Consider the following 57,671-nt stretch of genomic DNA (forward strand, 5'->3'; position numbering starts at 1 on the left):
CAGCGGCTTGTTCGTACGCCGTCCATGATCATCGGCCAGTCGGCGGGGAACCAGCCCGGTGCGGCCGCGGTGAAGCAGGCCCGGTCCCAGCGGCCCGCGCCCGCGGGGACGGCGCCGAGCAGCGGAGTCTCGGTGATCCGGGGCAGGTCGTCGCGATTGCACTGGGCGGCGAGGTCCGGGTCGGTGGGCCAGGAGCCGATGACCAGCCCGGCGCAGGGCACGCCGGCGGCGGCCAGGGTGCGGGTGGTGAGTTCGCTGTGATTGAGGGTGCCCAGACCCGCGGCGGCGACCACGAGGACGGGGACGCCGAGTTTCTGGGCGAGGTCGAGCAGGGTGAACTCCCCCATCCGGACGAGCAGGCCGCCCGCGCCTTCGACGAGTACCAGGTCGGCGTCGGTGAGCGCGTCGACGGCGGCGACGGTCTCGTCCAGCGTGAGCAGGGGCAGGTTCGCGCGGCGGGCGGCGGTGTCGGGGGCCAGCGGTTCCGGGTAGCGGGCGAGTTCGACGGTGCGGGTGACGCCGGACAGGCGGGTGACCTCGGCGAGGTCACCGGGTTCGCCGGGGGCGATGCCAGTCTGGGCGGGTTTGCACACCGCGACGGTGCGGCCCGCGGCGGTCGCGGCGGCGGCCACCGCGGCGGTGACGATCGTTTTACCGACATCGGTCGAGGTACCGCTGATCAGCAGGATGCTCATTGTGCCTCCGTTCGGCGGGTGCGGGCCGCCGGTGTGGTCGCGCGAGCCGACGTCTCCGGTCCCCGGGCGCTCACGCGGGAACTTCTTCCCGGCCGCGCGCGGTGGCGAGGACCTCGCTCAGCACCTCGGCGATGGTGGCGAGTTCGGCGTCGGTGAGGTTCGCGCGGGCGGTCAGGCGCAGGCGCGAGGTGCCCTCGGGGACCGACGGGGGGCGGAAGCAGCCGACGTCGAGGCCGCGGGCGCGGCAGGCCTGGGCGGCGTCGAAGGCGAGCTGGGCGTCGCCGAGGACCACCGAGACCACGGCCGAGTCCGGGTCGGGCACGCCCGCGATGCGGGCGATGTCGGCCGCGCGGTCGAGGACGCGGGTGGCCATGGTGGGGTCGCGGCGCAGCAGAGCGAGGGCCGCGCGGGCGGCACCGACGACGGCCGGGGCCAGGCCGGTGTCGAAGATGAAGGTGCGGGCGGCGTCGATGAGGTGGGCGCGGATGCGGGCGTCGGCCAGGACGACACCGCCCTGGGCGGCGAGGGCCTTCGACAGGGTCGCGGTGATGACGAGGTCGGGTGCGCCTGCCAGGCCCAGCTCGTGCACGAGGCCGCGACCGCCGCGGCCGCGCACGCCGAGACCGTGCGCTTCGTCGACGATCAGGATCGCACCCGCGGCGCGGGTGACCCGGTGCAGATCGCCCAGGGGGGCCAGGTCGCCGTCGGCGCTGAAGACCGAGTCGGTGAGGACCAGCGCGCGTTCCTCGGTGCGCTCGCCGAGCAGGCGCTCGACGGTGTCGACATCGCGATGCGGGGCGATCACGACCCGGGCGCGGGACAGGCGACAGGCGTCGACGAGGGAGGCGTGACTGCCCGCGTCGGAGACGACGAGGGTGCCGCGGCCCGCGAGGGCGGTGACCGCGCCGAGGTTGGCGGCGTAGCCGGAGGCGAAGACCAATCCCGTTTCGGCGCCGACGAATTCGGCGAGTTCGGTCTCGAGCTGCTCGTGCGCGGCGGTGGTGCCGGTGACCAGCCGGGAGCCGGTGGACCCGGCGCCCCAGCGGCGCACGGCCGCGATGGCGCCCTCGACGACCTCGGGGTGGCGCACCAGGCCGAGATAGTCGTTGGAGGCCAGGTCGATGGCGGGCGACTCGGCGGCGCGCACGCGCAGATGCCTGCGCAGCCCGGCGTCGACCCGCTCGGCCGCGCGCTCGTCCAACCAGCTCAACGGATCCGTAGTCACAGCTGAGGAGCTTACTTGAACGCCGTTCAGGGGCGTCGGGGCGCTCATCGGAGCGAGGCCTCGACCGCGGCGCGGACCGCGCCGGTGATGGTGGCGATGTCGTCGGTCGTGCTGATGAACGGGGGCATGGTGTAGACGAGGTTGCGGAAGGGGCGCAGCCAGGCGCCCGCGGCCACGGCGGCGGCGGTGGCGGCGCGCATGTCGACCGGGGTGGCCAGTTCGACGACGCCGATCGCGCCGAGGACGCGGACGTCGGTGACCCCGTCGAGTCCGGCCAGTGGCTTCAGGCCCTCGGTCAGCTCGGTTTCGATGCGCGCGACCTCGCCGCGCCAGTCCCGCGAGCGCAGCAGTTCCAGGGAGGCGACGGCGACCGCGCAGGCCAGGGGGTTGCCCATGAAGGTGGGCCCGTGCATGAGGCCACCGTGGGCGGCGCTGAGGGTCTCGGCGATGCGCGCGGTGCACAGGGCGGCCGCGAGGGTGAGATAGCCGCCGGTCAGGGCCTTGCCGACGCACATCACGTCGGGGGCGACACCGGCATGGTCGGCAGCGAACAGTGCGCCGGTGCGGCCGAAGCCGGTGGCGATCTCGTCGAAGACGAGCAGCACCTCGTTCTCGTCGCAGATCCGGCGCAGTTCGGTGAGGTAGCGGGGGTCGTGCCAGCGCATGCCGCCCGCGCCCTGGACGACGGGTTCCACGATGACGGCGGCCAGTTCGTCGCGGTGCTCGCGGACGGCACGGGCGAGCTCGGCGGCGTAGGCGGGGTCGAACTCGCGCGGTGGCGCGGGGACGAAGATCTGTTCGGTGAGGACGTCGGTCCACAGCGCGTGCATGCCGCCCTCGGGGTCGCAGACGCTCATCGGGGTGAAGGTGTCGCCGTGGTAGCCGCCGCGCCAGGTGAGCAGCCGGTGCTTGCCGGGGCGGCCGACGCCGCGCCAGTACTGCAGGCACATCTTGGTGGCCACTTCGACCGAGACCGAGCCGGAATCACAGAGGAAGACCTTCTCCAGGCCCGCGGGGGTGAGTTCGACGAGCAGCTGGGCCAGCCGGGTCGCGGGTTCGTGGGTGAGACCGCCGAACATCACGTGACTCATCCGCTGCGACTGGGCCAGCAGGGCCGCGTCGAGCACGGGGTGCCGGTAGCCGTGCACGGCGGCCCACCAGGAGCTCATGCCGTCGACCAGTTCGCGCCCGTCGGCCAGGGTGAGCCGGGTGCCCGCCGCGCTCGCGACCACCAGCGGTTCGGTCGTCGCGGGGAAGCCGCCGTAGGGATGCCAGACGTGCTCGGCATCGAGTGCGGTGATCTGCTCGGAAGTCAGGTCCACAGGTTTCCTCGTCGTCGTCCGGTGCCGCCACGGAGACAGCCTTGAACACCGTTCAAGTTAGCACCCGCCGCGCGCGGCGGACGGAGACCCGGCGGCCACATCCGCGCGCGGACGGGTCATGGATTCCTCTACTGTCGTGGCATGTCGAGCCCGCACGACCGATCCGGTGAGCTGACCGCACTGGGGGTGTGGCCGGGCACCGCGTACCCGCTGGGCGCGACCTACGACGGCGCCGGAACCAACTTCTCGGTGTTCTCCGAGGTGGCCACCGGGGTCGAGCTGTGCCTGATCGGCAAGGACGGCGGGGAGACGCGGATCGCGCTCGACGAGGTCGACGGGCACGTCTGGCACGCCTATCTGCCCACTGTGACGCCGGGGCAGCGCTACGGCTTCCGGATCCACGGGCCCTACGCGCCGGAGCTGGGGTTGCGCTGCGATCCGAGCAAGCTGCTGCTGGATCCGTACGGGAAGGCCTTCGAGGGCGAGTTCGTCAACGATCCCTCGCTCTACACCTACGGGCTGGATTCGCTCGGAAAGACGATGACCGGGGTGGTGATCAACCCGTTCTTCGACTGGGGCGCCGATCGGCCGCCGAACCGGCCCTATCACGAGACGGTGATCTACGAGGCGCACGTCAAGGGCATGACGATGACGCATCCGGACGTGCCGCCGGAGCTGCGCGGGACCTACGCGGGGCTGGCGCATCCGGCGATCATCGAGCATCTGAAGAGCCTGGGCGTCACCGCGATCGAGCTCATGCCGGTGCACCAGTTCTTCCACGACCACGTGCTCACCGACCAGGGGCTGCGCAACTACTGGGGGTACAACAGCATCGGATATCTGGCGCCGCACAACCAGTATTCGGCGCGGCCGCGCGGGGACGCGGCGGTGACCGAGTTCAAGGCGCTGGTGCGGGCCATGCACGCCGAGGGCATCGAGGTGATCCTGGATGTGGTCTACAACCACACCGGCGAGGGCAACCACTTCGGGCCAACACTGAGTCTGCGCGGCATCGACAATGCCGCCTACTACCGGCTCGACGACGCGAACCCGGAGCACTACAAGGACTACACCGGCACCGGGAACAGCCTCAATGTGCGGCATCCGCACACCCTGCAGCTGATCATGGACTCGCTGCGGTACTGGATCCTGGACATGCACGTCGACGGCTTCCGCTTCGACCTCGCCGCCACGCTGGCACGCGAATTGCACGATGTGGACCGGCTTTCGGCGTTCTTCGACCTGGTGCACCAGGACCCGGTGGTGAGTCAGGTCAAGCTCATCGCCGAGCCGTGGGATGTCGGCGAGGGCGGCTATCAGGTCGGTAACTTCCCCACCCTGTGGACCGAGTGGAACGGCAAGTACCGCGATACCGTGCGCGACTACTGGCGCGGGGAGCCCGCGACGCTGGGCGAGTTCGCCTACCGGCTGACCGGGTCCTCGGATCTGTACGAGTCGACCGGGCGGCGGCCGGGCGCGAGCATCAACTTCGTCACCGCGCACGACGGGTTCACGCTGCGGGATCTGGTGTCCTACAACGAGAAACACAACGAGGCCAACGGCGAGGGCAATCGCGACGGGGAGAGTTACAACCGGTCGTGGAACTGCGGGGTGGAGGGGCCCACCGACGATCCGGAGGTGCTCGCGCTGCGGGCCCGGCAGCGGCGGAACCTGCTGGCCACGCTGATCCTGAGCCAGGGCACGCCGATGCTGTCGCACGGGGACGAGATCGGCCGCACGCAATCCGGCAACAACAATGTGTACTGCCAGGATTCGCCGCTGTCGTGGATGGACTGGGCCAGCACCGACACCGAGCTGCTGACGTTCACCCGGTCGGTGATCGCGCTGCGCACCGCGCATCCGATCTTCCGGCGGCGCCGGTTCCTGGCGGCCGGGCCGGGTGACGGCGTGGGCCGCGGGCGCGAGATCGGCTGGTTCACCCCGGCGGGCACGGAGATGACCACTGCGGACTGGGACAGCGGCTTCGCCAAGTCACTGGCCATGCTGCTCGACGGCGACGGTATCCCCGAGCCGGGTCCGCGCGGGGAACGCATCACCGACGACTCGTTCCTGCTGTGCTTCAATGCGCACGACGAAGCGATCGATTTCGTAGTGCCGGGGCCCGAGTTCGGTGTCGAATGGACTCTCGCCCTGGATTGTTCGACCCCCACCGGTGCCGCCGACGCCGTCTTCGCCGCGTCGGCGGTCCTTCCTGTCCCCAGCCGCTGCCTGCTGGTACTGCGCCGAACCGCCTAGCCGAGACGATGACCGAGACCTACGTGACCGACCCGCTCACCCTGCTGCACCGCGCGCCCATCCGGCCGAGCACGGTCCGCAGCACCTACCGGCTGCAACTGCGGCCGGACGCGCTGACCTTCGCCGACGCGCGGGCCATCGCCGAATACCTGCAGCAGCTGGGTATCTCGCACCTGTATCTGTCGCCGATCCTGACCGCGACGCACGGGTCGACGCACGGCTACGACGTCACCGATCCGACGACCGTGTCGGCGGCGCTGGGCGGGCCGACCGGGCTCAAGGCGCTCTCGGACGAAGTGCGCAGTCGCGGTATGGGTTTGATCGTCGACCTGGTGCCCAATCATGTGGGTGTGGGCGATCCGCGGCAGAACCCGTGGTGGTGGGATGTGCTGCGCACCGGCCAGAACTCGCCGTACGCCAAGTATTTCGACATCGACTGGAGTCAGGGCAACGGGGCGGGTGGGCGGCTGGCGCTGCCGGTGTTGCAGAGCGAGAACGATCCGGCCGCACTGACCGTCGACCGGTCGGGACCGGAACCGATGCTGGCCCTGCACGATCTGCGCTTCCCGATCGCGCCGGGCACCGACGGCGACAACGCGCTGCGCATCCACGACCGCCAGCACTACCGGCTGGTGAGCTGGAAGGCGGGGGTGTGCACGTATCGCCGGTTCTTCGCGGTGAGCAGCCTGGCGGCGATCCGGCAGGAGGATCCGGAGGTCTTCGAGGCGACGCACCGGGAGCTGGCGGCGTGGTGTGAGCACGATCTGATCGACGGCGTGCGGGTCGATCATCCGGACGGGCTGGCGCATCCGAGCGCGTATCTGACCCGGCTGCGCAGGCTGATCGGGCCGCAGCGGCTGCTGCTGGTGGAGAAGATCCTCGCCAATCGGGAGCCGCTCGACGCGACGCTGCCGGTCGACGGCACCACCGGCTACGACGCGCTCGCCGATGTCGGCGGGGTATTGCTCGATCCGGCCGGGGAGGCGCCGCTGACCGAGCTGTCGCAGCAGGTGGCCGGGCACGGCAGCGATCGGGCCTGGTTCGGCGAGACCGAGCACCGGATCAAGCGGGCGGTGGCCGAGACGATCCTGGCGCCGGAGATCCGGCGGCTGGTCGCGGCGATCAAGCGCGACGGCAACGCGGGCAGTTTCGACACCCTCTCGGTGAGCAACGCGACCATCGAGGTGCTGGCGTTCATGCCGGTCTACCGGGTGGACTACGCGCCGCTGGCCGGGATCACCGCGGCCGTGGTCGCGGAGGTGGAGAAGCGCAATGCCGAGCTGACCGCGCCGCTGTCGGTGCTGGTCACCGCGCTGGCGGTGGGAGGTGAGGCGGCGACGCGGTTCTCCCAGGTGTGCGGGGCGATCACCGCGAAATCGGTCGAGGACACCATGTTCTATCAGGGCGCGCGGCTGGTGTCGCTGCAGGAGGTCGGCGGGAATCCGGCGCGGTTCGGGCATTCGATCAACGACTTCCATCTGTCCAACAGCGAGCGGTCGCAGCGCTGGCCCGCCACCATGACGACGCTGTCCACCCACGACACCAAACGCGGCGAGGACGTGCGGGCCCGGATCGGGGTGCTCTCACAGGTGGCCGATGTGTGGTCGCTGCGGGTGCGCGGCTGGCTGGAGACCACGCCCGCGCCGGACGGGGCGACGGCACTGTTCCTGTTGCAGAACATGTTCGGGGTGTGGCCCGCCGACGGGCGGCCCGCGTCCTCGGTGCCGGGGCTGCGGGACCGGCTGCACCAGTTCGCGGAGAAGTCCATGCGGGAGGCGGGGGTCAAGACCTCCTGGGAGGAGCCGGACGCGGCGTTCGAGGCGCGGGTGCACGGCTGGCTGGACGCGGTGATCGACGGGCCGGTGGGGACCGGGATCGGCGATCTGGCGCACGAACTCGCGCCGCACGCGTGGTCGGACGCGGTGGCGCAGAAGCTGTTGCAGCTGTGCGGGCCCGGGATTCCGGACATCTATCAAGGCACCGAGCTGTGGGAGGACTCGCTGGTCGACCCGGACAACCGGCGGCCGGTGAACTTCGCGGTACGCGCGGGGATGCTCCAATCCCTCACCGACACACCGACACTGGACACCACCGGGGCGGCGAAGATGTGGGTGGTGGCCTACGCGCTGTGGTTGCGGCGGGAGCGGCCGGAGTGCTTCGTGGGCGGGATGTACCGGCCGCTGTACGCCGTCGGCGAGCACGCGCACCGGTTCATCGCCTATGGTCGCGGGCCCGCCGGGGAGGAACCGGAGGTCATCGTGGCGGCGGCCCGGCATTCGGTGGGGCTGGCGCCGACCGGCTGGCTGGACACCACACTGCCGCTGCCGGAAGGCAATTGGACCGACCGGCTGACCGGCAACACCTATGCCGGGATCGCCCGGGCCGACGCGCTGTTCGCGCGGCTGCCGGTGGCGCTGCTGGTGCGCTGACACGACGAAGCGGGGCCACCTCGTGGTGGCCCCGCGCTCGCCGGAGGTCAGCGGGTGCGCCGCAGACCGAGGTACTGCAGGGCGGCGAAGGCGCCGACGGTCACCGACTGCATGACCGCCCACACCGCGCCCACCGTGGTCAGGCTCAGGGTGCCGCCGATCAGGGCCGCCAGGCTCGCCACGACCCAGGCCGAGTTGCCGAGGGCCACCACGGCCGTCGCGGGCCGGTTGATCGGCGTGCGGGTGCCGATCACGGCGACCGCCAGGCCGTACACCGTGAGGAACACCCCGATCGCGCGGCCGATGCCGGCGTCCAGGCCGAGCAGGTTCTCCAGCGGCCCGGCCAGCGCGAGGTAGGCGAGGCCGTTGGCGGTGGTGACGACGGCGTCCAGGCGCAGCGAGAACCGCAGCAGGTTCTCCCCGGTGGTGAGAGCGGACAGGCGGGACGAGGTGGCGGTGGTCATGGCGGAACTCCTTGGCTGAGAGGGGATGTCAGGCGGTGGCGGGAACCTGGTCGAGGAAGCCGTAGACGCTGTCGATGCGTCCGTCGGCGAGCACGGCGACGTCGAAGCCGATCACCACGGGCTCGCCGTCGGCGGGGCCGAGGCCCCAGGTGAAGCGGACCTGGTCGTGGTGGGCGTCGACCGGACCGGCCAGGCGGAAGGTCCAGTCCGGGAACTGGGTCTGCACCCCGGCGATGGCGGCCTCGAGCTCGGCGTGGCCGGTGACGGCGACCAGCGGGTCGACGTAGCGGGCCCCGTCGGTGAACAGGCGGGTGATCGCGGCGCGGCGGGCGCCGGGCTCGCGGGTGTTCCAGGCCTCCAGGTACTGTGCGACGACGGTGTTCATACCGACCTCCGAAATAGGCTTTGAGCTGGTGTTTCGCGGGTTGTTCCTGCGATGACACCTACGTTATGGCGCCGGTGGGGGTCGGCGAATCAGTCGCCTATAGGTACTTTCGCGGCCGGTCTACCGGTGCGGCGCTAGCGTGGTGCGCATGCTGCACGGACGCGACGCCGAACAGGCCAGGATCGACGAGCTGCTCGCGGCGGCGCGGGCCGGGCGCAGCGGGGCGCTGGTGCTGCGGGGCGAGGCCGGGATCGGCAAGTCCGCGCTGCTGGATTACGCGGCGGCGCAAGGGATTCCGACGGTGCGCAGCGCGGGGATCGAGTCCGAGGCCGAATTGCCGTTCGCGGCCCTGCATCTGCTGGTCCGGCCGGGGATGGCGCTGGTGCCGGGGTTGCCGCCGCGGCAGCGGGAGGCGCTGGAGGCCGCCTTCGGGCTCGGCGACGGGACCCCGGCGGACCGGATGCTGATCGGGCTCGCGGTGCTGACGCTGCTGGCCGAGGAGGCCGCCGACGGTCCGCTGCTGTGCCTGATCGACGACGCGCACTGGCTGGACCGGGCCAGTGCCGAGGCGCTGTTGTTCGCGGCGCGCAGGCTCGACGCCGAGGGGGTGGTGATGGTGTTCGCGACTCGGCCCGGCCCCGACGACTTCCCGGCGCCCGGGCTGCTGGAGCTGGTGGTGCCGGGGCTGCGACCGGAGGCGGCGGCCGCGCTGCTGGACGCGGGCCCGGTCCGGCTCTCCCCCGCCGAGCGGTATCGGCTGCTCACCGAGTCGGGCGGCAATCCCCTCGCGCTGCTGGAACTTCCGTCGACCATCGGCACCACGGGGCCGACCCGGGCGCAGCCGCTGGCGCTCACCCAGCGGCTGCAGCTGGCCTTCCACGGGCGGGTCACCCGGTTGCCCGCGGCCACCCGCACGGTGCTGCTGGTGGCCGCTGCGGCCGGGTCGCCGGAGCTGGCGCCGGTGCTGCGCGCCGCGGACACGCTCGGCGCCACGCTCGACGATCTGCAACCCGCGCAGGACGCGGAGCTGGTGCGGACCGACGGATCGGCGCTCACCTGGCGGCATCCGCTGCTGCGCGCGGCGGTCTACCAGGGTTCGGCGCTCACCCAGCGCCTGGCCGCGCACCGCGCCCTGGCGGCCGCGTTCGACACCGAGGACACCGCCGACCTGCACGCCTGGCATCGGGCCTGCGCCGCCACCGGCCCGGACGAGACGACCGCGACCCTGCTCGAGCGCACCGCGGAGCGGGCCCGGCGCCGCAACGGTTTCCACGGCGCGGTCGCCGCCTACGAGCGCGCCGCCGCGCTCGGGGTCACCGAGCGCGACCGGTCACGCAGGCTGGTCCTCGCCGCCGAGATGGCGACCGAGGCGGGACTCACCGATCGGGCGGTGGCGCTGGCCGAACGGGCCGCGGCATCGGGCGCCGACAGCTCGGTCGAGCTGCGCCTGGCCCTGGTCCGCGCACAGGCCGATTTCGCCGCGGGCATCCCGGCCTCGGCGCATCGCCGATTGCTGGCGGCGGCGATCGCGGCGCGGCCAGGCGATCGGGGCGGGCCGACGCCCACCGGCGACCCGGATGGGGCGACGTCCACCGGAGATCCGAATGAGGTAGCTGGCACGGGCGATCCCGACGGGGCCGCGGGCACGGGCGATCCAGACGGGGCGGCGGGCACGGGCGATCCCGGTATGGCGGCGCGGATTCTCATGCGGGCGGTCCATGCCGCGTGGTATCTGGGGCCCGCGGAGATCGCCGAGGTGGCCGCAGTGCTGGCGACGCTGCCGCTGGCCGAAGGCGATCCGGTGACGCCGATCGCGCGGTATCTGACCACGGCGGTGGCCGGGCAGCGCACGGTCGATCTGCGCACGGCGGCGGCGCTGGCCAGGGCCAATGGCGCGGACAGTCCGGCTGATCTGGTGCAGCTGTGTGGCAGCGGGCTGGTTGTCGGGCAGGACGAGCAGGTGGGTGAGCTGGCCGAGGAGCTGATCGGCGAATGCCGGGAGCAGGGCCGGATCGGGGTGCTGGCGCCGCTGCTGTTCTTCCGGTCGGAGGCGCAGTTGTTCGCTGGCAGGCCGGGGGCGGCCCGGGTCGGCGCCGAGGAGGGGCTGCGCATCGCCGAGGATCTCGGGCAGGCGCACTGGGTGGGGCAGCTCAGCGCGTTCCTGGCGTATCTGGCGGCCCAGCGCGGCGACGAGGACGCGACGCGCGCGCGGGCCGAGCGGGCGACGGCCGAGGAGTTCGGCGGGGCGCGCGCGGTCGGCGCGTCCTGGGCGCACGCGGCGCTGGGACTGCTCGCGCTCGGACAGGGCAGGCTCGAGGCGGCGCGCGCCGAGCTGGCGCACATGGCGGTCGAACCGGCCTGTCACCACGTCAGCGGGTTGCGCGCGCTCCCCGACCGGATCGAGGTGGCCGCGCGGCTCGGCGCCACCGCCGACGGCGCCGCCGCCCTGGCCGAACTCACCGCCTGGGCCGAGCGGGCCGATCAGGACTGGATCACTGCGCTGGCCGCCCGGGGGCGGGCGCTGCTGGCCGACGGGCCGGACGCCGAACCGCACTTCGTGGCCGCGCTGGCCGCCAATCGCCCGTTCGACGAGGCCCGCACCCGGCTGCTCTACGGCGAATGGCTGCGCCGCGAGAAACGCAAGGTCGACGCGCGCACCCAGCTCGAACAGGCGCTGACCGTATTCGACCGGCTCGAGGCCGGACCGTGGGGCGAACGTGCCCGCACCGAATTGAGCGCGTTGGGAGTCGGGACGGCGGCGGCGAGCACGGGGCCGCTGAGCGTGCTCACCCCGCAGGAGTCACAGATCGTGCGGCTGGCGGCGCAGGGGCTGTCGAATCGGGAGATCGCGGCCCGGTTGTTCCTGAGTCATCGCACGGTCGGTCATCACCTGTACAAGGCGTATCCGAAACTGGGCGTGTTCTCGCGGGCCGAGCTCAAGGAACTCGAGTTCACCGAGTGAATCAGGCGCGGACGGCGCCGACGGTCCAGCGCAGCGCGGCGACGGCGGCCGCGACCAGCACGGCGGCCTGCGGCGAGCCGAGGACCAGCAGCAGCACGGCACCCACGACGAACCCGGCGACCAGCGCTTCGAGCTTGTAGACCGGCCACGCACTGCCCGCGATGTCGACCGTCGCGGGTGCTGCCGAAGGGGTGACCACTGCCATGCACACAGGATAGACGCACAGAAGATTTCGGGCCACCGAACTTTGCCGGGCCGCACTGTCGGGAACATCACACCCCCGCCGATCGTTGTGCAGGTCATGCCACTGACAGGAGAGTACGCACCGAGCACTTCGGACTGGGCCCGCAAGCAGGCCGAGACCTACGAGAACTCCGGCGGAGCCGACGGCACCTCGTTGCAGGGCAAGCCCGTCATCCTGCTCACCACCAAGGGCGCCAAGACCGGCAAGCTGCGCAAGACGCCGCTCATGCGGGTCGAGCACGACGGCGAATACGCCGTGGTGGCCTCGCTGGGCGGCGCGCCCAAGAACCCCGTCTGGTACTACAACATCAAGGCCCATCCGCTGGTGGAGCTGCGCGACGGGACCGTCAACAAGGACTACACCGCGCGTGAGGTCACCGGCGCGGAGAAGGAGCGGTGGTGGGAGCGGGCCGTCGCGGTCTGGCCGGACTACGCGGAGTATCAGAAGAAGACCGATCGCGAGATCCCGGTCTTCGTGCTGACCCCCAGCTAGCGTCGTCCGCGCGCCCGGCCACCCGTCCCGGCGGCGGTGGCCGGGCGCCGCGCGGCCCTCGGTAACATTGCCGGGTGTCCCCCATCGCTGACGTCGCCGAAGTATCCGTATCCCGTCCGCCGCTGACCGCGGACGAGATCGACGCCGCCGCGAAGCGAATTTCCGACATCATCGAGCCGACACCGCTGCAGTTCAGCCCGCGGTTGTCGGCGCGGACCGGTGCCCAGGTCTACCTCAAGCGCGAAGACCTCACCGCCGTGCGCTCCTACAAGCTGCGCGGCGCCTACAACCTGATGGTCCAGCTCACCGCCGCCGAGCGCGCGGCGGGTGTGGTGGCGGCCAGCGCGGGCAATCACGCGCAGGGTGTGGCGTTCGCGTGCAAGGCCATGGGTGTGCGCGGGCGCATCTACGTGCCGACCACCACCCCCAAGCAGAAGCGCGACCGGATCCGCGTGCACGGCGGCGAGTTCGTCGAGCTCATCGCCACCGGCGAGACCTACGACGCGGCCGCCGCGGCCGCCGCCGACGATGTCGCCCGGACCGGCGCGACCATGGTGCCGCCGTTCGACGACCCGCGCACCGCCGCCGGGCAGGGCACCATCGCCGCGGAGTTCCTCGAGCAGCTCGGCACCGCGCCGGATCTGGTGGTCGTGCCGGTGGGTGGCGGTGGCTGCCTGGCCGGGATCGGCACCTACCTGCGCGAACGCGCCCCGCAGGCCGGTCTGCTCGGGGTGGAGCCCGCCGGTGCCGCCTCGATGACCGCCGCGCTGGTGGCCGGTGCGCCGGTCACGCTGCCCGAGATCGACCCGTTCGTCGACGGTGCCGCCGTGCGCCGCATCGGCGACCTGCCCTACCGGGCCGCGGCCTCCTTCGGCGGCGCGGTCATCTCGCACGCCTCGCTGCCGCTGCTCACCACCACGGGCACGCCGACCGGCACCGCCTCGTTCCGGATGATGCAGGTCGACGAGGGCGCCATCTGCACCGCCATGCTCGAGCTGTACCAGAACGAGGGCATCATCGCCGAGCCCGCGGGCGCGCTGGCCACCGCGGCGCTGGCCGAGGTGACGATCGACCCCGGCGCCACCGTGGTGGTGCTGGTCTCCGGCGGCAACAACGATGTGTCCCGCTACGGCGAGATCATCGAGCGCTCGCTGGTGCACCGCGGCCTCAAGCACTACTTCCTGGTCGACTTCCCGCAGGAGCCGGGGGCGCTGCGCCGCTTCCTCGACGAGATCCTCGGCCCGGACGACGACATCACCATGTTCGAGTACGTCAAACGCAACAACCGGGAGACCGGGGCGGCGCTGGTCGGCGTCGAACTCGGCGCCACCGACGATCTGGCCTCGCTGCTGCACCGCATCGAGGAGTCCCCGATCCAGGCCGAGCGCCTGGAACCGGGGTCTCCGGCCTACCGCTACCTGACCTGACGGCTACGCGGCCGCGCGGTCCCAGCCGGGCCCGCGGTCGCGGGTGGCGCGCGCCCCCGACAGCACCAGCGGCAGCACCCAGCCCATGGCGGGCTGGTCGTAGGCCAGGGTGGTCTGGTCGAGGCGGTTGTGCACGTATCCCACCGACAGGCCCGAGGCCGGGTCGACCCAGCCGAACGACCCGCCGAGCCCGATGTGCCCGAAGCCGTGCCGGGCGCCGACCAGCGGGAACGAGTGGTAGCCCAGGTGCCACATCATCGGCAGGTAGAACAGCGCGTGGTCGAGGCGGTAGGTCTGCACCCGGCGGATCGCGCGGTGGGTGTGCGCGCTCAGATAGGGCCTGCCGTCGACGGTGATGCCGTCGGCCAGCGCCGCGTACATCCGGGCCAGGCCGGTCGCCGTGCACACGCCGTTGCCCGCGGGCATCTCGGTGTCCAGGATCGGCGGGTCCTCGCCGTCGAGGATGCCGTCGAGTCCGGGCACGAACAGGCAGCGGGCGGCCGCGCCGAGTGGGCCGGGGAGGTGCTGGCCGACCCGGTCGAGGAATCCGGCGGCGATCGGGTGCCCGACCATGCTGAGGTGCGCGCCCGCCAGCCGGGCGTATTCGGTGGCGGATCCCGGCGCGGGACGGCCGAGGTGGATACCGTCGATGCCGAGCGGTTCGGTGACCTCGGCGCGGATGAGCTCGCTCATGCTCCGGCCGGTGACGGCCCTGGCCAGACCGGCCAGCAGCCAGCCGTAGGTGAGCGCGTGGTAGGTCGGCACGCCGCGCAGCCGGTCGGGCGCGGCCAGGGCGAGGCGGTCCTCCATGAGTTCGTGGTCGAGCGATTCGGCGGCGGTGGCGGCGACCGCGGGCAGCGAGGACAGGCCCGCGCGGTGGGTGAGCACATCGGCGACGGTGATCGCGCCCTTGCCGTGGGCGGCGAAACGCGGCCAGTACTCGGCGACCGGGGCCCGGTAGTCGATCAGGCCGCGGTCGGCGAGCCGGTGGACGACGGTGGCGGTGACGCCCTTGGTCGCGGAGAAGACGATGGCGCCGGTCTCGGCCGTCCACGGCCGGTCCCCCGCGCTGCCCGCCCATAGGTGCGCCAGCGGTTGTCCGTGCCGGTAGATCGCGAGGGCGCCACCCGCGCCGCGGCGGTGGCCGACCACGGTGGCGAAGGCGCGCACCAGCGGTCCGAATCCGGCCGGGGCGTAACCGCCGACTCCGGCCGGGAGGGCAGCACTGTCCTGCCCGTAAGCGTCGTTGCTCATCGCTCAACCGTACGGTCGGACTCCCGGCGGGGCAATGGCCGGACGGCGACCGTGGCCGAGCCGTGCCCGGGCGTCACCGGTCGGTGACCACGGTGCCCGCGCCGTCCATTTCCTCCAGCACGGCGAAGCTGTGGCCGGAAACGAGTGTGCCCGCGCCGCTTTCGGTGGCCGGGGACCAGGCCAGCAGGACCCGGCCGTGCACCGGGATCACCGCGTCGTCCTCGGCGAGATTGCACACCACCGAGATTCGGCCGCGGCGCAGCACGAACCAGCGGCGGGCCTCGTCGTAGTCGGCCCAGACCCGTTCCAGCCAGGGATCTCTGAACTCCGGGCGGGTGGCGCGCAGGGTCAGCAGGGCGCGGTAGCAGGCCAGCAGGCGGGCGTGCGGTTCGTGGCGAGGTTCGGTCCAGTCCAGCCGGGAGCGGGTGAAGGTGGCGGGGTCCTGCGGGTCGGGGACGTCGGCGGTGGCCCAGCCGTGCTCGGCGAACTCGGCGCGGCGACCGGCGGCGGTGGCCGCGGCGACGACCGGGTCGGTGTGCGAGGTGAAGAACTGGAACGGGGTGCGCGCGCCCCATTCCTCGCCCATGAACAGCATCGGGGTGCTCGCCGAGAGCAGCACCAGCGCCGCCTTCACCGCCAGCTGGCCCGGGGTGAGGTAGGCGCTGGGGCGGTCGCCGAGGGCGCGGTTGCCGATCTGGTCGTGGTTGCAGGTGTAACCGAGCAGGGCGCTGCCGGGGATCAGCTCGCGCGGGATGGGCAGGCCGTGGGTGCGGCCGCGGAAGCTGGAATAGGTGGCGGCGTGGAAGAAGCCGTGCGTGAGGGTCTGGGCCAGGCAGGACAGGGAGCCGAAATCGGCGTAGTAGCCCTGGCGTTCGCCGGAGACGGCGGTGTGCACGGCATGGTGCAGGTCGTCGTTCCACTGCCCGTGCAGGCCGTAGCCACCGGCGGCGCGCGGGGTGATCAGGCGCGGGTCGTTGAGGTCGCTCTCGGCGATCAGGGTGAGCGGACGGCCCACCTGCGCCGACAGCGCGGTGGTCTCGACGGTGAGTTCTTCGAGCAGGTGGGTGGCGGTGTGGTCGGCCAGGGCGTGCACGGCGTCCAGGCGCAGGGCGTCGAGGTGGAAGTCACGCAGCCAGCGCACGGCATTGTCGATGATGTGGCGGCGCACCGCGTCGGAGCCGGGGCCGTCGAGGTTGAGGCGCTGGCCCCAGGTGTTGCGGCCGTCGGCCAGGTAGGGGCCGAAGCGGGGTAGGTAGTTGCCGGAGGGGCCGAGGTGGTTGTAGACCACGTCCAGGCAGACCGCGAGGCCGCGGGCGTGGCAGGCGTCGACGAAACGCTGCAGGCCGTCGGGGCCGCCGTAGTTCTCCTGCACCGCGTACCAGAGCACGCCGTCGTAGCCCCAGTTGTGGGTGCCGTCGAAGGCGTTGACCGGCATGAGCTCGACGGTGGTGACGCCGAGGTCGACCAGGTGATCGAGTTTGCTTATGGCGGCGTCGAAGGTGCCCTCGGGAGTGAAGGTGCCGAGGTGCAGTTCGTAGAACACCGCACCGGCCAGCTGCCTGCCGGTCCAGCCGTGGTCGGTCCAGACCGCCGGGTCGAGGTCGTGGACCGCCGAGAGCGCGTGCACGCCATCGGGCTGGCGGGGTGAGCGCGGGTCGGGCAGGGCGGTGGGGTCGTCGTCGATCAGGAAGCCGTAGCGGGCGCCCTGTGCCGCCGGTGCCCTGGTCGACCACCAGCCGCCGCCGTTGCGCCGCATCGGGTGCGCGTCCCCGTCCAGGTGCAACCGCACCGACCCCGCCTCCGGCGCCCACACCCGAAACAGCCTCATCGGCCCAGCATCGCACGCGCCGCCTCGGCACGCGCGGGCAACGATCGCGGGTGGTCAGGACGCGTGCGAGATCACCCCGACCGGGCCCGCGCCCACGCACAGCGACTGGGCGGCGTCGAACGAGCGGATCCGCAGCGCCGATCCGCCGCCGAGTAACCGCACGTAGACGGTGTTCAGGCCCTGGCGCACCTCGGCGACCGTTTCGGTGTCGCCGTCGAAGGACAACGCGATGCGGCCGTCGCGCTCGGCGAGGTAGTTGAGCTGGACGGTCCAGTCGCGGATCTGCATGGGGCCGTCCAGGGGCAGGGTCGTCGAGGTGGTGCCGCGGACCCGATGGCCGCAGCCGGGGTCAGCGACGATGGCGCGGTTCCACCAGACGTTCGCGTCGACGATGGCGCCGGTGTCGGTGATCATCCGGAGTTTCGGTGTCCACAGGGCGAAAGTGGTGGAGGTGGCGAGGGGGGCGAAGACGTGGTCGGTCATGTTCTCGGGAAAGGCCAAGGGATTCAGGACGTTCCAGGGGACTTCCTGTGGCAGCAGCGGCGCGTCGACGGCCGAGGGGAGGGATGCGCGGACGCCCGTGACGTAGGCGCGCGCGGGGCTGGGTTCCCAGGAATGGGTGAAGGTGATGGTGGAGTAGACACTGCTCGCCAGGAAAAGGATGGCGGCTGCGATGGGCATGCGGCGCAACCGGATCGACGTTCGCCGGTGCGGCGGACCGGTCTGTGGTGCCGGGTGATCGCCGGGCGAGATCGGGCCGCGTCGCGGTGGTACCGGTGCACCGGTCCGGTCTGCCCGAGATGTCCCGTGACCAGCCGGTGTCGTGGAGGTGGGCCGCCATGTCGGCACCGGCCGACGCTCCCCGTCGTCCTCCGGTGTCCCACGACCGGCTGGGGACATGGCTACCGGCGGCACGGTAGCCGAGCCGGTGCGCGGGTGCGTGCGTGTCTCGGTCCCGGCGGTTCGCCGGGGCCGCCGGTCCGGCGCGAGGGCCGGGCGCGGCGACAGCGTGAGCAGGGCGAGGGCGAGGGTGGCGATGACGGCGAAATCGGCGAAGTAGCGCAGGGATTGGAGCAGCAGGCCCGCGGTGCCGGGGCCGTCGCGGAGGACGACCACCGGGGCGATGGTGAGGACGGCGTAGGTGATGGTGCCGAGCCAGAGAGGGGCGACGCGGCGTCGGGTGCGGATCGTCCACGCGGCGAACAGGATCAGGGCGAGCCAGGAGATGACGACCGCGACGGCCGATGGGTCGGCCCAGGGGGTGGCGGGTTGCCAGCGTTCCCAGTGCCACGGTCCGCCGAACAGGGCGGGGACCAGGCCGTCCGAGAGTGCGCGGCGCACCAGGATGCCGGGATGTTCGGGGCCGGAGAGTCCGCGTGGGCGTTCGATCACCAGCAGGAAGCACGCGGTCCAGGCCAGCAGCACCGCACCGCACGCGGTCCACAGGGCAGCGCCGCGCCTGCCGACCTCGCGCACCGGCTCCCCCACCACGTACGCCGCCAGTACCGCGACCGCGAACGCGACCGGCAACACCACCACCGACTTCTCGAACGACAGCAGCGCCAGCGCGAACACCACCGCCCCCGACACCGCGTACCGGCGGCGACCGGTGCGCACCAGCAGCACCGCGTCCGCGCTCACCCAGGCCAGGGCGATCTGTAGCGGCAGGGCGTTCACGGCGGCCGCCCACCAGGCGAAGGCGGGCAGGGTGAGCGGGACGAACAGGAAGAACAGCAGCGGGCCGAGCAGTCGCACCCGCGCGCCGAGCAGCACCACGAGCACCCGCAGGACCGCCAGCGAGGCCAGCGCTTGCAGGACGAGCAGCACCACGACCGCCGCCGTCCAGTCCAGCGGGGCCACGGTGGTGACCAGCCAGGTCAGCGCGAGGGCCAACGGCATGAGGTGGCCGTCGTGGCTGGTGAACAGCAGTTCCGGCGACCACACCGGATGGCTGCTCACCCGGCCGATCAGCAGGTAGTCGTCCCAGTAGAAGAACCCGGACGCCGCCACCCAGCCACGGAGGGCGAGCTGCGCGAGGATCGCCGTCACCGCGAGAAACAGCACCGTCCGGGCCGGGATCACGGGCCGGGCGGACCGTGTGGGTCCCGGCGGGCGGGGTGGCGAGTCGAGCAGCGGCGCGGACGTCACGCCTCTCGACGCTAGCCCGATGTCGGCGAGGCGGCCATCACCACCGCTCCCAGCGTGCCGTGCTCGCGCGCTGTGCCCCGGGACAGCGGCTTCGCGACATTTCCCGGGTCGGCGGTCACAGAGGACTACCGTGGACGGGTATCCATCAGGTCGAACGAGGGGGCACGATGCGCGTCTTCCAGCTCTGGCTCCGGGTGTTCGGTGCGGTCGTGATCGGTATCGCGCTGGCCCATCTGCTGTTCGGGCAGCCCACCTATTTCGGTGGCGGCGAGGTCAACGCCACCATGGAATCCGATCTGCGCTTCTACAACGTCCTGTTCGCCGCCTACGGTGCGGTTTTCCTCTGGGCCGCGGGCGATATCGTCGGCCGCGCCAGAGCGATCGACCTCCTGAGCGCCCTGTTCTTCCTCGGCGGCCTGGCCCGGCTCCTCGCCTGGGCGGTCGCGGGCCCACCACACTGGTTCTACATCCTGATGATCCCCGTCGAACTCCTCATCCCGATCGCCCACGCCCTCGTGGTCCGCCACTTCGAACACACCGCCACCACCCTGATCTGACAGCGCACCCGGTCAGCCGAGGAATCGCACCACCTCCGCCAGCCAGCGCCTCGGCGTGGGCAGCGGCCTCGGTGCGGGCCGGACCGGTGCGCGAAAGATCCGACCACACAGCGTTTGCCGGTGGCACGGGGAGCACACTGCTCGAGGCGATGATCAGGCGGCCTATCCGCTCGGGTGCCGTCACGGCGAGGCGTTGGGCGAGGAGGCCACCGTAGGAGAAGCCGAGCACGTCCGCGCGGTCGGCCTCGAATGCGTCGAGGACCCCGATCAGGTCGGCGACGACGGTGTCGGGATCGACGGCCGTCGGCGGTAGTCCGCGGGCCGAGCGGCCGCATCCGCGCAGGTCAGGGAGGAGCAGGCGGTGGTGGCCCGCCGAACGGCCGAGGGGGTGCCGCAGGTAGGTGTGGTCCCAGTCCGGGCCGCCGTGGACTACCAGCAGCGTGCGGTCGGTCGGCCCAGGGGCCCAGGCGACGAACTGGTCGACCGCACCGCGCACGGTGCGGTCGAGCCAGGGGGTCAGCCGAGGCAGCCGGGGCCCAGGAGGGCTTTGAGGTCGCCCATGAGGGCGGAGGAGGGGGAGACTCGCCAGGCGTCGTCGAGTTTGAGGAGGGTGGTTTTCTCGCGGGCGCCGACGTGGCGGACGTGGACGTCGGAGGTGCCGGGGTGGCGGGAGAGGACCTTCTTGAGTTCGCCGATCTTGTCGGGGGTGCACATGCGGGTGGTCATGACGACCGCGACCGGCTTGGCGACGCCGATGGCCGAGAGGTCGGGGACGACCAGGTCGTTGGCGATCAGCGAGATGCGGTCGTCGCGGACCGAGACGCGGGCCTTGACCAGCACCACCGCGTCCTCGACGACATCCATGCCGTACACCGAGTACGACTGCGGGAAGAACAGCACCTCCACGCCACCGGTGAGGTCCTCGAGCTGGGCGGAGGCCCAGGCCAGGCCGTTCTTGTTGATCCGGCGGTTGACCGAGGCGAGGATGCCGCCGATGGTCACCTGGGCGCCGTCCTTGACATCGCCTTCCAGGATCGCCGGGATCGGCGTGTCCACCTGGGCGGCCAGCACGTGCTCGACACCGTTGAGCGGATGCCCGGACACGTAGAGGCCCAGCATCTCCCGCTCGAGGGCGAGCTTGTGCTTGGTCTCCCATTCCTCGTCGGGGACCTTCACATTGAAGACCGAGGCCACCGAGTCGTCGCCGTCGTCCAGGCCGCCGAACAGGTCGAACTGGCCGATCGCCTCGGCCTTCTTGGTCGACATCACCGCGTCGATGGCGTCGGAGTGGATCAGCAGCAGGCCCTTGCGCGGATGCCCGAGCGAGTCGAAACCGCCTGCCTTGATGAGCGATTCGGTGACCTTCTTGGTGCAGGCGATCGCGTCGATCTTGTTCAGGTAGTCGGAGAAGTCGGTGAACTTCGACTTCTCCCGGCGCGCGGCGATGATCGAGGACACCACATTGGCGCCCACATTGCGCACCGCGCCCAGACCGAAGCGGATATCGGTGCCGACCGAGGCGAAGTTCTGCTCGGACTCGTTGACATCCGGCGGCAGCACCGTGATACCCATCTTGCGGCAGTCCGACAGGTAGATGGCGGCCTTGTCCTTGTCGTCACCGACGGAGGTGAGCAGGCCCGCCATGTACTCGGCGGGATAATTGGCCTTGAGGTAGGCGGTCCAGAAGGAGACCAGGCCGTAGCCAGCGGCGTGCGATTTGTTGAACGCGTAACCGGCGAAGGGGAGGATGGTGTCCCACAGTGCCTTGATGGCCGGTTCGGAGAAGTCGTTGGCCAGCATGCCTTCACGGAAGCCCGCGTAGGCCTCCTCCAGCACCGAGAGCTTCTTCTTACCCATGGCGCGGCGCAGGATGTCGGCCTGGCCGAGCGAGTACCCGGCGACCTTCTGCGCGATCTGCATGATCTGTTCCTGATAGACGATCAGGCCGAAGGTGTCGGCGAGGATCTCTTTCAGCGGCTCTTCGAGCTCGGGGTGGATCGGCTTGACCTCTTGGCGGCCGTTCTTGCGGTCGGCGTAGTCGTTGTGGGCGTTCATGCCCATCGGGCCGGGCCGGTACAGCGCGAGCACGGCGACGATGTCCTCGAAGCCGGTGGGCTGCATGCGACGCAGCAGGTCGCGCATGGCGCTGCCGTCGAGCTGGAACACGCCGAGGGTGTCGCCGCGGGCGAGCAGTTCGTAGGTGGCCGGGTCGTCGAGCGGCAGGTGATCCATGTCCAGATCGATGCCGCGGTTGGCCTTGATGTTCTCCAGGGCGTCACCGATGACGGTGAGGTTGCGCAGGCCGAGGAAGTCCATCTTCAGCAGGCCGATGGCCTCACACGACGGGTAGTCCCAGCCGGTGATGATCGCGCCGTCCTGCGCGCGCTTCCACACCGGGATCGCGTCGGTGAGCGGTTCCGAGGACATGATGACCGCGCACGCGTGCACACCCGCGTTACGGATCAGGCCCTCGAGCCCCTTGGCCGTCTCGTAGATCTTGGCGATATCGGGGTTGGAGCTGATCAGCTCGCGGACCTCGGCGGCTTCCTTGTACCGCTCGTGCTCGGGATCGGTGATGCCCGAGACCGAGATGTCCTTGGCCATGATCGGCGGCGGCAGCGCCTTGGAGATCTGGTCGGCGATGGCGAAACCGGGCTGGCCGAACAGGACTCGCGCGGAGTCCTTGATCGCGGCCTTGGTCTTGATGGTGCCGAAGGTGATCACCTGAGCGACCCGGTCGCTGCCCCACTTGTCGGTGGCGTAGCGGACCATCTCACCGCGGCGGCGATCATCGAAGTCGATATCGATATCGGGCATCGACACGCGCTCGGGGTTGAGGAACCGCTCGAAGAGCAGACCGTGCGGGATCGGGTCGATATTGGTGATGCCCATGGCGTAGGCGACCAGCGAACCGGCGGCCGAACCACGGCCGGGGCCGACGCGGATGCCGACGTCGAGCGCGTGCTTGATCAGGTCACCGACGACGAGGAAGTACGCCGGGAAACCCATCTGGTTGATCACCGAGAGCTCGTATTCGGCCCGGTCGACGTACTCGCGCGGCGGGCCGTCGGGGAAGCGCCGGTCCAGGCCGCGCATGACCTCCTTGTGCAGCCAGGTGGCCTGGGTCTCGCCCTCGGGCACCGGGAAGATCGGCATCCGGTCGCGGTGGGCCCACACGTCGTCGTAGGACTGCACGCGCTCGCCGATGAGCTCGGTGTTGTCGCAGGCGCCGGGGACCTCGGCGTCCCAGATGGCGCGCATCTCGGCGGCGGACTTGAGGTAGTAGCCGTCACCGTCGAACTTGAAGCGGGTGGGGTCGGAGAGCGTCTTGCCGGTCTGGATGCACAGCAGCGCTTCGTGATTGGTCGACTGGTCCTTGGTGACGTAATGGCAGTCGTTGGTGGCGAGCGGCGGGATCTCGAGCTGCTTGCTGACCATCATCAGGCCCTCGCGGACCCGGCGCTCGATCGACAGACCGTGGTCCATCACCTCGAGGAAGAAATTGTCCTTGCCGAAGATCTCCTGCCACTTCGCCGCGGCCTCGAGGGCTTCGCGTTCGTGACCCAGGCGCAGGCGGGTCTGCACCTCGCCCGACGGGCAGCCGGTGGTGGCGATGATGCCCTCGGCGTGCTGGGCGATGATCTCCTCGTCCATACGCGCCCACTTGCCCAGCTGGCCCTCGATGGAGGCCAGACTCGACAGCTTGAACAGGTTGCGCAGGCCGGTCGCGTTCTCCGCGACCATGGTCATGTGCGTGTAGGCACCCGAACCGGAGACGTCGTCGCTCTTCTGCCCCGGGTCACCCCACTGCACGCGCTTGGTGTCGAAACGCGAGCCCGGCGCGATGTAGGCCTCGATACCGATGATCGGCTTGATCCCGGCCTTCTTGGCACTGTTATAGAACTCGCTGGCCCCGTACATGTTGCCGTGGTCGGTCATCCCGACAGCGGTCATCCCCAACCGCTCCGCCTCCGCGAACAACGGCGAAATCTTCGCCGCACCATCGAGCATCGAGTACTCGGTGTGGTTGTGCAGGTGAACGAACGATCCGGACGGAGCCAAGACGGTCCTTCCTCCCAGGGTGTCGACGGGGGTTGGCCTTGGCATTCTATGCATGGGGGTACGACAGGTTCCGCCTGCCACGCGTCGGCCTCGACCCCCGCCTCGACGCCCTTCGGCGTGTCGTGTCGAACGTCACCGGCGAGTCCTCGACGGCCGTCCGTTTCCGCTCATCGACGGGGGCCACAACCCACACGCGGCGACAGACGGACCCCGTCGCGGGCGGCCAGCCATAATCGGCGCATGTCCGTACCGCCGAAGCGGGAGTTCCGCACCCAGCCGACACCAGCCGTGGTCCGCCGGGGCGGCGGCACGGCGCCGAGTGCCGGGAGCGGGCGATGACGACGACGCTGGTGGTGCTGGGGTGCGCGGCGCTGGTCGCGGTCGCCGCGTGGACGATCTGGCGGCGGACGCAGCGGGTGGTGACGACACCAGCGCAGCGGGCGGTGCATCAGGCGTTGCATACGGCGTCGCTGGCGGCGGTGCCGTTGCGGCGGGGGTTGACGGCGGAGGCGGCGGAGGCCGCGGCGCCGCATCTGCGGGTGCTGGCGGGAGCCGAGGCGTTGGGGGTGGCGGACGCGGAGGGTCGGTTGCTGGCGTGGGACGGGCCCGCGACGGCGATGCTGGAGGGGTTCGAGGAGGCGGCGCGGCGGGCGATCGCGGCGCAGCGGGCGGTGCTGATCACCGGGGGTGAGCACTGTTTGATCGCGCAGCCGCTGGTGATCGATACGGGGGTGGCGGTGGGGGCGCTCGGGATGGTGACTGCGGGGCAGCCGGGGCCGGGGATGCTGGGGGCGGCCGGGGAGGTGGCGCGGTACGCGTGTGGGCAGCTGGAGCTGGCCGAGCTGGACGCGTCGCGGGCGCGGGTGGACCGGGCCGAATTGCGGGCGCTGCGGGCGCAGATCAGTCCGCATTTCATCTACAACGCGCTCAATACGATCGCCTCGTTCGTGCGGACCGATCCGGATCGGGCGCGGGAGCTGATTCTCGAGTTCGCCGATTTCACCCGGTATTCGTTCCGGGCGGCGGGCGAATTCACGGTGCTCGCCGACGAACTCCGCAATATCGAGCGGTATCTCGCGCTCGAGCAGGCACGGTTCGGGGACGCGCTGGAGCTGCGCCTGCAGATCGCGCCGGAGGTGCTCGGCGTGGTGCTGCCGTTCCTGGCATTGCAGCCGCTGGTGGAGAACGCGGTGCGGCACGGGCTCGGCGGGGGTGGGCGCGGGGGGCAGCTGAGCATCGTCGCCACCGATGCCGGGACCGACTGCCTGATCAGCGTGGAGGACGACGGGATCGGGATGGACCCCGAACTGCTGCGCTCCGGTGCGCTCGACGCCGTGGACACCGAGACCGGCCCCGCCCGCACCGGCGAAGCGGCGCACGTGGGGCTCGCCAATGTCGACGACCGGTTGCGCGCCGCCTTCGGGAACGATTACGGGCTGGTCGTGGAGACGGCGCCGGGGGCGGGGACGAAGGTCAGCATGCGGGTGCCGAAGTTCCGCGCCGGGGTTCGCGCGTGATCCGGTCGCGGCGGCGCGGACCGGCGCACCCGGAGCCCAGGGCGCTCCGGAGCTATCCGCCCCGGTCGGCCGCCCTGTGTCCGCCCGGAGAACCGCGGTGGCCCTCGTGGTCGGTGCCGCCGGTTACCATGGACAGGTTGTGACTTGGAACACCGTGGAACCCTCGACCGCGCTGCGGGTGCTCGCCGTCGACGACGAGAAGCCCGCGCTCGACGAGCTGGTGTATCTGCTGAGCGCGCAGGCCGGGGTCGGGGAGATCCATCGGGCCGGGGAGGCGACGGCGGCGCTGCGGTTGCTGCGGGCGCATCCGATCGACGCGGTGTTCCTCGATATCGATATGCCGGGACTCACCGGGATGGAGCTGGCGGGGATTCTGTCGGAGTTCGCCGAGCCGCCCGCGGTGGTGTTCGTGACGGCGCACGACGATCACGCGGTGGCCGCGTTCGACCTCGGTGCGGTCGATTACCTGCTCAAGCCGCTGCGGGAGGCGCGGCTGGGTGAGGCGGTGCGCCGGATCCTGGCCGCGCGGGTCGCCACCCCGGCCACGGTCGCGCCACCCGCGGCCCATCCGAGCGAGGTCATTCCGGTGGAACTCGGCGGGGTGACCACGCTGGTCAACCGGGCCGATGTGGCTTGGGTGGAGGCCGACGGCGACTACGCGCGCCTGCACACCGGCACCGGCTCGCACCTGGTGCGTATTCCGCTGTCGGCGCTGGAAGCCCGCTGGGCGGACGCCGGATTCGTGCGCGTGCACCGGTCCTATCTGGTGGCCCTGCGCCTGGTCACCGGGCTGCGGACCACCGGGACCGGCACGGTGGTCTGCCTGCGCGCCGACAGCGCGGGCGGTGCGGTGGAACTGCCGGTGAGCAGGCGGCAGGTGCGCGAACTCAAACAGCGGCTCGTGCACGGCCCACGACAGCACGGGACGCGGCGGTGACGGGTCCGCAGCGGCCGGTGCGGGAGCGGGTGGTGCTGGCGCGGCGGCGGGGTGCGCGGCAGGTGCGAACGCGGACCGAGGTGGTGGAGCAGACCGATCTGGGGGCGGCGCTGATCGGAGGGCTGATTCGCGCGCAGCTGGGGCTGGCGCTGCGGCTCGGGCTGGTGGTGGTGGCCGGATTCGGCGCGCTGCCCGTGCTGTTCGGTATCGAGGCGGTCGCCGAGGCGACGGTGCTGGGGATCCGGGTGCCGTGGCTGGTCCTCGGATTCCTCGCGTTCCCCGTGCTCTACCTGGTGGGTCGCGTGTATGTGCGGCTGGCCCAGCGCAATGAAGACGACTTCCTCGAGCTGGCCGGGGACTGACGGATGAATCCCCGCGAGGAGCTCCGATGACACCGGACAGCCCCGCGCTCACACTCGCGGCCCTGTTGCTGGCCGCGACGGCCACCGTCGCGATCGGCGTGTACGGCGTCCGGCTCTCGCGCACGACCTCCGATTTCCTGGTCGCCTCGCGCACCGTGGGTTCGCGATGGAACGCCGCCGCCATCTCCGGCGAATACCTGTCGGCCGCTTCGTTTCTCGGTGTCGCGGGCCTGATCGCCAAATACGGTGCCGACGCCCTCTGGTACCCGGTGGGTTTCACGGCCGGATATCTCGGGCTGCTGATGTTCGTCGCCGCTCCCCTGCGCCGCTCGGGGGCCTACACCGTGCCGGACTTCGCCGAGTTCCGGCTGGGCTCGATCCGGTTGCGGCGCATGGCCGCGGGGCTGGTCGTGGTGGTCTGCGCGGTGTATCTGATCCCGCAGTTCCAGGGTGCGGGGCTGACACTGCACATCCTGCTCGGTGTCCCGGCCTGGGTGGGCGGGGTGGCGGTGGGGGCGATCGTGCTGGCGAATGTGATCGGCGGCGGGATGCGGTCGGTGACACTGGTGCAGGCGTTCCAGTACTGGCTCAAGCTCACGGCGGTGGCGGTGCCCGCGCTGGTGCTCGGGCTGCACTTCCTCACCGACGACAATCCGGTCGGCACTCCCGCCCCGCCGATCGTGGACGAGCGCACCACTGTCGACATCTCCACCGATGTGGTGGTGCACCTCGACATCGCGCAGCAGGTGATCGTCACCGGCACGGTGGACGGCCGCACCGCTGACGGGCCCGTCGTGCTCGCCCCCGGCGACCACACCCTCGCGGCGGGCACCGAGCTGATCCTGGACGCGGGCGCGGCGGTGCCGGTGGTCGCCGGGGCGCCCGCCGACGGAGCGAGCTGGGTGGCGCCGGGCGGCGGCTTCGGCGGCGAACATCCGCGGTATCAGGTGTTCTCGCTGATCGTGGCGACCTTCCTGGGCACCATGGGCCTGCCGCACGTGCTGGTGCGCTTCTACACCAATCGCGACGGGCCCTCGGCACGGCGGACCGCGCTGGCGGTGATCGGCCTGGTCGGCGTGTTCTATCTGTTCCCCGTGCTGCTGGGCGTGTTCGCCCGGCTGTATGTACCGCAGCTGCTGATCACCGGCGCCTCCGATGCCGCGGTGGTCCTGCTGCCGGGCGCGGTGCTCGGCGGGCTGGGCGGGCAGCTGGTGGCCGCGCTGGCCGCCGCCGGGGCGATCGCGGCCTTCCTCTCGACCTCGTCGGGCCTGCTGGTGAGCCTGGCCGGGGTGCTCAGCACCGATGTGCTGCGCGGCCGGATCCGGGATTTCCGCGCGGCCGCGCTGGTCGCCGGACTGGTCCCGCTGACGCTGGCGCTCACCGTCGCCTCCCTCGACCTGTCCCGCACGGTCGCCCTGGCCTTCTCGGTCGCCGCCTCGACGCTGTGTCCGCTGCTGGTGCTGGGGATCTGGTGGCGCGGGCTCACCGCCGCCGGGGCGGCGAGCGGCATGCTCGTCGGGGGTGTCACCGCGGGCGGGGCGACCGTGCTGGCGGTGCTCGGCGGCGTCTCCCCCACCCTGGCCGACGGGTGGGCCGCCGCCATCGTCGACTACCCGGGCGCGGTGAGCGTACCGTTGGCGTTCGCGGTGACGATCCTGGTGAGCCTGGCGACCACGGCCCCGGATCGGCGCACCGTCGCGGGGGTGTTCGTGCGCATGCACGCCCCGGAACGGCTGGGTATGAGCGCCGACCGGGAGCCGCGCACCGGCTCGCGTCGCTGACCGTTCGTCGCGCCACAGCGACCGTTCACCGCACCGGCACCCACCTTCACCGAGTGACCCACGCCACATCGAGACGGGGACAGGGCCGCCGTCCTACCGTCGGAGCACGCACGACCCTCCGCACGCTAGGACCCCCGGCATGACCGACACCGACACCGCAGAAGCGCCCGACCGGCGCACGCCGAGTGCCGAAGAATGGCTCGAAGTCCAGGCCAGCCCCCAGTTCCAGGATCTCCGGAACCGGCTGCGCCGCTTCGTCTTCCCGATGACCGCCCTGTTCCTGCTCTGGTACCTCAGCTATGTGGTGCTCGGTGCCTACGCGCACGACTTCATGGCCACGCAGGTCTTCGGCAACGTCAATGTGGGCCTGCTGCTCGGCCTCGGGCAGTTCGTCTCCACGTTCCTGATCACCGGGCTCTATGTCCGCTTCGCCAATCGTGAGCTGGATCCGCGCGCCGCGGCCATCCGCGAGTACCTCGAGGAGGGCCGCGCGTGAACATCCTCGCCGCGGAGACGACGGTGGGCAGCCCCGTCGCCAATATCGCCATTTTCGCACTGTTCGTCGCGATCACCATGGTCGTGGTGATCCGGGCCAGCCGCAACAATGCCAGTGCCGCCGACTATTTCACCGGTGGCCGCGGCTTCTCCGGCCCGCAGAACGGCATCGCCATCGCCGGTGACTATCTGTCGGCGGCCAGCTTCCTCGGCATCGCGGGCGCGATCGCCGTCTATGGCTACGACGGGTTCCTGTATTCGATCGGGTTCCTCGTCGCTTGGCTGGTGGCGCTGCTGCTGGTGGCCGAGATGCTGCGCAACACCGGCAAATTCACCATGGCCGATGTGCTCAGCTTCCGGTTGAAGCAAGGCCCGGTGCGCACGGCGGCGGCGCTGACCACGCTCACCGTGTCGCTGTTCTATCTGCTGGCGCAGATGGCGGGCGCGGGTGGTCTGGTGGCGCTGCTGCTCGATGTGTCCTCGCGCGCCGGGCAATCGGTGGTGATCGCGATCGTGGGTGTGCTGATGATCGTCTACGTGCTGGTCGGCGGGATGAAGGGCACCACCTGGGTGCAGATCATCAAGGCGGTGCTGCTCATCGCGGGCGCCGCGCTGATGACGGTGCTCGTGCTGGCCAAGTTCGGGTTCAACTTCTCCGACATCCTCGGCGCCGCCCAGGATTCGGTGAGCGGGTCGGCGAATTCCGCCGTGGCGGCGCGTGATGTGCTCGCCCCGGGCGCGCAATACGGCGGCAGCGACACCTCGAAGCTGAACTTCCTGTCGCTGGGTCTGGCGCTGGTGCTCGGCACCGCGGGTCTGCCGCACGTGCTCATGCGCTTCTACACGGTGCCGACCGCGAAAGAGGCGCGGCGCTCGGTGGTCTGGGCGATCAGCCTGATCGGCGCGTTCTACCTGTTCACCCTGGTGCTGGGTTACGGCGCGGCGGCCATCGTGGGCCCGGACCGGATCCTGGCCGCGGCCGGTGGCCAGAACTCGGCGGCGCCGCTGCTGGCGTTCGAGCTGGGCGGGGTGATCCTGCTCGGGGTGATCTCCGCGGTCGCCTTCGCCACCATCCTCGCGGTGGTGGCCGGGCTGACGATCACCGCCTCGGCCTCCTTCGCCCACGACATCTACGCGAGCGTGCTGAAGAAGGGCGAGGTCGACGAGCGCAAGCAGGTGCGGGTCTCGCGGATCACCGCGGTGGTGATCGGCGTGCTCGCGATCGGTCTGGGCATTCTGGCCAACGGCCAGAACATCGCGTTCCTGGTGGCGCTGGCCTTCGCGGTGGCGGCGGCGGCGAATCTGCCGACCATCCTGTACTCGCTGTTCTGGAAGCGGTTCAACACCACCGGCGCGCTGTGGTCGATGTACGGCGGCCTGATCTCGACCATCGTGCTCATCGTATTCTCGCCCGCGGTGTCGGGCAGTAAGACCGCGATGATCTCCTCGGTCGATTTCCACTGGTTCCCGCTGTCGAACCCGGGCATCGTGTCGATTCCGCTGGCGTTCGCACTCGGCGTGGCGGGCACCTTCGCCGGTGGCCGTGGCGAGCGGGCCGATCCGGTGAAGGCCGCGGAGATGGAGGTCCGTTCGCTCACCGGAGTCGGTGCGGAGAAGGCGATCTCGCACTAGTTCCTCCGCCCGTGCCGGTGGTACGCCACCGGCACGGGCCTTTGTCCCCCCCGAAGTGTTGTCGAAGGAGAATTCTTGTGACCGGCGCAGTGACCGACCCGACCCGTTCCGAACAGGCGAGCAGGTACGCGCCCGCGGCGGATTTCGTCGCGCGGGCCAATGCCGATGCCGCGCTGTACGAGCGGGGCGAAACCGATCGCGACGGCTTCTGGGCCGAGCAGGCGAACCGGCTGCACTGGCACCAGCCCTTCACCCAGGTCCTGGACTGGACCGCCGCGCCCGTCGCGCGCTGGTTCGCCGACGGCGAGCTCAATGTCGCCTACAACTGTGTGGACCGGCATGTGCTGGACGGTCACGGGGATCAGGTCGCCATCCACTGGGAGGGTGAACCCGGCGACTCCCGGGCGATCACCTATCGCGAGCTGCTGGACGAAGTGTGCCGGGCGGCCAATACTTTCACCGCGCTCGGACTCGTGGCGGGTGATCGGGTCGCCATCTATATGCCGATGGTGCCCGAGGCGATCGTCTCGATGCTGGCGTGCGCGCGACTGGGACTCACGCATTCGGTGGTCTTCGCCGGGTTCTCGCCCAGCGCGCTGCGTCAGCGGGTCGACGATGCCGAGGCGCGGCTGATCATCACCACCGACGGACAGTGGCGCCGGGGCAAGCCCGCCCCGCTCAAGTACGCGGTCGACGAAGCGCTGGGCGAGGACCCGACGAGCGTGGAGCACGTGCTGGTGGTGCGGCGCACCGGCATCGAGGTGCCGTGGACCGAGGTCCGTGATCTGTGGTGGGACGAGACGGTCGCCGTCGCCTCCCCGACGCACGAGGCGCAAGCCTTCCCCGCCGAGCACCCCCTGTTCATCCTCTACACCTCCGGCACCACCGGAAAACCCAAGGGCATCCTGCACACCACCGGCGGCTACCTCACCCAAACCGCCTACACCCACCACAACGTCTTCGACCACAAAGCCGGACAAGACGTCTACTGGTGCACCGCCGACATCGGCTGGGTCACCGGACACAGCTACATCGTCTACGGCCCCCTCGCCAACCGCGCCACCCAAGTCGTCTACGAAGGCACCCCCAACTCCCCCAACGAACACCGCCACTTCGAGATCATCGAAAAATACGGCGTCACCATCTACTACACCGCGCCCACCTTGATCCGCACCTTCATGAAATGGGGACGCGAGATCCCCGACGCCCACAACCTCACCTCCCTGCGCCTGCTCGGCTCCGTCGGCGAACCCATCAACCCCGAAGCCTGGCGCTGGTACCGCACCGTCATCGGCGCCGACCACACCCCCATCGTCGACACCTGGTGGCAGACCGAAACCGGCGCCATCATGATCTCCCCACTGCCCGGCGTCACCGCCACCAAACCCGGCGCCGCCATGCGCCCGCTGCCCGGAATCTCGGCGAAGGTCGTCGACGACGACGGCACCCCGCTGGGCAATGACGCATCCGGACTACTCGTGCTCGATCAGCCGTGGCCCTCGATGCTGCGCGGGATCTGGAACGACATGGACCGCTACCGCGAAACCTATTGGCAGCGTTTCGCGTCCGACGGCTGGTACTTCGCCGGAGACGGCGCGAAGCTCGACGCCGACGGGGACCTGTGGGTGCTGGGCCGCGTCGATGACGTCATGAATGTCTCCGGGCACCGCATCTCCACCGCCGAGGTCGAATCGGCGCTGGTCGGGCACCCGGCCGTGGCCGAGGCCGCGGTGGTCGGAGCCGCCGACGCCACCACCGGGCAGGGCATCGTCGCCTTCGTCATCCTCACCGCGGCGGGCACGCCGGGACCGGACCTGGTGACCGAACTGAAAGCCGCCGTCTCGCTGGAGATCAGCCCGATCGCGCGGCCCCGCGAGATCCATCTCGTGCCGGAGCTGCCCAAGACCCGCAGCGGCAAGATCATGCGCCGCCTGCTGCGCGATGTGGCCGAGGGACGCGAACTCGGCGACACCTCGACCCTGGTCGATCCGACCGTTTTCGAGGCGATCGCCCGCGCATGACCGAACATCCGCACCACAGCGGGCATGCTGTGACAGTGGAAATGCCTATGTTCCCGCTCGGTGCGGTGCTGCTGCCCGGCGAACCGTTGTCGTTGCAGATCTTCGAACCGCGCTATGTCGCGCTGATCGAGGACTGCCTCGAAGGGCGCCGGGAACCGGAGTTCGGGGTGGTCCTCATCGCCCGCGGGCACGAGGTCGGCGGCGGGGAGGTGCGCACCGAGGTGGGCACGCTGGCCCGCGTCACCGACGTGGTGCAGCTGCCCGGCTCCCGGTTCCGGGTGCGCTGTCAGGGCACCGACCGGATCCGGGTCACCGACTGGCTCCCCGACGCGCCCTACCCGCGCGCGCGGATAGAGACCTGGCCGGACGGCCCGGCCGCCGACGACGCCGAGCCGCTCGCGGGTCTGCGCGCCCGCGCCGACCGGCTGCACGAACTCACCGCGCGGCTGGCCCGCAAATCCGGCATCCGCAGGCCACCGCCCTCGGCCTCGCTGGACGAGCTGTCCACCGACCCGAGCGTGCGCTCCTTCGAACTGGCGGCCCGCCTGCCGATCGGCCAGACCGACCGGCAGGCGGCGCTGGCCGCGCCGGACCCCCTGGCCCGGCTCGGCACCCTGACCACCGCCATGGACGACGCCATCGCCGTCATGGAGTTCCGCCTGCTCTGAGGGGGCTGCGGGGGATCAGCCCGCGTTCATCATCTCGTCCATCCGGCGCTGCATCTCCTCCGGCGAGACGTCCTCGATGTGGGTGGCCACCGTCCAGCGGTGGCCCCACGGGTCCTCGAAGGAGCCGCTGCGGTCGCCGTAGAACTGGTCGGTCATCGGGTTGATCTCGGTGGCGCCCGCGCCGAGGGCGGCGGCGAAGGCGGCGTCGGCGTCGGTCACGTAGACCATCAGGTTCACCGGCGAGCCGCCGACCTGTTTCGGATCCGGGAAACCGATCTCGGGCGCGGGATCACCGACCATCAGCACCGAGTCGCCGACGAGGAGTTCGCAGTGGGCGACGGTGCCGTCGGGACCGGGCATGCGCATGCGCTCGGTGGCGCCGAAAATCGCGGTGTAGAAGTCGATCGCGGCCGCGGCACCGGCACACGAGATACCGGGACAGATTCGCGGATAGCCGACGGGAAAGGGGTCGACGTCAGACATCGGGTACCTCCGGGTCGAGGGTGACGCTCGGACCGTTCGAGCCTATTCCCCGACCCCGACAGGGAAAAGACCCCGGCGGCTCCGAGGTCTTCCGGCGAGCCCGAAAGACTGGTAGAACTTGTTTCAGTTTTATTGTCGACCGGAGGGCCGGACATGCGCTACGGGCTCGTGTTGTTCACCAGTGACCGGGGCATTACGCCCGCCGACGCCGCGCTCGCCGCGGAGAACGCCGGTTTCGATTCGTTCTATGTGCCCGAGCACACCCACATCCCGGTGGTGCGCGCGGCCGCGCATCCGCAGACCGGCGATTCCTCGCTGCCCGACGACCGTTACCTGCGCACCCTCGACCCGTGGGTGGCGCTGGCGACCGCGGCCGCGGTGACCGAGCGCATCACGCTGTCCACCGCGGTCGCGCTGCCCGCCGAGCATCATCCGATCACCCTGGCCAAGACCATCGCCTCGCTCGATCACCTCTCCGGCGGCCGGGTGGAACTGGGTGTCGGATTCGGCTGGAACACCGACGAACTCACCCATCACGGGGTGCCGCCGAAGAAGCGGCGCACGGTGCTCAAGGAGAACCTCGACGCCATGCGGACCCTGTGGTCGCAGGAGGAGGCCGAATTCGCCGGGGAGTTCGTGCAGTTCGGGCCGAGCTGGTCGTGGCCCAAGCCGGTGCGCGCCGGGGTGCCGGTGCTGCTGGGCGCGGGCGGCACCGAGAAGAGCTTCGGCTGGCTGGCCCAGCACGCGGACGGCTGGATCACCACGCCGACCGAGGGCGAGCTCGGCGACAAGATCGCGCTGCTGCACCGGATCTGGACCGAGGCGGGCCGCGAGGGCACGCCGCGGGTGATCGCGTTGGCCGGGCGGCACAATGCCGAACAGCTCGAGCAGTGGGCCGAAGCGGGCGTCACCGAGACCGTGTTCGGGCTGCCCGACAAGGCGGCCGACGACGTGCGCGGCTACATCGGCTATCTCGGCAGCAAGCTGGTTCCCGCCACCACGCGCTGACCTCGCGCCGGTCAGGCGCGGAGCTTGCGGACCTGAGCGGCCGTGAGATCGGCCAGGACACCCGGGTCGACCGTCTCCGGTGCGGTGACCACCACTTGGACCAGCGTGTTGCCCACCTGGACCAGGGATGTCGCCGAGGTGAGGGTGAGTCCGTCGCTGGTGGCGGTCAGTGTGAAGGCCGAACCGGCGTCGCCCACGGCAGGCTGGTCGAGCGGGGCGGTGCGGTAATCGATGCGCACGCCCGCGTCGTCGCCGGTGTAGGTCGCGCAGCGGCGGGGCTGGGCCTGGAGGGCGTCGAAGGCGGGGGTGAGGGCGGTGTCGGGGTAGCTCGCGGCGTCGATATCGATGGTCGCGAAGCTCGGGCCCGCGAACTGCACCGAGGCCGACGCCGAGGAACCCGGCCACTGGGTGGCGATGGGGGTCAGCAGGCGGGCGCAGTCGGCCGGATCGGTGAGCGCCGTCGGGGGGACAGCGGCCTCGTCGCGGTCGTTACGCGGCGGGACGGCGGCGAAGGAGCCCGGCAGGTCGGCGGCCGAGAGCAGCGCGGCCGAGAGCTGGGCCGGGTCCGAGATCGGGGTGCCCGAGCCGGGCGCCGCGGACGCGGCGGCGGGGAACACGGCGGGCTCGTCGTCGGTGCCGCAGGCGGCCACTCCGGTCAGCGCGGCGCACGCCGAGGCGGCCGCGCTCACGCGCAGCAGAGCCGATCGCATCATTCGGTCCAGGAGACGCGGGTGGACTGCGTCTGCACCAGGGTGCTCACGCTGCGCGCGTCGCGGTAGGTCTGCTGGCCGCCGACATCGATCGCCCCCGATACCGGCAGCGGCAGACCGAGATCCACGGTGATGGTGCCGGTGCCCTCCATCACGTAATCGGCGATGTCGAGCGCGCCCGCGTCGTTGGGCAGCAGCCAGACCGTGTCGGTGGGGGTCTGGCTCACCTGCAGGTCGATGGTGAGCCGGTCGCCGTCGCGGGCCACCAGGGTCGCCGTGGTGATCTGGTCCAGGGTGACGCCGCCGGTGATCTCCTGGTGCACGGTCCACACCGCGCCCACGCCGACCGGTTCGTCCGGGAACGCGATCGAGCGGTAGACCGCCTGGTAGAACGCCTGTTCCAGGGCCGCGCGGGCGGAGTTCGGAGTCTCCGGGGAAGGGGCCATCCGCAGTTCGGTGATCGCGCCGAGATCGCTCATGGCCAGGCCCGCGTGCGAGCCGTCGGCGGCGGTGAAGGCCTTGTTCAGCACCGGGTCGGGCGTGGTGACCGTGCCGACGGTGAGGTCGACGCCGTCGGGGCCCGCCACCGCGGTCATCGGGATAGTCAGCGGGGCGGGCGAGAAGTCGCGCGTCGGCTGATCGTTGACCTGCTGCTGGATCTGGTAGTCGGTGCACAGCGTCACCTGCTGGGTGGTGCCCAGCGCGTAGCTCGGGCGCAGCAGCCCGCGCGGCTCCTCGCCCGCCGACACCAGCGCGGCCGACGGCGCCGAGATCGGCACCGTCACTTCCTTCATCCCCAGCGGCTCGGTGCCCTCGGTCTCGGCGGGCGCGGACGACCGATCGGCGCACCCGGCACCGAAGGTCACGAACCCGAGCACGAGCGCCACGAGCAACACCCCGGGGCGCGCGATGCGGGGTAAGCGAGGACTAGACAACACCGTCACAGCCATCAGGGTACGACCGGTTCCTGAGTAACACCTGGGACCGGTCGCCCACCGAGACGCGGGCGGCGATCACGGCTAGGGAATGATGGACGCGTGAGTGAAGACCGGCCCACCGACAACGCCGCCGACCCCGAGTCGGGCGCCGACGCGACGGCTCCGGCCGCCGACGCGGCCCCCGACCCCACCGAGACCACGAAACCCGCAGGTCGCCGCCGGTTGACGACGCTGCTGGCGATCGCCGTCGTGCTGTTCGGGCTCGACCTGCTGACCAAGTGCCTGGCCGTCGCGTTCATCGATCCCGGCGAATCGGTGCCGATCATCGGCGATTTCGCCCGCTTCACCCTGGTGCGCAATCCGGGTGCGGCGTTCTCGATGGCGACCGGCATGACCTGGCTGCTGACCCTGATCGCCGCCGCGGTGGTGATCGGCGTGATCCGCATCGGGTCCACGCTGCGCTCGCTGTGGTGGGCGATCGGGCTGGGCATGGTGCTCGGCGGCGCGCTGGGCAATCTGGTCGACCGGCTGTTCCGCTACCCCGGCCCGCTGCAGGGTCATGTGGTCGACTTCGTCGCCGTGGGCTGGTGGCCGGTGTTCAATGTCGCCGACTCGGCCATCGTGTGTGGCGCGATCCTGCTGGTCGCGCTCACCGTGTTCGGGTTCGAACCGGACGGCACCCGCAGCGGCCGCAAGCACACCGACGGTGAGGAGACCGCGTGAGAGAGACCAGGACCATGCCTGTCCCCGACGGGCTGGACGGGATGCGGGTCGACGCGGGCCTGTCGCGGCTGCTCGGGTTGTCGCGGACCGCGGTGGCGGCGCTGGCCGAGGAGGGCTCGGTGCAGCTCGACGGCGTGGCCGCGGGCAAGTCGGACCGGCTCACCGCGGGCGCCTGGCTGGAGGTGATCTTCCCGGAGCCCAAGCGGGAGGTGACGGTCGAGGCCACCCCGGTGGACGGGCTGAACATCCTCTACGCCGACGACGACATCGTCGCGGTGGACAAGCCGATCGGGGTGGCCGCCCATCCGGGTGTCGGCTGGACCGGGCCGACCGTGGTCGGCGGGCTGGCGGCCATGGGCTACCGCATCTCCACCTCCGGCGCGCACGAGCGGCAGGGCATCGTGCACCGCCTGGACGTGGGCACCTCGGGTGTGATGGTGGTGGCCCAATCCGAACACGCGTACACGATGCTCAAGCGCGCCTTCAAGGAACGCACGGTCGACAAGCAATACCATGCTCTCGTGCAGGGACATCCGGATCCGAGCAGCGGCACCATCGACGCGCCGATCGGGCGCGCGCGCGGCAACGACTGGAAGTTCACCGTCACCGGCGACGGCAGGCCCAGCATCACCCACTACGACACCATCGAGGCCTTCCAGGCCGCCAGCCTGCTCGACGTGCACCTCGAGACCGGCCGCACCCACCAGATCCGGGTGCATTTCTCCGCGGTGCGCCACCCCTGCGCCGGTGACCTGACCTACGGCGCCGATCCGACTCTGGCCAAGCGCCTCGGCCTGGAGCGGCAGTGGTTGCACGCGCGCCAGCTCGGTTTCCACCATCCCGCCGACGGCCGCTGGCTGGAGATCACCAGCGAGTACCCCGCCGATCTGGCGGGCGCACTGGACGTCCTACGCCATGCCTGACGACCCGCGGTCGTCCATCCCGGCGCCGGAATCGGTGCCGGACGACCGCGGGGACTCCGCCGCCGACGGCGGCGAACGGCACCGGATCATCAAGGCGGGCATCATCGGCGCCGCGGTGCTGGGCGCGGTGGCGCTGCTGGTGCTGGCCTTCACCGCGCCGCGCGCGGTCTCGGGAGTGACGACCGACCGGCTCGGCCCGGCGCCGGGCGAACAGGTCGACGAGTATCTGAGCCAGGCGCGCGCCTCGCTCGAGGGCACCGACACCGATCTGCACTGGGCTCTGCTCACCCCCACCGAATACCTGACGCCCCAGCAGATCCCGGATGCCGCCCACGGCCTGCGGGTGGCCGGGGTGATCCAGCACGTGCCGATCGACCGGGTGCAGACGCCGGTGATCACCGTCGCCACCCCGGCCGGTCCCGAGCCCGCCGTGAAATCCGCCGAGGCGGCCGCCGGATTGCTCGCCGCCCAGCAGTTCCACGATCAGCGCAGCGCCGAGGTCGCCCGGGTCACCGAGGCCCGGCTGCGCGCGGGCTGCGCGTGTACGGCGGGCCTGGTCGTGCGCGGCACCCTGCCCGAATTACGCGACCTCGCCGCGCAACCCGGTGTGCGATCGGTGCAGGCACTTCCCGCCGACGCGCTCGCCGGACGGTTCGCGGTGAGCCCGCTGCTGCCCGGCACTACCGGAGTCATCACGCCCACTCCCGATGACGGACCGGTTCCGGCCGAATAGCGGGGCACCATAGGTGCGCGGAAACCGGCGGGACAGCTGCGCATCCCGAGATCGGCCCCCCGGACGACGGGGCGCGTTCGGCGGCCCGGCGCACCACGGCGTCCGGTGCTGGAGAGGTGCTGAACTCACAGCGACCCACCGTCGCGACGTCGATCCGCGAGCTCCCAGAGACCGCGGGCCGTATCCACGTCTCCGGCGTGATCGTAGGCCTCTGCCATCAGATCCAGCGCGCCGGAATCCAGCTGGTCGATATGGACGATGAGCAGGCAGAACAGCTCGTCCAGGTCGTCGGGGGTCACAGCGGGATCCCGAGCGGCTCGGTCGGTAGGTTCGTGCTCGGCGCCGATCGGTGCGGCGTCGTGTCCGGCAGCCAGGTGGGTAGCGGGATGACCGCGGCCGGGTTGCCCGAGAACGGTGCGTCGGCGAACGCGTCGATCTGGTGCAGCAGAACCTCCATAGTGCGCAAAGGTACTCCAACACCGAATCACGGTCCGGCGCAAGGGTTCTCGAGGCGAACCCGGCCAGGTCAGGCGGTCCTCAGGCGCCCTGCGCGCCGACCGCGGGGATGAACTTGCCGCGGTTGCCCGACAGCCGCGCCTGCACCCACCACGCCAGTTCCACCAGCACGATCCCGACCGCGCCGCAGACGAACGCGGCCAGCGTGAGCCGCGGATTCGACGGGTCGAGCTTGAAGAACTCGCGGGTGAACGGGATGGTGAACAGCGCGACGTAGGCCAGCACCGACACCGCGATCAGCACCACCTTCCACCACACGTACGGCCGGGCCACCAGCGCCAGCACCCACACCGCGATCATGATCAGCGTGATCAGCGCCGTGGTGCCCGCCTGCACCTTCTGCGTCTCCGAGGCTTCCGGACCGGCGTAGGCGATGAGGTAGGCCACGAAGGTCGCCACGCCGATGACGATGCCCGACGGCACCGCCAGGCGCATCACCCGGCCGACGAACCCGGAGCGGGCCCGCTCGTTGTTGGGCGCCAGCGACAGGATGAACGCGGGGATGCCGATGGTGAACCAGGCCGCGATGGTGACGTGCCGGGGCAGGAACGGATAGCCGATCGGGTCGTAGCCGAAAATCTGCGAACCCACCCCGGCCAGGCCGACCAGGAAGGCCAGCAGCACCGAGTACACGGTCTTGGTGAGGAACAGATTCGAGACGCGCTCGATATTGCCGATCACCCGGCGGCCCTCCCCCACCACGTACGGCAGGGTGGCGAACTTGTTGTCCAGCAGCACGATCTGGGCCACCGCGCGGGTGGCGGGGCTGCCCGCGCCCATGGCGACGCCGATATCGGCGTCCTTGAGGGCCAGCACGTCGTTGACGCCGTCGCCGGTCATGGCCACGGTGTGCCCGCGCGACTGCAGGGCGCCGACCATGGCGCGCTTCTGGTCGGGGCGGACCCGGCCGAAGGTGGTCTCGTGGTCGAGCACGTCGGCCAGCGCGGCCGGGTCCTCGGGGAGCTTGCGCGCGTCGACGGCGTGGTCGCCGCCGGGCAGGTCCAGCGAGGAGGCCACCGCACCGACCGAGACGGCGTTGTCGCCGGAGATGACCTTGATCGCGACGTGCTGGCTCGCGAAGTACTCGAGGGTGTCCTTGGCGTCGGGCCGGACCTTCTGTTCGAGCACGACCAGCGCGGCGGGCGAGACGGTGCCGGGGGCGTCGGCGGCGTCGACCGGGCGGTCGCTGCGAGCCAGCAGCAGCACACGCAGGCCGGACGAGCCGAGTTCCTCGGCGTGCGCGGCGTCGGCGGAGGCGGGGTCGAGCAGCACGTCGGGGGCGCCGAGCAGCCAGTCGCCGTGGTCGCCGTAGGAGATGCCGCTCCACTTCTTGGCCGAGGAGAACGGCGCGACGCCGGTCTGGGTCCAGTCCGGGGTGTCGGGCAGCGCTTCGGCGATGGCCTGCACGCTGGCATTGGGGCGCGGGTCGTCGCCCGCCAGGGCGGCCAGTGCCTGCTTCACCTGGTCGTGGCCGAAGTCGCCGAGCGGTTCGATCTGGGCCAGGCGCATGCCGTTCTCGGTGAGGGTGCCGGTCTTGTCCGCGCACACCACGTCGACGCGGGCCAGGCCCTCGATGGCGGGCAGTTCCTGCACCAGGCAGTTGCGCTGACCCAGCCGCACCACGCCCACCGCGAAGGCGATGGAGGTCATCAGCACCAGACCCTCTGGCACCATCGGCACCAGGGCCGCGACCATGCCGGATACGGCCGGGCGCCAGGACTCGCCGCTGGAGACCAGCTGGTTGTAGATGCTCAGCGCGCCGGCCGGAATGAGCAGGTAGGTGATGAATTTCAGGATCTTGTCGATGCCCGCGCGCAGTTCGGAGTGCACCAGGGTGAACTTGCTGGCCTCCTCGGCCAGTTTCGCCGCGTAGGCGTCCTTACCGACCTTGGTCGCGCGGTAGGCGCCGGACCCGGCCACCACGAAGCTGCCCGACATGACCGGCGCGCCGATGCCCTTGTCGATCGGGTCGGCCTCGCCGGTGAGCAGCGATTCGTCGATCTCGAGCGCGGAGGCCTCCTCGATCTCGCCGTCGACGACGATCTGGTCGCCGGGGCCGAGTTCGATCAGGTCGTCGAGGACCACCTCGCCCGGGCTCACCTGCTGGGCCACGCCGTCGCGGCGCACCGTGGGCTTGGCCTGGCTGACGATGGCCAGCTGGTCGAGGGTGCGCTTGGCCCGGACCTCCTGGATGATGCCGACCGCGCTGTTGGCCACGATGAGCAGGCCGAACATGCCGTCGATGATCGAGCCGGTGGACAGCACCAGCAGCAACAGCACGCCGAGAATGGCATTGATCCGGGTGAACACATTGGCGCGGACGATCTCGCGCACCGACCGGCTGGCTCTGGCCGGGACATCATTGGTTCGGCCGTCGCGGCGCCGCTGCTCGACCTGTGCTGCCGTGAGCCCGGTGGCCGCGGGCTCCTGCACGGAAATGGACATGCTCGTCAGGCTACGGCAGACGTAACGTGGGACGAATGCAGCGCAGCGCGTCCCCGCCCGGTGTCGTCTTCGGTACCGGGGCCTATCTGATCTGGGGCCTGTTCCCGGCGTTCTTCGGGCTGCTGGCGTTCGCCTCGCCCGCCGAAGTGGTGGCCCAGCGGATCATCTGGACGCTGGTGGTGGTGTCGCTGGTGCTGCTGGCGACCGGGCGGCTGCGCGAGCTGGGCGGGATCGACGCGCGGACCTGGCGGCTGGCGGCGGCCGCGTCGGCGGCGATCTCGATCAACTGGGGCACCTATGTGTACGGGGTGATCAGCGGGCACGTGGTGGAGTGCGCGCTCGGGTATTTCATCAATCCGCTGGTCACCGTGGCGTTCGGGGTTGTGCTGTTCCGCGAGCGGCTCACCCGGGCTCAGTGGCTGGCGCTGGGGCTGGGCGCGCTGGCGGTGGTGGTGCTGACCGTGGACTACGGCAGGCCGCCGGTGATCGCGCTGGTGCTGGCCTGTTCGTTCGCCACCTACGGGCTGGTGAAGAAGGTGATCCGGCTCGACGCGCTGCGCGGGATCGCCGCCGAGGGCATCGTCGCGGCGCCGTTCGCGCTGGCCTTCGTGCTCGTGCTGGTGGTCACCGGGCGCAGCGAGTTCGCTTCCGGCGCGGACCATTCGGCCTTGATGATGGCGACCGGTCCGGTGACGCTGGTCCCGCTGCTGCTGTTCGCCGTGGCGGCGCAGCGGGTGCCGCTGTCGACCATGGGCATCCTGCAGTACCTGACGCCCGCCCTGCAGATGGCGTGGGGCGTTGCGGTGCTGCACGAGCCCATGCCGACCTCGCGCTGGATCGGTTTCGCGCTGATCTGGGCGGGGCTGGTGGTGTTCACCACCGACGCGATGCTGCGCGCGCGGCGGGGGCGGCGCGGGTCGATCCCCGAGCCTGTCGGGGAGACCTTGCCGAAGGGCTGAGAAGCGCGGGGGTGAGCTCCCGGTGCGGCAGCGCCCCCGCGTGCGCTGTGTCCTGGCATGCGCTGTGCCCCAGCGTGCGCCGTGCCCCGGCATGCGCTGTGCCCCGCGTGCGCTGTGCCCCGCGTGCGCTGTGCCCCAGCTTGCGCTGTGCCCCGCGTGCGCTGTGCCCCAGCATGCGCGGAGGCACTGGCATGCGCTGTGCCCCAGCGTGCGCGGAGGCACTGGGCGTAGGTCGTCGGTCAGCCGAAGGGTGAGAATTCCCAGCTCAAGCCGTGTTCGGTCAAGGTCGGCAGGTAGTTGGTGTCGAATGGCGTGGTGCGTTCGATGCTGTGGGCCAGGTCGGCGAGCAGGGCGCCGAGGGAGCGCCAGCCGGGCGGGGACATGTCGGCGGTGTCCTTGCCGAATTCGGTGACGCAGCCGCGCAGCGGTCCGGGGCGGGTGTCGCAGACCAGCATGGTGCCGTCGCGTTCGGCGATCGGCACGAACTCCGGGACGAACCGGCCCGCTTCCGCACCGGCCGGGGCGTTCTCGCCCGCGGCGGCCAGGTCGGGTTCCTCGGCGGTGAGCTCGCACCAGATCGCGCACTGCAGGTCGTGCAGCTCGAGCATCTGCTCCAGGCTCAGCAGGGTCATGCCGGGCAGCAGGTCGGCGGGGCCGCCGCCGTCGTGCAGGGTGAACCATTCGCGCAGTTCCGCGGGCCAGGTCACGCCGGTGCCCGCTTCGGCCCGGTCGACGGCGAGCGTGCCCGCGCCGGTGCGGGCCAAGCTCGGCCAGACGCCGCGGTCGCAGCGGTTCATGACGATCCGCCACAGGCGCTCCCACTGGCCGGTGACCGGGACGGCGGGCGTCTCCGAGGCCGGTTCACGCAGGGGCGTCGTGTCACGCAGGGGCGTCGTGTCCGGAACCGGTTCGCGCGCGGCTTCCGGGTCCGAGGCCGGTGGGCGCCGAGGTGCTTTGCTCGCCGCCGGTGAGCGCGGGAGCGACGTGCTGGTCGGTGCGGGGTCGGCGTGCCGTGCGATGACGCTGCGTCCACCGGAGTAGACGCGCAGGTCGAAGGTGTCGTCGTGGGCGAACACGCGGACCGGTGCGGCGATATCGGTGGGCCACAGCTGGATCCGGATCACCACATCCGCGCGACCGCGATCGCGGCCCCGGGAGCTGACCGCGATGCCGTGCAGGCCCGACGGCAAGGTCAGCAGATGGTCGATCTCGGGTGGACGCGTCGGGGACAGCGTGGTCCGGGTGAGGGTGGCCTCGGCGGGGAGGTCGATGGTGCCGGTCTCGACGGTCTCCCAGTCGGCGATATCGTCGAAATCCGGTGCCGCGATGCCGATCTCGAGATCGAGCTCGATGATGCCGTAGGTCCAGCCGACCCAGAGGCAGGCGTTCTCGTTGCCGTGATGGTCGCGGTGCACGCTGAGCAGCGAGCCGGGGCCGCTGGTGTCGACGGTCGGCGCGTACGGATATCCGGCCGGTGCGATGTACAGCTCCGGGTGACTCAGTTCGATGGTGTGCCGGTGCCGCTGTGCCATGGCCCCACTGTGCCGGGTAACCGGACCGCCCGGCGGGCGACGCGCCGCAGAACCGCCGGTCGTGGCGCGGACGCGAAAACGCGGTGGCGCACATGCCGACCGGTAGGGTTGTCGATCGGGCAATCGATGCGTTGTCGCCGGGAGGAGTGGGTGGATGTACGGTTCGGGGTTCTCCGATCGGGTGGCCGGGGTGCTGGTGGGGACAGCCGCGGGCGACGCGCTGGGGGCGGGCTACGAATTCACCCGGCCGGGGCCGGACACGGTGATCGGGATGATCGGCGGTGGCGTGTTCGACTGGGCGCCCGGGGAGTGGACCGACGACACCTCGATGGCGCTGGCGGTCGCGCTGGCGGCGGTGCACGGGCCAGGGATCGATCTGGACGCGGTGGCCGCGGGGTTCGTGGCGTGGTTCGATTCGCGGCCGCCGGATATCGGGAACCAGACGCGCCAGGTGCTCTCGGCCCGCTCGTCCTCGGCACCGGCCATGCAGGCGGTGGCCATGTCGCTGACCGGCCGCACCGGCGGCAACGGCTCGCTCATGCGGACCGCGCCGGTCGCGCTGGCCTATCTCGACGATGCCGAGGGGTGCATCGCCGCGGCCGGGCGGGTGGGACTGCTCACCCACGCCGACGAGCACGCCGTCGAGGCGTGCAAGATATGGACCTCCGCGATCCGGCACGCGGTGCTGTCGGCCGATTTCGGTGGCGTGCGCGAATATGTCAGCAGATCACCACAATCCGCGTACTGGACCGAGCGGCTCGACGAGGCCGAACACGGCACCCCCGACGACTTCCCGAACAACGGCTGGGTCGTGCACGCCTTGCAGACCGCCTGGTGGGCCATCACCACCACCGACCAGTCCACCCCCGAGCACCTGCCGCTGGCCCTGCAGGCGTGCGTGCGCGCGGGCAATGACACCGATACCACCGCCGCCATCGCCGGTGGCCTGCTCGGCGCCCGCTGGGGCGCCTCGGCGGTCCCCGCCGAATGGCGCGCGATGCTGCACGGCTACCCCGGCCTCACCGGCGCCGACCTCCCCGACCTGGCCTTGCGCATCGCCACCAGCTCCCGCTGACACGACCCGGCACAACATCCCAGACTTCGCCCCGCGCACCAGCGCAAGCTGACACGACCCGGCATCCACATCCCCGGCTCGGCCCCACGCACCGCGCGCCAGCGCCCGCTGACACGACCCCGGCGCCGACGGGCGCGGCCGGGGTCGGCGCCGGTGTTGCCCCGTGCCGGTCGATCACCACGCTCCGGGGCCGACGTTGGCTGAGGGCGCCGGGTCTACCAGACGGTGATGGTCGGGCCGGGAGTCCAGGTGCCCCAGCGGTTGCCGGACCGCACGTCGACGTGGGCCCGGCCTGCGGTGGGGTCCAGGGGCAGGTAGCGCTCGAGCGAGCCCCAGTCGCGGTCCCAGTCGTTGTTCAGGTAGGTCGGCAGGGTGCGGGCGGTGAACAGGAGCTGGGTCCAGCCGAGTGGGCCGCCGCCGTCGTGGCCCTGCCACAGGTTGGTGATGGTGGCACCGTTGCGGTCGGGCAGGATGCGGTACTCGGGCAGCTCCGCGATGCCGTTGTAGGTCGGCAGGTGGTTCTGGCACGGGAAGTGCAGGCCCACCGCCCAGTCGAGCAGGACCGGGCTCTCGCGGCCGACGAGCGCGTTCAGCGTGGTGGTCCGCGGCATGCGCGGCGGGGTCACCGCGAGCCACTGGTCGGGGCCGAGATCCTTGTCGGCGGCGACCAGGCGCACCACGTTCGCGTCGGCGGGGAGCTGGTCGAGCGGGACCCGGAGGTTCCGCCAGGTGGGCGCGGGGCCGATGTCGATCGGGTCGACCCGGCCCGCGACGGTGACCTCGGCACCGGCACCGGCGGTGCCGTATTCGACGGCCAGGTCCTGGCCGGGGTGGACGATGCCGTCGGCGTCGACCGAGCGGATCCGGCCCGCCACCGCGATCGCCAGCAGCGGCCCGCGCGGGCCCTCGGGCAGCCGGAACCAGCCGGTGGTGAGCGCGGCCGGTTCCTGGTCCCCGGCGCGGTAGCTGCCCAGGACCGGGGTGCTCGCGGGGTCGAGACCGAACGGGAGCTGCAGGGAGCCCTGGCGTGATTCCGAGCCCGCCGAGGTGGCGGCGTCACGCAGGGTGTCGGGGTCGTCGGAGACCGAATTGGCCTGGCCGGTGGTCGATTCCACCTCGTCGGAGGTGAGTACCGGGGCCACGCCGTCGGGCTGGAAGCCGGTCGACTCGCCGGTCAGCGCGGTGGTGACATCGCCGCTGAGCGGGGAGAGCATGGACGCGTTCGGGTCGGTTTCGACCAGGACCTCGTCGGCCATACCGCAGCCTCCGGCGAAGGCCGCCCGGAAGTTGGAGCTCGCCAGCGAGTACGCGGGGTACTGCGCCACAGTCGCTTTCGCGAAGGAGGCCAGCTCGAACAACACCATCATGGCGGCGGCGATCGCCAGGACGGGCAGCGCGGCGAGCCTGGTCGCGCGCGGCTTGGGGTTCGGGTGGATGTGGTACCAGGCGGCCACCGCCAGGGCGAGCACCGTCAGCCCGACGAAGGCCGTCGAGAGGCCGTACCCGGCGATCGTCGGCGGCTTGTCCCACCACGGGATGCCCCAGGACGACACATACCAGTAGCCGTTGGCGCCGACGAAGGTCATGGCCAGGGCGAAGAACACCGCCGCGGCGAACAGCGCGCGATTGCGCAGCGGCCGCAGCACCTCCGAGCTCACCGCCACCGCGGTCACCGCGGCGACACAGGTGGCCAGGCCCGCGAACACACCGAACTGGTGGGTCCACTTGGTGGGCGAGAACATCATCAGCGCCATGGCCGCGACGGTGATGCCGAGCATCCGCCGGGTCGGGCCGACCGCGATGCCGGGGATGCGCCCGCCGCGGCGCAGCAGGGTGACGGTGCAGACCAGCAGGCCCAGCAGCATCACGAACACGCCGAAGCGGCGGGTCAGCCAGCCGTCGGCATTGAGCTGCAACAGGTACTGGTAGCGCAGGAACTCGAAGAACCAGGACTCCCCCGGCCCGATTCCGCTGTGCACGGCGAACATCTCGCGCACCCCGGCCAGGGTCCGGTCGGCGAACACGACCGTGAGCACCACGGTGCCCGCGGCCAGGACCGGCAGCAGCTGGGCGAGATAGCCGACGGTCTTGGCGCGGCGCACGATCACGGCGGTCACCACCCGGGCACCGGCGACGAGCGCACCCAGGCAGATCAGGCCCGAGGGCGCGCCGGTGAGGGTGAAGGCGGCCACGATCACCGCGACCGCGAACGGCAGCACCCGGCGGGTCGCGATGGCCCGCTCGACCGACACCCAGGTGACCAGCACACCCAGCGCGACCACGAATTCCGCGCGCAGGCCGTTGTTGTAGGGCAGCCAGAAGGCCAGGAACACCAGCGCCGCGGTCCAGGTGACCACCTTGCGGTGCCGCATCGCCACCCCGAGGCGGGGTAGCACCTCGCGGCTGATCAGCCACCAGGTGAGGATGCCCGCACCGAGCGCGGGCAGCCGCACCAGCGGGCTGACCGCCGAGAGATGGGTGATCCAGCCGATGATGTCGGTGTAGGGCGTGTAGAAGGGGCCCTCGTCGACGCTGAACCAGCGGTAGTAGTTGGACATGTTGCCCGAACTGCGCGCGCCCCTGGCCATGCCGAGGATGTAGCCGTCGTCGGAGGTGTTGGCGCCGATGAAATGCCAGACGACCAAGACCGCGAACACCAGCCAGTCGGCCGGGCGCAACCGCCACCAGCGCTGCGGCAGGAAGCGCCGGGGCGCGCGGCCGTCGAGGGCGTCGAGGCGGTGCAGCGCGTAGAGCGACAGCGCGGTCGCCAGCAGGCAGAGCACGATCACGGCCAGCTTGGGCCAGGTGGGTGAGGTGGTGTAGCGGGCGTCGACATCGACGCGCACCGCCAGCTCCGCGGGCGCGGCACCGGTCAGCTCGCTGAACACGCCGACGACCTGCGGGCGCCGATCCCCCGCCACGGTGGCGCCCGCCGCGGCGAAACCGGTGGTGGTGACCACGGATTCGTCCGGGGTGAGCGCGACGGTGAGCGCGCAGGACCGGTCGATGGTCTCGGCCAGCGGCGCGGTCCACAGCAGCGTCGAGCGCGAGACCACGTCCACCCGGCCCGGCCGCTCGGCGGTGTCGGCGACCACCTTAACCACGAACCCGTAGCGCTCCATGTCCCCCGACTGCCGCGGCACGGTGGACACCGCGACGCCACCTTCGGCGGCCAGTGAACTCAACGCGCTACACGGCACCGTCGCCGACAGCGCAGCGGGCGCGTACGCGACCAGCGGCGCCTCCACCCCGGCCACCGACCCCTGCTGCGGCCACGACACTGTCGCCGCGTCGACCCGCACCGGCAGAAACGGAATCGCCACCGCGGCCAGCACGGCGATCAGTCCCGCGACGATCGCGACGGTCCGCGCCCATCCCCCGCGCGCGCCCCCGTCACCCGCCGCCGAAGCATCCCTGGGCGGATGCCCCTGCCGCACGATCGTCTCTACCACGGGGCCCGATAGTAGCCGCGCCCCCAACCCCACCCCCCTCCGGCCGAGCCCCACCGGTCCAACCAGAACCACCGCCCCAGCCAGAACCGCAACCCCGGCCGAGAACCGCCGCCCCAGCCGAGGCAAACCGCCATGACCGCACTACCGGCCCCGCACGCCCCGACCTCGAGGAGGGGCCGCCGCGCAGCGGCGGTTCGCGGCGGGTCGCCGGTCAGGTGCCGCTGCGTAGGCGACGAAGGAGCAAGCAGCGGTGCCTGACCGGCGGCCCCTAGGGCCGCGAACTCGAGCGCGCCAGCGCTCCAAATTTACGGGCAGGCGACGGACTGCTGGCCGAGGTTGGTCAGCATCTGGCAGGCCCAGGACTTCTGGACCTTCCACTTGCCGTCCTCGGCGACGAACGGCACGTCGACCACATTGGTCTGGCCGTTGACGGTGAAGTCGGCCTTGGCGTTGACGCTGTCGCCGAAGGAGGTCACGTCGGTGACCTGGACCTGCACCCCGGCGGCCTGCGCGGCCTCCGCGAGGCGGTTGGGCAGTTCGGGGTCGGCGGAGCCGCCCTGGACGAAGTCCAGCTTCTCCTCGTTGGGTACCGACGGGTCCAGCGCCGTGGTGAGCTGCTCGTTGAGCTGCTCGACGGTCGGCACCGGCGGCAGGTCGGCCGCCGCGGACACGGTGGTGGTGACGCTGGTGGTGGTCTTGGCGGCGGGCTTGTCACCCTTGTCGTCGCTGCACGCGCTCAGCCCCAGTGCGGCGACCACCGCGAGGCCGGCGATCGCGACACGTCCGGTCGTACGAAGCTTCAACTTCTCGTCCTTTGCGTTCGAGGTGGCAGAGATTCCATCGCGGTAGCCGAGGCTACTCCTCAGGCGAGGCTGTCGAGCGGATCCGCCCGGGACAGCCCGGTGTCGTCGGCTGGAAAGGTCCGCGCGGGGCCCGGACCTGTCGAGCTCGTCTCGAACCGTACCGTCACCACGCCGTAGCCCGCGCCCTGCACCCACCCGTGCCCGAATTCCGGGTGCCGCACATCCATGCCCGGAAACCACTGCCCGGCGGGCGGATTCCGCGGTTCGTCCGGTTCCGGGGCGGGCGGGGGCGGCTCGGCCACGACGCCGGGATCCTCGGGCACCGCCTGATCGAGCTCGGGGAACAGCGATTCCTGGCGCACCAGCGATAGGCCGCCGTAGCCGACCCCGACCAGCCGAATCGGGCCCAGCTCGGTGGGATCGATGGCCGAGCGCTGCGCGGCCGCGGTGAGCGTGGCCAGGTCGGCGGTGGCGTAGGGCAGGGTGAACGACCTGGTCACGATGCCCATATCGGACTTCTTGAGCTTGAGCACCACCGTGCGCGCGGCCCGGCCGTCGCGCGCGAGCCTGCGGTGCGCGGCGGCGGCCATCGCGGTGACGGCGACGCGCAGCTCGGGCAGGGTGACGATGTCGCGCTCGTAGGTGTTCTCGGCGCTGATCTGCTTGGCCTCGGCGCGTTCGGCCACCGGCCGGTCGTCGACGCCCCTGGCCAGGCGGTGCAGCGCCGCCCCGACGCTGCCGCCCAGGATCGAGGCCGCTTCCGATTCCGGCAGCGCCGCGAACGCGCCGACGGTCTCGATCCCCAGCCCCCGCAGTCTGCTCTCGGCGACCGGGCCGATCCCCCACAGCTTGCGCACCGGCAGCGCGGCCAACAGCGCGCTCTGTTCGGCGGGCGAGATGACCCGCATCCCATCCGGTTTGGCCAGGCCGGAGCCGATCTTGGCGAGCTGCTTGCCGGTGCCCGCGCCGATCGAGGCGGTGAGCCCGGTGCGCTCGCGCACCAGCGCCCGCAGCTCCGCGCAGTACCGCTCGACCTCGGCCACGGTGGCCCCGGCCAGTTCGGCGGGTTCGCCGAAGGCCTCGTCGAACGACAGCGTCTCCAGTACCGGGATCCGTCCGCGCAGCGTGTCGAACACCTGCCCGCTCAGCACCGAGTACACCGCCCCGCGCGGCGGGATGACCACCGCCGAGACCCCGACGAGCCGCCGCGCCTGATGCATGGGCATGGCCGAGCGGGCGCCGTACCCGCGCGCCTCGTAGCTGGCCCCGGCCACGACTCCGCGCTGACCGGCGCCACCGACCAGCACCGGTCTGCCGCGCAGGGTGGGCCGGGTGAGCTGCTCGGCCGAGGCGAAGAAGGCGTCCATGTCGATGTGCAGCACCCAGCGTCGGCCGGTGACCCCGGCATCGGATCTGGCTGCGCTGCTCACCAGCCGCAATCTACGCGGCGGGACCGACAAGGTACTCCAGTCCGGTTGACAGCGATGCCACAGCCAGGACACAGGCGGGTGTGTGATGATCGGGGGATGAAGATCCGCAAGGCTGTCATTCCGGCGGCGGGAATCGGCTCCCGGCTGCTTCCGCTGACCAAGGCGACGCCCAAGGAGATGCTGCCGGTCGGCGACAAGCCGGTCATCGAGCACACCGTCCGCGAGCTGGTCTCCTCGGGCATCACCGACATCACCATCGTGGTCAGCGGCGGCAAGTCGCTGATCCAGGACCACTTCCGGCCGAACCCGGCGCTGGTCGCGCAGCTGCGCGCCGACGGCAAGGCCGCCTTCGCCGACGCGGTGGAGGAGGTCGGCGAGCTCTCCCGCGCCGGGCACATCACCTATCTGGACCAGCACGGCCCGTACGGCAACGGCACCCCGGTGCTCAATGCCGCCCGCCACCTCGGCGACGAGCCGATGCTGGTGCTGTGGCCCGACGACGTGTTCGTCGCCGAGGTGCCGCGCGCCCAGCAGCTCATCACCGCCTACGAGTCCACCGGCTGCCCGGTGCTCGCGCTGCTGCCGATGGAACCGGGCGAATCGCAGCGCTACGGGGTGCCGGTGGTCCGCGAGGACCTCGACGACGGGCTGCTGCGCATCTCCGGCCTGATGGAGAAGCCCAAGCCGGAGGACGCCCCCTCGGCGTTCGCCGCGATCGGCGGCTATGTGGTGACCCCGGGCATCATCGAGGAGCTGCAGAAGCAGACCGACGACTGGTACACCCACCAGACCGGCGAGGTCTACCTCACCGACGCGATCAACAACTACGCCGCCAACCACGCGGTGTACGGCCAGGTGATCCAGGGCCGCTGGTACGACACCGGCAACCCGGCCGACTACCTGGTCGCCCAGTTCGCCTCGGCGCTGGCCCATCCCGAGTACGGGCCGCTGCTGCGCCAGCTGGTGGATTAGAAACGCCTGATGGCGAAGATGTCGAATTCGCGCAGGGGATGCAGGCCGACCGGGACGCCCCAATCGTGGGCGTCGAGGATCTGGCCCATCCCCGCGTAGATGCCGACGTGCGAGCCGTCGCCGTTGAGGATGACGACGTCACCGGGTGCCAGCCCGCCGTAGGTCACCGGCAGGCCCACCTTCGCCTGCTCCCAGGTGGTGCGCGGCAGGATGACGCCGACCTGGCGGAAGGCCCACTGCACCAGCGCCGAGCAGTCCCAGGAGTGCGGGCCCATGGCACCCCACTCGTAGGGCTTGCCGATCTGGGTGGCGGCGGCGGTGAGCGCGCCGATCCCGGTGGCGCTGGGGAACGGGATCATGCCCGACCCGCTGGAGCTGCCGGTGGAGGAGCCGGATTCGCCCGAACCCGAGGAACTGCCGGTCTGCGACCAGGCGGGCCCGGCGAGGACGAGGGTGGTGACGAGGGTGGCCACGAAGCCGAAAGCCAACCGTCGCAGGACTTTTCGTCGCACAGGGAGCCCTTCCGGTTACCGGGGGGCATCGCCTGGCGCATCGGGTGAGCCACCCACATGTACCGGTGTCGCGCCGAGCGTGTCGCTACCCTCGGCGCGGCACCGTTTTCACAGGACAATCGTCACGAACAGTCACTGCCGCCTCAGCGGGTTCCATGCGCATCAGCAGTAACGCTGACGATTCTGCGCGATGAACTCGCCGCTGTCAGCTACATCAGCAAACTCCCAGCACCGCCCGCGAGCCGCGGCGGAAACGACAGCGCCCCCACGCCGCGCACGACGTGGGGGCGCTCGACCCGAGCGGTCAGGCCTTGGTGACGTCGGCGCGGACGCCGCCGATCAGCTCGGCCGCCGCGCCGCTCGCGGTGCCGAACTCCAGGCTGGTGGCCAGGATCTCGCCCGCGATCAGGTCGCGATGCGTCTGCGCCCAGGCCAGGCGCTCGGCCGGGACCTCGAGCAGCACCGAGATCCGGTCGGAGACCTCGAGGCCGCGGGCCTTGCGGGTCTCCTGCAGATCGCGGATGAGGTCGCGGGCCCAGCCCTCGGCCTCCAGCTCCTCGGTGACCGCCGAGTTCAGCACCACCAGACCGGCATTGCCGGGCAGGGCGGCGGTGGACTCGGGCTCGGCCGCGACCAGGCGCTGGGTGTACTCCTCGGGCAGCAGGGTGATCCCGGCCGCGCTGACCACACCGTCGGCGGACTCGGTCCACTCCCCGGCCTTGACCGCCTTGATCACCGTCTGCACCTGCTTGCCCAGGCGCGGACCCGCGGCGCGCGCGTTGACGACCAGTTCGAAGCGGCCGTGCGCGTCCACATCGGTGGTCAGGTCGACCTTCTTGACGTTCACCTCGTCGGCGATCAGCTCGGCGAACGGCGCCAGCCGGGCCGCGTCGGAGGCCGCGATGGTGGTCTCGGCCAGCGGCAGCCGCACCCGCAGGTTCTTGGCCTTGCGCAGGCTCAGCACCGTCGAGCAGACCGTGCGCACCTCGTCCATCGAGTCGACCAGCTCGGCGTCGTGCGGCAGCTCCCCCTCGGCGGGCCAGTCGGCCAGGTGCACCGAGCGCTCGCCGGTGAGCCCACGCCAGATCACCTCGCTGATCAGCGGCAGCAGCGGCGCCGCCAGCCGGGTGACCACCTCGAGCACCGTGTGCAGCGTGTCCACCGCGTCGCGGTCCTCGGACCAGAACCGCGAACGCGACCGGCGCACATACCAATTGGTGAGCGCGTCGGCGAAAGCCCGCAGTTCCTCGGCGGCACCGGCGATGTCGTAGGACTCGAGCGCCTCGGTCATCACATCGCGGGTCACCGCGAGCTTGGCCAGGATGTAGCGATCGAGCACATTCGGCGAGTCCGTGCGCCACACGCCGGGCTTGGAGGCGTAGAGCTGCAGGAAGGTCCACGCGTTCCACAGCGGGCGCAGCGCGTGGCTGACCCCCTCGCGGATGCCGCGCTCGGTGACGATGAGGTTGCCGCCGCGCAGCACCGGCGAGGCCATCAGGAACCACCGCATGGCATCGGAGCCGTCGCGGTCGAAGACCTGGTTGACGTCGGGGTAGTTGCCCTTGGACTTGCTCATCTTCAGGCCGTCGTCACCGAGCACGATGCCGTGCGCGATCACCGACTTGAACGCGGGCCGGTCGAACAGCGCGGTGGACAGCACGTGCAGGTTGTAGAACCAGCCGCGGGTCTGGCCGTTGTACTCGACGATGAAATCGCCGGGGCTGTGCGGAGCCGCGTCCGCGGTGCCCTCGAACCATTCCTTGTTCTCGAACGGGTAGTGCACCTGGGCATAGGGCATCGACCCGGACTCGAACCAGCAGTCCAGCACCTCCGGCACGCGGCGCATCATGGACTTGCCGGTGGGGTCGTCCGGGTTCGGGCGCACCAGGTCGTCGATGACCGGCCGGTGCAGGTCGGTCGGGCGCACGCCGAAGTCCTGCTCGAGCTGGTCGAGCGAGCCGTAGACGTCCACGCGCGGGTACGCGGGATCGTCGGACACCCACACCGGGATCGGCGCGCCCCAGTAGCGGTTGCGGCTGATGTTCCAGTCGCGCGCGTTCTCCAGCCACTTGCCGAACTGGCCGTCGCGGATGTGCTCGGGCTCCCAGGTGATCTGCTTGTTGAGCTCGACCATCCGGTCGCGGAACGTGGTCACCGCGACGAACCAGGACGGCACCGCCATGTAGATCAGCGGCTGGCCCGAGCGCCAGCTGTGCGGGTAGGAGTGCTCGATCGTCTCGTGCCGCAACAGCTTTCCGGCGGCCTTGAGATCCTTGATGATCACCGGGTTGGCGTCGAAGACCATCAGGCCCTCGTACGGCGGCACCATCGAGGTGAACTTGCCCGCCGGGTCCAGCGGCTGCACGATCTCGATGCCGTTGGCCGTGGCGACATCCATGTCCTCTTCACCGAAGGCCGGGGCGAGGTGGACGATGCCGGTGCCGGAATCGGTGGTGACGTAGTCGGCGGTGAGCACGCGGTGCGCGTTCGGGTGGCCGAGGAAGAAGTCGAACGGCGGACGGTAGGACAGCCCGGCCAGCGCGGCGCCGTCGTACTCGCCGAGCACCTCCGGTTCCTCGCCGAACTCGCGGGCGTAGTGCGAGACCCGCTCGGCGGCGAGCACATAGCGCTTGCCGTCGGCGCCGCGCAGGTGCACATAGCGCACGTCGGGGTGCACCGCGATCGCCAGGTTGGACGGCAGCGTCCACGGCGTGGTGGTCCAGATCAGCGCGTTGGCGCCGTCGAGGGCCGCGAGCGGGTGGTCGGCGTCCACGCCGAGCAGCATGTCCACGGTGACGGCCGGGTCCTGGCGCATGCGGTAGGCGTCGTCGAGGCGCGCCTCCTGGTTCGACAGCGGCGTCTGCTCGTACCAGCTGTAGGGCAGCACCCGGAAGCCCTGGTAGACCAGGCCCTTGTCGTAGAGCGTCTTGAAGGCCCACATGACCGACTCCATGAAGTCCAGGTCGAGGGTCTTGTAGTCGTTGTCGAAGTCCACCCAGCGCGCCTGGCGGGTGACGTAGTCGCGCCACTCGCCGGTGTAGCGCAGCACCGAGGCCTTACAGGCGGCGTTGAACTCGGCCAGCCCCATCGCGTCGATCTGCGACTTGTCGGTGATGCCGAGCTGCTTCTCGGCCTCGATCTCGGCGGGCAGGCCGTGGGTGTCCCAGCCGAAGCGGCGGTCGACCAGCTTGCCGCGCATGGTCTGGAAGCGCGGGATCAGGTCCTTGACGTAGCCGGTGAGCAGGTGGCCGTAGTGCGGCAGGCCGTTGGCGAAGGGGGGGCCGTCGTAGAAGACGAATTCGTCGGCGTCTGCGCGGTTGGCCAGGCTGGCCTGGAAGGTGTCGTCGTCGGCCCAGTAGGCGAGAACCTGCTGTTCGAGTTCCGGGAATGTCGCACCGGACTTCGCGCCGAAATCGACCCGGGGGTACGCGCCGCCGGTGGTTGTCTCGTCCGCCATCGCGGAAGTACTCCTCGTGCCGTCGCGCCGTCGGCGCGTGCGTGGGCACGGGGACGATGTCGGCGCCGGTGCGCCGAGACCGCGGTACCACCCCGCTTGCGCGCTCCACGGGGGAACGCGCCTCTCGTTGCGAGCTGTGCCGGGCTCTCCCGTTCGGTTCTACTGAGCGCGAACGCCGTTCTTCCGAAGACTCCCCGGTGATGGCCGGATCAGCGCCGTGTGGTGATTCGATTCTAACCAGGCCCGTCCAGCGGTTTATTCCGCGCCCTGGTCAGTCCCGCCGGGCGTGGCGACCGGGCGGCACGGGCTCGCTCTCGGGTTTTCGGGTGGCCAGCGCGCTCACCAGCAGGGTGGCGGCGCCGACGAGACAGATCAGGATGCATCCCCACGCCCACAGCACCGACCCGGTGGCGAGCGCGGCGACGAGCAGACCGAAACCGATCGCCGCGAGGACAAGCGTCAAGACGAGCATGCTGACTCCCAAGCCAACCGAGCAGCCCGACGATAACTGGGCGTTCCCGGATCACGCGGCGTGTGCTGCCGCGCGACCCGGGTCCAGTTTACTTGGCGCCCTTGGCGAAGGAGGCCGGAGCGAGAGTGTTGGCCGAACCGTTGGTTTCGCCGGCGAATTCGCCACCGTCGACCGGGACGGCCGAACCACGGTTCTCCAGCTCCTCCAGCTGCGATTCCAGGTAGGACTTCAGGCGCACGCGGTACTCGCGCTCGAAGGTCTTGAGCTGCTCGATGCGGCTCTCCAGCACCGTGCGCTGCTGGGTGATGGTGGCCATGATCTCGGCGTGCTGACGCTCGGCGTCGGCGGTGAGCGCCTCGGCCTTGTCCTTGGCCTGGCGGATCTGGGTGTCCGAGCGGTTCTGCGCGTCGGCCAGCATCGCGTCGGACTTCTGGCGCGCGTCGGAGATCATCGCCTCCGAGCGGGTGCGGGCGTCACCGACCAGTCGCTCCGAGTTTGCCCGCGCGTTCGAGAGCAGTCCCTCGGCCTCGGTCTTGGCGTCGGTGGTGAGGCGGTCGGCCATCTCCTGCGCCAGGGTGAGCACCTTAGCGGCCTGCATGTTCGCGTCGGGGCCCGCGGCGGCGGGCGCGGCGACCGGCATGGGCGCGGGCGGCGGGGCGGGCGCGGGGGCCGGAATCGGTTCCGGCGCGGGCGGCGGCGCCTGCTGGACCGGGGCCTTCACGGCGGCGACCGGGGCCGGACCACGATTCTTCTTCGCGTCGGCCAGCTCGGTGTCGAGTTCGGCGACCCGCTGACGCAGGTCCGCGTTCTCCTCGATCAGGCGCGAGAGCTCCTGCTCGACGAGATCCAGGAAGGCATCGACCTCGTCCTCGTTGTAGCCGCGCTTACCGATCGGCGGTTTGCTGAACGCGACGTTATGCACATCGGCGGGAGTCAGCGGCATCGAAGGATCCCTTCACGCGTCTTTTGGAGAACTAGCAAGCGGTCTTCTCGATTCAGTATGTCACACGGAGGTCACGGGCTGCCCGAGCCTACCCACGATGGACATCAGGATGAACACCAGGAAGAGCAAGACCATAATCGACAGATCGAGCCGGATACCCCCGAGATTCACAGGAGGTATCAACCGCCTCAGGAGTTTCACCGGAGGATCGGTCACCGTGAAGATGACCTCCAGGAGGATCACCACCACACCGGTCGGGCGCCAGTCACGCGCGAAACTGCGAATGAACTCGACGATCACCCGGCTGATCAACAACAGCCAGAAGACGAAAAGCACGAGGTACAGAACCGCGAACAGGGCCACGTCTTCACTCTGCCGCAAAAACGGCACTGTGCAAAATGGCCGCGCCGCGCGGGGCGCGG

The 57,671-nt window shown here is 71.0% G+C and carries 47 protein-coding genes; 21 read left to right on the forward strand and 26 right to left on the reverse strand.

The window, feature by feature from the left end; translation table 11 throughout:
* The 3 genes from bioD to WA675_RS18855 form a co-directional block, all read right to left on the reverse strand.
* Positions 1–695: dethiobiotin synthase (gene bioD / locus WA675_RS18845; RefSeq protein WP_336085929.1), on the reverse strand; the 695-nt coding region annotated here is incomplete at its 3' end.
* A 70-nt stretch (positions 696–765) separates the two neighbouring features.
* Positions 766–1,920: an 8-amino-7-oxononanoate synthase gene (locus tag WA675_RS18850; protein ID WP_336085930.1), complete on the reverse strand. Its 1,155-nt coding sequence runs from the start codon at positions 1,918–1,920 to the stop codon at positions 766–768.
* Between the two features lie 44 nt (positions 1,921–1,964).
* Complete coding sequence (locus WA675_RS18855; RefSeq protein WP_336085931.1) at positions 1,965–3,242, reverse strand: adenosylmethionine--8-amino-7-oxononanoate transaminase; 1,278 nt, start codon at positions 3,240–3,242, stop codon at positions 1,965–1,967.
* A gap of 141 nt (positions 3,243–3,383) precedes the next feature.
* On the opposite strand from WA675_RS18855, the gene glgX reads away from it, so the two are divergent.
* Both glgX and treY read left to right on the forward strand, forming a co-directional pair.
* The gene (gene glgX, locus WA675_RS18860) at positions 3,384–5,498 is read left to right on the forward strand and encodes a glycogen debranching protein GlgX (protein WP_336085932.1); all 2,115 of its coding nucleotides are present in this window, start codon (positions 3,384–3,386) and stop codon (positions 5,496–5,498) included.
* Positions 5,499–5,506: 8 nt separating this feature from the next.
* Positions 5,507–7,927, forward strand: a complete 2,421-nt coding sequence (treY, locus tag WA675_RS18865) for a malto-oligosyltrehalose synthase (RefSeq protein WP_336085933.1) — start codon at positions 5,507–5,509, stop codon at positions 7,925–7,927.
* A gap of 47 nt (positions 7,928–7,974) precedes the next feature.
* On the opposite strand, the gene WA675_RS18870 is transcribed toward treY, so the two are convergent.
* Together WA675_RS18870 and WA675_RS18875 are read right to left on the reverse strand one after the other, a co-directional pair.
* Positions 7,975–8,391 carry a hypothetical protein gene (locus WA675_RS18870; protein ID WP_336085934.1) on the reverse strand — a complete coding sequence of 139 codons (417 nt, stop codon included), beginning with the start codon at positions 8,389–8,391 and terminating at the stop codon, positions 7,975–7,977.
* 28 nt (positions 8,392–8,419) lie between these two features.
* Positions 8,420–8,776: a nuclear transport factor 2 family protein gene (locus tag WA675_RS18875; RefSeq protein WP_336085935.1), complete on the reverse strand. Its 357-nt coding sequence runs from the start codon at positions 8,774–8,776 to the stop codon at positions 8,420–8,422.
* Between the two features lie 148 nt (positions 8,777–8,924).
* Between WA675_RS18875 and WA675_RS18880 the strand changes: the two genes are divergently transcribed.
* Positions 8,925–11,738: a helix-turn-helix transcriptional regulator gene (locus WA675_RS18880; RefSeq protein ID WP_336085936.1), complete on the forward strand. Its 2,814-nt coding sequence runs from the start codon at positions 8,925–8,927 to the stop codon at positions 11,736–11,738.
* 1 nt (position 11,739) lies between these two features.
* Here the strand turns inward: WA675_RS18880 and WA675_RS18885 are convergent, their stop codons facing one another.
* The gene (locus tag WA675_RS18885; RefSeq protein ID WP_336085938.1) at positions 11,740–11,943 is read right to left on the reverse strand and encodes a hypothetical protein; all 204 of its coding nucleotides are present in this window, start codon (positions 11,941–11,943) and stop codon (positions 11,740–11,742) included.
* Positions 11,944–12,039: 96 nt separating this feature from the next.
* Between WA675_RS18885 and WA675_RS18890 the strand changes: the two genes are divergently transcribed.
* Together WA675_RS18890 and ilvA are read left to right on the forward strand one after the other, a co-directional pair.
* On the forward strand, positions 12,040–12,474 hold the full coding sequence (locus WA675_RS18890) for a nitroreductase family deazaflavin-dependent oxidoreductase (protein ID WP_336085939.1): 435 nt from the start codon (positions 12,040–12,042) through the stop codon (positions 12,472–12,474).
* A gap of 83 nt (positions 12,475–12,557) precedes the next feature.
* The gene (gene ilvA / locus WA675_RS18895) at positions 12,558–13,901 is read left to right on the forward strand and encodes a threonine ammonia-lyase IlvA (protein ID WP_442945676.1); all 1,344 of its coding nucleotides are present in this window, start codon (positions 12,558–12,560) and stop codon (positions 13,899–13,901) included.
* Positions 13,902–13,904: 3 nt separating this feature from the next.
* Here the strand turns inward: ilvA and WA675_RS18900 are convergent, their stop codons facing one another.
* The 3 genes from WA675_RS18900 to WA675_RS18910 all read right to left on the reverse strand — a co-directional run bounded on the left by WA675_RS18900 (position 13,905) and on the right by WA675_RS18910 (position 19,131).
* Positions 13,905–15,155, reverse strand: coding sequence for a serine hydrolase domain-containing protein (locus WA675_RS18900; protein ID WP_336085941.1), 1,251 nt, complete (start codon positions 15,153–15,155; stop codon positions 13,905–13,907).
* A 73-nt stretch (positions 15,156–15,228) separates the two neighbouring features.
* Positions 15,229–16,983, reverse strand: coding sequence for a malto-oligosyltrehalose trehalohydrolase (gene treZ / locus WA675_RS18905; protein WP_336085942.1), 1,755 nt, complete (start codon positions 16,981–16,983; stop codon positions 15,229–15,231).
* Positions 16,984–17,037: 54 nt separating this feature from the next.
* Entirely contained in the window at positions 17,038–19,131 is a 2,094-nt protein-coding gene (locus tag WA675_RS18910; protein ID WP_336085943.1) for a hypothetical protein, read from the reverse strand.
* A gap of 167 nt (positions 19,132–19,298) precedes the next feature.
* Here WA675_RS18910 and WA675_RS18915 point away from each other — a divergent pair, with 167 nt between their 5' ends.
* Complete coding sequence (locus WA675_RS18915; RefSeq protein ID WP_336085944.1) at positions 19,299–19,688, forward strand: DUF4345 domain-containing protein; 390 nt, start codon at positions 19,299–19,301, stop codon at positions 19,686–19,688.
* Here WA675_RS18915 and WA675_RS27415 read toward each other — a convergent pair.
* Together WA675_RS27415 and dnaE are read right to left on the reverse strand one after the other, a co-directional pair.
* A complete protein-coding gene (locus WA675_RS27415) occupies positions 19,624–20,184 on the reverse strand; it encodes an alpha/beta fold hydrolase (RefSeq protein ID WP_442945669.1) in 561 nt (186 codons plus the stop codon). The two genes, WA675_RS18915 and WA675_RS27415, sit on opposite strands and share 65 nt — an antisense overlap.
* A 20-nt stretch (positions 20,185–20,204) precedes the next feature.
* Complete coding sequence (gene dnaE / locus WA675_RS18920; protein WP_336085945.1) at positions 20,205–23,795, reverse strand: DNA polymerase III subunit alpha; 3,591 nt, start codon at positions 23,793–23,795, stop codon at positions 20,205–20,207.
* Between the two features lie 290 nt (positions 23,796–24,085).
* Between dnaE and WA675_RS18925 the strand changes: the two genes are divergently transcribed.
* The 8 genes from WA675_RS18925 to WA675_RS18960 all read left to right on the forward strand — a co-directional run bounded on the left by WA675_RS18925 (position 24,086) and on the right by WA675_RS18960 (position 33,163).
* Positions 24,086–25,267 carry a sensor histidine kinase gene (locus WA675_RS18925; RefSeq protein WP_336085946.1) on the forward strand — a complete coding sequence of 394 codons (1,182 nt, stop codon included), beginning with the start codon at positions 24,086–24,088 and terminating at the stop codon, positions 25,265–25,267.
* Between the two features lie 139 nt (positions 25,268–25,406).
* Positions 25,407–26,204: a LytR/AlgR family response regulator transcription factor gene (locus tag WA675_RS18930; RefSeq protein WP_336085948.1), complete on the forward strand. Its 798-nt coding sequence runs from the start codon at positions 25,407–25,409 to the stop codon at positions 26,202–26,204.
* Positions 26,201–26,566, forward strand: coding sequence for a hypothetical protein (locus tag WA675_RS18935; RefSeq protein ID WP_336085950.1), 366 nt, complete (start codon positions 26,201–26,203; stop codon positions 26,564–26,566). Before WA675_RS18930 ends, WA675_RS18935 begins: the two co-directional genes overlap by 4 nt.
* A gap of 26 nt (positions 26,567–26,592) precedes the next feature.
* Positions 26,593–28,347: a sodium/solute symporter gene (locus tag WA675_RS18940; protein WP_336085951.1), complete on the forward strand. Its 1,755-nt coding sequence runs from the start codon at positions 26,593–26,595 to the stop codon at positions 28,345–28,347.
* Positions 28,348–28,486: 139 nt separating this feature from the next.
* Complete coding sequence (locus tag WA675_RS18945) at positions 28,487–28,843, forward strand: DUF485 domain-containing protein (RefSeq protein ID WP_336085952.1); 357 nt, start codon at positions 28,487–28,489, stop codon at positions 28,841–28,843.
* A complete protein-coding gene (locus WA675_RS18950) occupies positions 28,840–30,474 on the forward strand; it encodes a solute symporter family protein (protein ID WP_336085953.1) in 1,635 nt (544 codons plus the stop codon). The genes WA675_RS18945 and WA675_RS18950 overlap by 4 nt, the downstream gene beginning before the upstream one ends.
* Positions 30,475–30,551: 77 nt before the next feature.
* Positions 30,552–32,495 (forward strand): acetate--CoA ligase, encoded by a 1,944-nt coding sequence (gene acs, locus WA675_RS18955; protein ID WP_336085954.1) that lies wholly within the window; start codon positions 30,552–30,554, stop codon positions 32,493–32,495.
* 47 nt (positions 32,496–32,542) lie between these two features.
* Positions 32,543–33,163, forward strand: a complete 621-nt coding sequence (locus WA675_RS18960; RefSeq protein ID WP_336085956.1) for an LON peptidase substrate-binding domain-containing protein — start codon at positions 32,543–32,545, stop codon at positions 33,161–33,163.
* Between the two features lie 15 nt (positions 33,164–33,178).
* Here WA675_RS18960 and WA675_RS18965 read toward each other — a convergent pair whose 3' ends face one another.
* Positions 33,179–33,646 (reverse strand): VOC family protein, encoded by a 468-nt coding sequence (locus tag WA675_RS18965; protein ID WP_336085957.1) that lies wholly within the window; start codon positions 33,644–33,646, stop codon positions 33,179–33,181.
* Between the two features lie 153 nt (positions 33,647–33,799).
* On the opposite strand from WA675_RS18965, the gene WA675_RS18970 reads away from it, so the two are divergent.
* A complete protein-coding gene (locus tag WA675_RS18970) occupies positions 33,800–34,654 on the forward strand; it encodes a TIGR03619 family F420-dependent LLM class oxidoreductase (RefSeq protein ID WP_336085958.1) in 855 nt (284 codons plus the stop codon).
* 11 nt (positions 34,655–34,665) lie between these two features.
* On the opposite strand, the gene WA675_RS18975 is transcribed toward WA675_RS18970, so the two are convergent.
* Together WA675_RS18975 and WA675_RS18980 are read right to left on the reverse strand one after the other, a co-directional pair.
* Positions 34,666–35,367, reverse strand: coding sequence for a hypothetical protein (locus WA675_RS18975; protein WP_336085960.1), 702 nt, complete (start codon positions 35,365–35,367; stop codon positions 34,666–34,668).
* Positions 35,364–36,314, reverse strand: a complete 951-nt coding sequence (locus WA675_RS18980; RefSeq protein ID WP_336085961.1) for a hypothetical protein — start codon at positions 36,312–36,314, stop codon at positions 35,364–35,366. The genes WA675_RS18975 and WA675_RS18980 overlap by 4 nt, the downstream gene beginning before the upstream one ends.
* Positions 36,315–36,401: 87 nt before the next feature.
* Between WA675_RS18980 and lspA the strand changes: the two genes are divergently transcribed.
* Genes lspA through WA675_RS18995 form a run of 3 tightly spaced genes read left to right on the forward strand, consistent with a single transcriptional unit; the run spans position 36,402 to position 38,681 of the window.
* On the forward strand, positions 36,402–37,025 hold the full coding sequence (gene lspA, locus WA675_RS18985) for a signal peptidase II (RefSeq protein WP_336085962.1): 624 nt from the start codon (positions 36,402–36,404) through the stop codon (positions 37,023–37,025).
* Positions 37,022–37,948 carry an RluA family pseudouridine synthase gene (locus WA675_RS18990; RefSeq protein WP_336085964.1) on the forward strand — a complete coding sequence of 309 codons (927 nt, stop codon included), beginning with the start codon at positions 37,022–37,024 and terminating at the stop codon, positions 37,946–37,948. Before lspA ends, WA675_RS18990 begins: the two co-directional genes overlap by 4 nt.
* A complete protein-coding gene (locus WA675_RS18995) occupies positions 37,941–38,681 on the forward strand; it encodes a hypothetical protein (RefSeq protein ID WP_336085965.1) in 741 nt (246 codons plus the stop codon). Before WA675_RS18990 ends, WA675_RS18995 begins: the two co-directional genes overlap by 8 nt.
* Positions 38,682–38,806: 125 nt before the next feature.
* Here the strand turns inward: WA675_RS18995 and WA675_RS19000 are convergent, their stop codons facing one another.
* The 3 genes from WA675_RS19000 to WA675_RS19010 all read right to left on the reverse strand — a co-directional run bounded on the left by WA675_RS19000 (position 38,807) and on the right by WA675_RS19010 (position 41,642).
* Positions 38,807–38,980: a hypothetical protein gene (locus tag WA675_RS19000; protein ID WP_336085966.1), complete on the reverse strand. Its 174-nt coding sequence runs from the start codon at positions 38,978–38,980 to the stop codon at positions 38,807–38,809.
* Positions 38,977–39,138, reverse strand: a complete 162-nt coding sequence (locus tag WA675_RS27420; RefSeq protein WP_442945670.1) for a hypothetical protein — start codon at positions 39,136–39,138, stop codon at positions 38,977–38,979. Before WA675_RS27420 ends, WA675_RS19000 begins: the two co-directional genes overlap by 4 nt.
* Positions 39,139–39,218: 80 nt before the next feature.
* The gene (locus WA675_RS19010; RefSeq protein WP_336085967.1) at positions 39,219–41,642 is read right to left on the reverse strand and encodes a cation-translocating P-type ATPase; all 2,424 of its coding nucleotides are present in this window, start codon (positions 41,640–41,642) and stop codon (positions 39,219–39,221) included.
* A 35-nt stretch (positions 41,643–41,677) separates the two neighbouring features.
* Here WA675_RS19010 and rarD point away from each other — a divergent pair, with 35 nt between their 5' ends.
* The gene (gene rarD, locus WA675_RS19015; protein ID WP_336085968.1) at positions 41,678–42,601 is read left to right on the forward strand and encodes an EamA family transporter RarD; all 924 of its coding nucleotides are present in this window, start codon (positions 41,678–41,680) and stop codon (positions 42,599–42,601) included.
* 239 nt (positions 42,602–42,840) lie between these two features.
* Here rarD and WA675_RS19020 read toward each other — a convergent pair whose 3' ends face one another.
* The gene (locus tag WA675_RS19020; protein WP_336085969.1) at positions 42,841–44,133 is read right to left on the reverse strand and encodes an SMI1/KNR4 family protein; all 1,293 of its coding nucleotides are present in this window, start codon (positions 44,131–44,133) and stop codon (positions 42,841–42,843) included.
* Between the two features lie 154 nt (positions 44,134–44,287).
* Between WA675_RS19020 and WA675_RS19025 the strand changes: the two genes are divergently transcribed.
* Complete coding sequence (locus WA675_RS19025) at positions 44,288–45,208, forward strand: ADP-ribosylglycohydrolase family protein (RefSeq protein ID WP_336085971.1); 921 nt, start codon at positions 44,288–44,290, stop codon at positions 45,206–45,208.
* A 215-nt stretch (positions 45,209–45,423) separates the two neighbouring features.
* Here the strand turns inward: WA675_RS19025 and WA675_RS19030 are convergent, their stop codons facing one another.
* From WA675_RS19030 to WA675_RS19040, 3 genes are all read right to left on the reverse strand, one after another.
* Positions 45,424–48,660, reverse strand: a complete 3,237-nt coding sequence (locus WA675_RS19030) for an arabinosyltransferase domain-containing protein (protein ID WP_336085972.1) — start codon at positions 48,658–48,660, stop codon at positions 45,424–45,426.
* 305 nt (positions 48,661–48,965) lie between these two features.
* The gene (locus WA675_RS19035) at positions 48,966–49,463 is read right to left on the reverse strand and encodes a hypothetical protein (protein ID WP_336085973.1); all 498 of its coding nucleotides are present in this window, start codon (positions 49,461–49,463) and stop codon (positions 48,966–48,968) included.
* Positions 49,464–49,522: 59 nt separating this feature from the next.
* Positions 49,523–50,830, reverse strand: a complete 1,308-nt coding sequence (locus WA675_RS19040) for a DNA polymerase IV (RefSeq protein WP_442945677.1) — start codon at positions 50,828–50,830, stop codon at positions 49,523–49,525.
* Positions 50,831–50,989: 159 nt separating this feature from the next.
* On the opposite strand from WA675_RS19040, the gene WA675_RS19045 reads away from it, so the two are divergent.
* Entirely contained in the window at positions 50,990–51,865 is an 876-nt protein-coding gene (locus WA675_RS19045) for a UTP--glucose-1-phosphate uridylyltransferase (RefSeq protein WP_336085976.1), read from the forward strand.
* Here WA675_RS19045 and WA675_RS19050 read toward each other — a convergent pair.
* The 5 genes from WA675_RS19050 to WA675_RS19070 form a co-directional block, all read right to left on the reverse strand.
* On the reverse strand, positions 51,862–52,377 hold the full coding sequence (locus tag WA675_RS19050) for an NlpC/P60 family protein (protein ID WP_336085978.1): 516 nt from the start codon (positions 52,375–52,377) through the stop codon (positions 51,862–51,864). The two genes, WA675_RS19045 and WA675_RS19050, sit on opposite strands and share 4 nt — an antisense overlap.
* A 304-nt stretch (positions 52,378–52,681) precedes the next feature.
* Positions 52,682–55,834: an isoleucine--tRNA ligase gene (gene ileS, locus WA675_RS19055; RefSeq protein WP_336085979.1), complete on the reverse strand. Its 3,153-nt coding sequence runs from the start codon at positions 55,832–55,834 to the stop codon at positions 52,682–52,684.
* A gap of 271 nt (positions 55,835–56,105) precedes the next feature.
* Positions 56,106–56,306 (reverse strand): hypothetical protein, encoded by a 201-nt coding sequence (locus WA675_RS19060; RefSeq protein ID WP_336085980.1) that lies wholly within the window; start codon positions 56,304–56,306, stop codon positions 56,106–56,108.
* An 88-nt stretch (positions 56,307–56,394) separates the two neighbouring features.
* A complete protein-coding gene (wag31, locus tag WA675_RS19065) occupies positions 56,395–57,249 on the reverse strand; it encodes a DivIVA-like cell division protein Wag31 (protein ID WP_336085981.1) in 855 nt (284 codons plus the stop codon).
* Between the two features lie 60 nt (positions 57,250–57,309).
* A complete protein-coding gene (locus tag WA675_RS19070; RefSeq protein ID WP_336085983.1) occupies positions 57,310–57,612 on the reverse strand; it encodes a YggT family protein in 303 nt (100 codons plus the stop codon).
* Between the last annotated feature and the right edge of the window lie 59 nt (positions 57,613–57,671).

Origin of the sequence: Nocardia sp. SSK8 (assembly GCF_037034205.1) — a bacterium.
Classification (GTDB): domain Bacteria; phylum Actinomycetota; class Actinomycetes; order Mycobacteriales; family Mycobacteriaceae; genus Nocardia.

Coding starts and splice junctions, on each gene's coding strand:
- WA675_RS19060 (WP_336085980.1), bottom strand. CDS start 56,306: ATGCTCGTCTTGACGCTTGTCCTCGCGGCGATCGGTTTCGGTCTGCTC.
- WA675_RS18945 (WP_336085952.1), top strand. CDS start 28,487: ATGACCGACACCGACACCGCAGAAGCGCCCGACCGGCGCACGCCGAGT.
- dnaE (WP_336085945.1), bottom strand. CDS start 23,795: ATGCCAAGGCCAACCCCCGTCGACACCCTGGGAGGAAGGACCGTCTTG.
- WA675_RS18925 (WP_336085946.1), top strand. CDS start 24,086: ATGACGACGACGCTGGTGGTGCTGGGGTGCGCGGCGCTGGTCGCGGTC.
- WA675_RS18975 (WP_336085960.1), bottom strand. CDS start 35,367: ATGATGCGATCGGCTCTGCTGCGCGTGAGCGCGGCCGCCTCGGCGTGC.
- WA675_RS18870 (WP_336085934.1), bottom strand. CDS start 8,391: ATGACCACCGCCACCTCGTCCCGCCTGTCCGCTCTCACCACCGGGGAG.
- WA675_RS18875 (WP_336085935.1), bottom strand. CDS start 8,776: ATGAACACCGTCGTCGCACAGTACCTGGAGGCCTGGAACACCCGCGAG.
- WA675_RS18970 (WP_336085958.1), top strand. CDS start 33,800: ATGCGCTACGGGCTCGTGTTGTTCACCAGTGACCGGGGCATTACGCCC.
- WA675_RS18995 (WP_336085965.1), top strand. CDS start 37,941: ATGCCTGACGACCCGCGGTCGTCCATCCCGGCGCCGGAATCGGTGCCG.
- wag31 (WP_336085981.1), bottom strand. CDS start 57,249: ATGCCGCTGACTCCCGCCGATGTGCATAACGTCGCGTTCAGCAAACCG.
- WA675_RS18890 (WP_336085939.1), top strand. CDS start 12,040: ATGCCACTGACAGGAGAGTACGCACCGAGCACTTCGGACTGGGCCCGC.
- WA675_RS19045 (WP_336085976.1), top strand. CDS start 50,990: ATGAAGATCCGCAAGGCTGTCATTCCGGCGGCGGGAATCGGCTCCCGG.
- ileS (WP_336085979.1), bottom strand. CDS start 55,834: ATGGCGGACGAGACAACCACCGGCGGCGCGTACCCCCGGGTCGATTTC.
- WA675_RS19025 (WP_336085971.1), top strand. CDS start 44,288: ATGTACGGTTCGGGGTTCTCCGATCGGGTGGCCGGGGTGCTGGTGGGG.
- WA675_RS18980 (WP_336085961.1), bottom strand. CDS start 36,314: ATGGCTGTGACGGTGTTGTCTAGTCCTCGCTTACCCCGCATCGCGCGC.
- glgX (WP_336085932.1), top strand. CDS start 3,384: ATGTCGAGCCCGCACGACCGATCCGGTGAGCTGACCGCACTGGGGGTG.
- treY (WP_336085933.1), top strand. CDS start 5,507: ATGACCGAGACCTACGTGACCGACCCGCTCACCCTGCTGCACCGCGCG.
- rarD (WP_336085968.1), top strand. CDS start 41,678: ATGCAGCGCAGCGCGTCCCCGCCCGGTGTCGTCTTCGGTACCGGGGCC.
- WA675_RS18960 (WP_336085956.1), top strand. CDS start 32,543: ATGTTCCCGCTCGGTGCGGTGCTGCTGCCCGGCGAACCGTTGTCGTTG.
- WA675_RS18900 (WP_336085941.1), bottom strand. CDS start 15,155: ATGAGCAACGACGCTTACGGGCAGGACAGTGCTGCCCTCCCGGCCGGA.
- WA675_RS27420 (WP_442945670.1), bottom strand. CDS start 39,138: ATGGAGGTTCTGCTGCACCAGATCGACGCGTTCGCCGACGCACCGTTC.
- WA675_RS18880 (WP_336085936.1), top strand. CDS start 8,925: ATGCTGCACGGACGCGACGCCGAACAGGCCAGGATCGACGAGCTGCTC.
- treZ (WP_336085942.1), bottom strand. CDS start 16,983: ATGAGGCTGTTTCGGGTGTGGGCGCCGGAGGCGGGGTCGGTGCGGTTG.
- WA675_RS18885 (WP_336085938.1), bottom strand. CDS start 11,943: ATGGCAGTGGTCACCCCTTCGGCAGCACCCGCGACGGTCGACATCGCG.
- WA675_RS18915 (WP_336085944.1), top strand. CDS start 19,299: ATGCGCGTCTTCCAGCTCTGGCTCCGGGTGTTCGGTGCGGTCGTGATC.
- WA675_RS19010 (WP_336085967.1), bottom strand. CDS start 41,642: ATGTCCATTTCCGTGCAGGAGCCCGCGGCCACCGGGCTCACGGCAGCA.
- WA675_RS19040 (WP_442945677.1), bottom strand. CDS start 50,830: ATGGACGCCTTCTTCGCCTCGGCCGAGCAGCTCACCCGGCCCACCCTG.
- WA675_RS19020 (WP_336085969.1), bottom strand. CDS start 44,133: ATGGCACAGCGGCACCGGCACACCATCGAACTGAGTCACCCGGAGCTG.
- WA675_RS18965 (WP_336085957.1), bottom strand. CDS start 33,646: ATGTCTGACGTCGACCCCTTTCCCGTCGGCTATCCGCGAATCTGTCCC.
- WA675_RS18940 (WP_336085951.1), top strand. CDS start 26,593: ATGACACCGGACAGCCCCGCGCTCACACTCGCGGCCCTGTTGCTGGCC.